This window comes from Methanothermobacter sp., assembly GCF_049720995.1.
Classification (GTDB): domain Archaea; phylum Methanobacteriota; class Methanobacteria; order Methanobacteriales; family Methanothermobacteraceae; genus Methanothermobacter.
On record NZ_JBNASF010000013.1, the window covers coordinates 1 to 46,414 of the forward strand.

The 46,414-nt window shown below is 47.3% G+C and carries 53 protein-coding genes, 1 tRNA gene and 1 other RNA gene; 17 read left to right on the top strand and 38 right to left on the bottom strand.

From position 1 onward, the window contains the following. Window positions 1–198: 198 nt before the first annotated feature. Together ACPLJI_RS05260 and ffs are read right to left on the bottom strand one after the other, a co-directional pair. Window positions 199–283, bottom strand: a tRNA-Ser gene (locus ACPLJI_RS05260). Between the two features lie 58 nt (window positions 284–341). Then, window positions 342–657, bottom strand: an RNA gene (ffs, locus tag ACPLJI_RS05265) — signal recognition particle sRNA. A gap of 173 nt (window positions 658–830) precedes the next feature. On the opposite strand from ffs, the gene ACPLJI_RS05270 reads away from it, so the two are divergent. Then, on the top strand, window positions 831–1,787 hold the full coding sequence (locus ACPLJI_RS05270) for an anion permease (RefSeq protein WP_424741159.1): 957 nt from the start codon (window positions 831–833) through the stop codon (window positions 1,785–1,787). Window positions 1,788–1,790: 3 nt separating this feature from the next. Here the strand turns inward: ACPLJI_RS05270 and ACPLJI_RS05275 are convergent, their stop codons facing one another. From ACPLJI_RS05275 to hdrC, 7 genes are read right to left on the bottom strand one after another with little or no spacing between them, the layout of a single operon-like run. Further along, complete coding sequence (locus ACPLJI_RS05275) at window positions 1,791–2,159, bottom strand: CBS domain-containing protein (RefSeq protein ID WP_424730463.1); 369 nt, start codon at window positions 2,157–2,159, stop codon at window positions 1,791–1,793. Window positions 2,160–2,178: 19 nt separating this feature from the next. Continuing rightward, window positions 2,179–3,099, bottom strand: coding sequence for a 2-phosphoglycerate kinase (locus ACPLJI_RS05280; protein WP_424730419.1), 921 nt, complete (start codon window positions 3,097–3,099; stop codon window positions 2,179–2,181). Window positions 3,100–3,151: 52 nt separating this feature from the next. Beyond that, window positions 3,152–3,823 carry a metallophosphoesterase gene (locus ACPLJI_RS05285; protein ID WP_424730420.1) on the bottom strand — a complete coding sequence of 224 codons (672 nt, stop codon included), beginning with the start codon at window positions 3,821–3,823 and terminating at the stop codon, window positions 3,152–3,154. Window positions 3,824–3,841: 18 nt separating this feature from the next. Next, the gene (locus ACPLJI_RS05290; protein WP_424730421.1) at window positions 3,842–4,366 is read right to left on the bottom strand and encodes a DUF2096 domain-containing protein; all 525 of its coding nucleotides are present in this window, start codon (window positions 4,364–4,366) and stop codon (window positions 3,842–3,844) included. After that, window positions 4,363–4,629 (bottom strand): DUF749 domain-containing protein, encoded by a 267-nt coding sequence (locus ACPLJI_RS05295; RefSeq protein ID WP_424730422.1) that lies wholly within the window; start codon window positions 4,627–4,629, stop codon window positions 4,363–4,365. The genes ACPLJI_RS05290 and ACPLJI_RS05295 overlap by 4 nt, the downstream gene beginning before the upstream one ends. 54 nt (window positions 4,630–4,683) lie before the next feature. Beyond that, window positions 4,684–5,589, bottom strand: coding sequence for a CoB--CoM heterodisulfide reductase subunit B (hdrB, locus tag ACPLJI_RS05300; protein ID WP_424730423.1), 906 nt, complete (start codon window positions 5,587–5,589; stop codon window positions 4,684–4,686). Window positions 5,590–5,601: 12 nt separating this feature from the next. After that, window positions 5,602–6,555 (bottom strand): CoB--CoM heterodisulfide reductase subunit C, encoded by a 954-nt coding sequence (hdrC, locus tag ACPLJI_RS05305; protein ID WP_424730424.1) that lies wholly within the window; start codon window positions 6,553–6,555, stop codon window positions 5,602–5,604. A gap of 225 nt (window positions 6,556–6,780) precedes the next feature. Here hdrC and ACPLJI_RS05310 point away from each other — a divergent pair, with 225 nt between their 5' ends. Further along, the gene (locus ACPLJI_RS05310; RefSeq protein WP_424730425.1) at window positions 6,781–7,518 is read left to right on the top strand and encodes an archaeosine tRNA-ribosyltransferase; all 738 of its coding nucleotides are present in this window, start codon (window positions 6,781–6,783) and stop codon (window positions 7,516–7,518) included. On the opposite strand, the gene ACPLJI_RS05315 is transcribed toward ACPLJI_RS05310, so the two are convergent. Beyond that, window positions 7,512–8,096, bottom strand: a complete 585-nt coding sequence (locus ACPLJI_RS05315) for a class I SAM-dependent methyltransferase (RefSeq protein WP_424730426.1) — start codon at window positions 8,094–8,096, stop codon at window positions 7,512–7,514. The genes ACPLJI_RS05310 and ACPLJI_RS05315 overlap by 7 nt on opposite strands. A 224-nt stretch (window positions 8,097–8,320) precedes the next feature. Between ACPLJI_RS05315 and ACPLJI_RS05320 the strand changes: the two genes are divergently transcribed. Then, on the top strand, window positions 8,321–8,518 hold the full coding sequence (locus ACPLJI_RS05320) for a hypothetical protein (protein ID WP_013295273.1): 198 nt from the start codon (window positions 8,321–8,323) through the stop codon (window positions 8,516–8,518). An 8-nt stretch (window positions 8,519–8,526) separates the two neighbouring features. On the opposite strand, the gene dph5 is transcribed toward ACPLJI_RS05320, so the two are convergent. Continuing rightward, window positions 8,527–9,321 (bottom strand): diphthine synthase, encoded by a 795-nt coding sequence (gene dph5, locus ACPLJI_RS05325; protein WP_424730427.1) that lies wholly within the window; start codon window positions 9,319–9,321, stop codon window positions 8,527–8,529. Window positions 9,322–9,408: 87 nt separating this feature from the next. Here dph5 and ACPLJI_RS05330 point away from each other — a divergent pair, with 87 nt between their 5' ends. After that, window positions 9,409–10,425 carry a class I SAM-dependent methyltransferase gene (locus ACPLJI_RS05330; protein ID WP_424730428.1) on the top strand — a complete coding sequence of 339 codons (1,017 nt, stop codon included), beginning with the start codon at window positions 9,409–9,411 and terminating at the stop codon, window positions 10,423–10,425. Between the two features lie 105 nt (window positions 10,426–10,530). Here the strand turns inward: ACPLJI_RS05330 and mtnA are convergent, their stop codons facing one another. The 12 genes from mtnA to ACPLJI_RS05390 form a co-directional block, all read right to left on the bottom strand. Continuing rightward, entirely contained in the window at window positions 10,531–11,460 is a 930-nt protein-coding gene (gene mtnA / locus ACPLJI_RS05335) for an S-methyl-5-thioribose-1-phosphate isomerase (protein WP_424730429.1), read from the bottom strand. 21 nt (window positions 11,461–11,481) lie between these two features. Beyond that, entirely contained in the window at window positions 11,482–12,348 is an 867-nt protein-coding gene (nifB, locus tag ACPLJI_RS05340; RefSeq protein WP_424730430.1) for a FeMo cofactor biosynthesis protein NifB, read from the bottom strand. Between the two features lie 4 nt (window positions 12,349–12,352). Beyond that, entirely contained in the window at window positions 12,353–12,910 is a 558-nt protein-coding gene (locus ACPLJI_RS05345; protein ID WP_424730431.1) for a methanogenesis marker 17 protein, read from the bottom strand. A 1-nt stretch (window position 12,911) separates the two neighbouring features. Then, on the bottom strand, window positions 12,912–14,150 hold the full coding sequence (locus ACPLJI_RS05350) for a methanogenesis marker 15 protein (protein ID WP_424730432.1): 1,239 nt from the start codon (window positions 14,148–14,150) through the stop codon (window positions 12,912–12,914). Further along, window positions 14,143–14,589 (bottom strand): methanogenesis marker 5 protein, encoded by a 447-nt coding sequence (locus tag ACPLJI_RS05355; RefSeq protein ID WP_424730433.1) that lies wholly within the window; start codon window positions 14,587–14,589, stop codon window positions 14,143–14,145. Before ACPLJI_RS05355 ends, ACPLJI_RS05350 begins: the two co-directional genes overlap by 8 nt. Next, complete coding sequence (locus ACPLJI_RS05360; protein ID WP_424730434.1) at window positions 14,586–14,957, bottom strand: DUF2111 domain-containing protein; 372 nt, start codon at window positions 14,955–14,957, stop codon at window positions 14,586–14,588. Before ACPLJI_RS05360 ends, ACPLJI_RS05355 begins: the two co-directional genes overlap by 4 nt. A gap of 5 nt (window positions 14,958–14,962) precedes the next feature. Continuing rightward, the gene (locus ACPLJI_RS05365) at window positions 14,963–15,415 is read right to left on the bottom strand and encodes a methanogenesis marker 6 protein (protein ID WP_424730435.1); all 453 of its coding nucleotides are present in this window, start codon (window positions 15,413–15,415) and stop codon (window positions 14,963–14,965) included. Continuing rightward, window positions 15,390–16,931 (bottom strand): methyl-coenzyme M reductase-associated protein Mmp3, encoded by a 1,542-nt coding sequence (mmp3, locus tag ACPLJI_RS05370; protein WP_424730436.1) that lies wholly within the window; start codon window positions 16,929–16,931, stop codon window positions 15,390–15,392. Before mmp3 ends, ACPLJI_RS05365 begins: the two co-directional genes overlap by 26 nt. A 10-nt stretch (window positions 16,932–16,941) precedes the next feature. After that, complete coding sequence (locus ACPLJI_RS05375) at window positions 16,942–17,928, bottom strand: methanogenesis marker 2 protein (protein WP_424730437.1); 987 nt, start codon at window positions 17,926–17,928, stop codon at window positions 16,942–16,944. A 22-nt stretch (window positions 17,929–17,950) separates the two neighbouring features. Further along, the gene (locus ACPLJI_RS05380) at window positions 17,951–19,072 is read right to left on the bottom strand and encodes a DUF2117 family protein (protein ID WP_424730438.1); all 1,122 of its coding nucleotides are present in this window, start codon (window positions 19,070–19,072) and stop codon (window positions 17,951–17,953) included. Between the two features lie 31 nt (window positions 19,073–19,103). Then, a complete protein-coding gene (locus ACPLJI_RS05385) occupies window positions 19,104–19,598 on the bottom strand; it encodes a type II toxin-antitoxin system VapC family toxin (protein WP_424730439.1) in 495 nt (164 codons plus the stop codon). A gap of 351 nt (window positions 19,599–19,949) precedes the next feature. Beyond that, a complete protein-coding gene (locus ACPLJI_RS05390; RefSeq protein ID WP_424730440.1) occupies window positions 19,950–20,114 on the bottom strand; it encodes a hypothetical protein in 165 nt (54 codons plus the stop codon). A 41-nt stretch (window positions 20,115–20,155) separates the two neighbouring features. Here ACPLJI_RS05390 and ACPLJI_RS05395 point away from each other — a divergent pair, with 41 nt between their 5' ends. Continuing rightward, a complete protein-coding gene (locus ACPLJI_RS05395; RefSeq protein ID WP_424730441.1) occupies window positions 20,156–20,686 on the top strand; it encodes a MogA/MoaB family molybdenum cofactor biosynthesis protein in 531 nt (176 codons plus the stop codon). A 200-nt stretch (window positions 20,687–20,886) separates the two neighbouring features. Here the strand turns inward: ACPLJI_RS05395 and pyrE are convergent, their stop codons facing one another. Continuing rightward, the gene (gene pyrE / locus ACPLJI_RS05400; RefSeq protein ID WP_424730442.1) at window positions 20,887–21,432 is read right to left on the bottom strand and encodes an orotate phosphoribosyltransferase; all 546 of its coding nucleotides are present in this window, start codon (window positions 21,430–21,432) and stop codon (window positions 20,887–20,889) included. 132 nt (window positions 21,433–21,564) lie between these two features. Next, a complete protein-coding gene (locus ACPLJI_RS05405) occupies window positions 21,565–21,798 on the bottom strand; it encodes a PRC-barrel domain-containing protein (RefSeq protein WP_424730443.1) in 234 nt (77 codons plus the stop codon). Between the two features lie 148 nt (window positions 21,799–21,946). On the opposite strand from ACPLJI_RS05405, the gene ACPLJI_RS05410 reads away from it, so the two are divergent. Beyond that, window positions 21,947–23,842: a YhgE/Pip domain-containing protein gene (locus ACPLJI_RS05410; protein ID WP_424730444.1), complete on the top strand. Its 1,896-nt coding sequence runs from the start codon at window positions 21,947–21,949 to the stop codon at window positions 23,840–23,842. 127 nt (window positions 23,843–23,969) lie between these two features. Here ACPLJI_RS05410 and ACPLJI_RS05415 read toward each other — a convergent pair whose 3' ends face one another. After that, window positions 23,970–24,161 carry a symporter small accessory protein gene (locus tag ACPLJI_RS05415; protein ID WP_424730445.1) on the bottom strand — a complete coding sequence of 64 codons (192 nt, stop codon included), beginning with the start codon at window positions 24,159–24,161 and terminating at the stop codon, window positions 23,970–23,972. Window positions 24,162–24,176: 15 nt separating this feature from the next. Further along, window positions 24,177–25,757, bottom strand: coding sequence for a sodium:solute symporter family protein (locus ACPLJI_RS05420; protein ID WP_424730446.1), 1,581 nt, complete (start codon window positions 25,755–25,757; stop codon window positions 24,177–24,179). A gap of 112 nt (window positions 25,758–25,869) precedes the next feature. On the opposite strand from ACPLJI_RS05420, the gene ACPLJI_RS05425 reads away from it, so the two are divergent. After that, window positions 25,870–27,171 (top strand): phenylacetate--CoA ligase, encoded by a 1,302-nt coding sequence (locus tag ACPLJI_RS05425; protein ID WP_424730447.1) that lies wholly within the window; start codon window positions 25,870–25,872, stop codon window positions 27,169–27,171. 14 nt (window positions 27,172–27,185) lie between these two features. Further along, window positions 27,186–27,617 (top strand): ACT domain-containing protein, encoded by a 432-nt coding sequence (locus ACPLJI_RS05430; protein WP_424730448.1) that lies wholly within the window; start codon window positions 27,186–27,188, stop codon window positions 27,615–27,617. 12 nt (window positions 27,618–27,629) lie between these two features. Here ACPLJI_RS05430 and ACPLJI_RS05435 read toward each other — a convergent pair whose 3' ends face one another. Next, window positions 27,630–28,220 (bottom strand): indolepyruvate oxidoreductase subunit beta, encoded by a 591-nt coding sequence (locus ACPLJI_RS05435; protein WP_424730449.1) that lies wholly within the window; start codon window positions 28,218–28,220, stop codon window positions 27,630–27,632. Beyond that, on the bottom strand, window positions 28,217–30,073 hold the full coding sequence (gene iorA, locus ACPLJI_RS05440) for an indolepyruvate ferredoxin oxidoreductase subunit alpha (protein WP_424730450.1): 1,857 nt from the start codon (window positions 30,071–30,073) through the stop codon (window positions 28,217–28,219). The genes ACPLJI_RS05435 and iorA overlap by 4 nt, the downstream gene beginning before the upstream one ends. A gap of 214 nt (window positions 30,074–30,287) precedes the next feature. On the opposite strand from iorA, the gene tfrB reads away from it, so the two are divergent. The 5 genes from tfrB to glyS are packed head-to-tail and all read left to right on the top strand — an operon-like array spanning window position 30,288 to window position 35,931. Continuing rightward, window positions 30,288–31,757 carry a fumarate reductase (CoM/CoB) subunit TfrB gene (gene tfrB, locus ACPLJI_RS05445; RefSeq protein ID WP_424730451.1) on the top strand — a complete coding sequence of 490 codons (1,470 nt, stop codon included), beginning with the start codon at window positions 30,288–30,290 and terminating at the stop codon, window positions 31,755–31,757. Window positions 31,758–31,770: 13 nt separating this feature from the next. After that, entirely contained in the window at window positions 31,771–32,493 is a 723-nt protein-coding gene (locus tag ACPLJI_RS05450; RefSeq protein ID WP_424730452.1) for a TrmJ/YjtD family RNA methyltransferase, read from the top strand. A 39-nt stretch (window positions 32,494–32,532) separates the two neighbouring features. Then, window positions 32,533–33,603: a DUF1512 family protein gene (locus ACPLJI_RS05455; protein ID WP_424730453.1), complete on the top strand. Its 1,071-nt coding sequence runs from the start codon at window positions 32,533–32,535 to the stop codon at window positions 33,601–33,603. Window positions 33,604–33,624: 21 nt separating this feature from the next. Continuing rightward, on the top strand, window positions 33,625–34,218 hold the full coding sequence (gene dcd, locus ACPLJI_RS05460; protein WP_424730454.1) for a dCTP deaminase: 594 nt from the start codon (window positions 33,625–33,627) through the stop codon (window positions 34,216–34,218). A gap of 21 nt (window positions 34,219–34,239) precedes the next feature. Continuing rightward, the gene (glyS, locus tag ACPLJI_RS05465) at window positions 34,240–35,931 is read left to right on the top strand and encodes a glycine--tRNA ligase (protein ID WP_424730464.1); all 1,692 of its coding nucleotides are present in this window, start codon (window positions 34,240–34,242) and stop codon (window positions 35,929–35,931) included. A gap of 2 nt (window positions 35,932–35,933) precedes the next feature. Here the strand turns inward: glyS and ACPLJI_RS05470 are convergent, their stop codons facing one another. Both ACPLJI_RS05470 and ACPLJI_RS05475 read right to left on the bottom strand, forming a co-directional pair. Next, window positions 35,934–36,701 (bottom strand): helix-turn-helix transcriptional regulator, encoded by a 768-nt coding sequence (locus tag ACPLJI_RS05470; RefSeq protein WP_424741160.1) that lies wholly within the window; start codon window positions 36,699–36,701, stop codon window positions 35,934–35,936. Window positions 36,702–36,832: 131 nt separating this feature from the next. Then, a complete protein-coding gene (locus tag ACPLJI_RS05475) occupies window positions 36,833–37,681 on the bottom strand; it encodes a helix-turn-helix transcriptional regulator (protein ID WP_424730465.1) in 849 nt (282 codons plus the stop codon). A gap of 105 nt (window positions 37,682–37,786) precedes the next feature. Between ACPLJI_RS05475 and ACPLJI_RS05480 the strand changes: the two genes are divergently transcribed. Then, window positions 37,787–38,536 carry a TatD family hydrolase gene (locus ACPLJI_RS05480; RefSeq protein ID WP_424730466.1) on the top strand — a complete coding sequence of 250 codons (750 nt, stop codon included), beginning with the start codon at window positions 37,787–37,789 and terminating at the stop codon, window positions 38,534–38,536. On the opposite strand, the gene ACPLJI_RS05485 is transcribed toward ACPLJI_RS05480, so the two are convergent. The 5 genes from ACPLJI_RS05485 to ACPLJI_RS05505 form a co-directional block, all read right to left on the bottom strand. Continuing rightward, a complete protein-coding gene (locus ACPLJI_RS05485; protein WP_424730467.1) occupies window positions 38,533–39,366 on the bottom strand; it encodes a carbohydrate kinase family protein in 834 nt (277 codons plus the stop codon). The genes ACPLJI_RS05480 and ACPLJI_RS05485 overlap by 4 nt on opposite strands. Before the next feature lie 21 nt (window positions 39,367–39,387). Beyond that, the gene (locus tag ACPLJI_RS05490) at window positions 39,388–40,167 is read right to left on the bottom strand and encodes a septum site-determining protein MinD (RefSeq protein ID WP_048176372.1); all 780 of its coding nucleotides are present in this window, start codon (window positions 40,165–40,167) and stop codon (window positions 39,388–39,390) included. A 127-nt stretch (window positions 40,168–40,294) separates the two neighbouring features. Next, on the bottom strand, window positions 40,295–41,386 hold the full coding sequence (locus ACPLJI_RS05495; RefSeq protein ID WP_424730456.1) for a DUF2226 domain-containing protein: 1,092 nt from the start codon (window positions 41,384–41,386) through the stop codon (window positions 40,295–40,297). A gap of 7 nt (window positions 41,387–41,393) precedes the next feature. After that, window positions 41,394–41,753, bottom strand: a complete 360-nt coding sequence (locus ACPLJI_RS05500; protein WP_424730457.1) for a hypothetical protein — start codon at window positions 41,751–41,753, stop codon at window positions 41,394–41,396. Then, entirely contained in the window at window positions 41,754–42,806 is a 1,053-nt protein-coding gene (locus ACPLJI_RS05505) for a DUF1611 domain-containing protein (protein ID WP_424730458.1), read from the bottom strand. It lies immediately after the preceding gene. Between the two features lie 127 nt (window positions 42,807–42,933). Here ACPLJI_RS05505 and ACPLJI_RS05510 point away from each other — a divergent pair, with 127 nt between their 5' ends. From ACPLJI_RS05510 to ACPLJI_RS05520, 3 genes are all read left to right on the top strand, one after another. Beyond that, window positions 42,934–43,281, top strand: coding sequence for a roadblock/LC7 domain-containing protein (locus ACPLJI_RS05510; protein WP_010877438.1), 348 nt, complete (start codon window positions 42,934–42,936; stop codon window positions 43,279–43,281). 27 nt (window positions 43,282–43,308) lie between these two features. Continuing rightward, the gene (locus ACPLJI_RS05515) at window positions 43,309–44,268 is read left to right on the top strand and encodes a 3H domain-containing protein (RefSeq protein ID WP_424730459.1); all 960 of its coding nucleotides are present in this window, start codon (window positions 43,309–43,311) and stop codon (window positions 44,266–44,268) included. A gap of 70 nt (window positions 44,269–44,338) precedes the next feature. After that, complete coding sequence (locus tag ACPLJI_RS05520; RefSeq protein WP_424730460.1) at window positions 44,339–44,929, top strand: ZPR1 zinc finger domain-containing protein; 591 nt, start codon at window positions 44,339–44,341, stop codon at window positions 44,927–44,929. Here the strand turns inward: ACPLJI_RS05520 and ACPLJI_RS05525 are convergent. Next, window positions 44,926–45,315 (bottom strand): hypothetical protein, encoded by a 390-nt coding sequence (locus tag ACPLJI_RS05525; RefSeq protein WP_424730461.1) that lies wholly within the window; start codon window positions 45,313–45,315, stop codon window positions 44,926–44,928. The genes ACPLJI_RS05520 and ACPLJI_RS05525 overlap by 4 nt on opposite strands. A 140-nt stretch (window positions 45,316–45,455) precedes the next feature. After that, entirely contained in the window at window positions 45,456–46,295 is an 840-nt protein-coding gene (gene nadC, locus ACPLJI_RS05530; protein WP_424741161.1) for a carboxylating nicotinate-nucleotide diphosphorylase, read from the bottom strand. Window positions 46,296–46,414 lie beyond the last annotated feature (119 nt).

The window sequence follows — 46,414 nt, forward strand, 5'->3', positions numbered from 1 at the left end:
TCACGGTTAAGCTCATGAACCCGCGCCACTGGACAAACCATGGCACACCCACTACACAGCCCCCCACCAAACACAAACAAAATCGAAAAAATTGCAAAGTAGCGGTGTTGGGAAACATGCAAAGAGTGGAAATTTCAGCCCCTCAAGGTAAACTATGAAACTCAGAACAGAAAAAAATCAAACTGAAATCGTTAAAGACGCCGGGGACGGGATTTGAACCCGCGAGATCCAAAGGATCATTGGCTTAGCAGGCCAACGCCGTACCAGACTGGGCCACCCCGGCCTTATTAAACCTATCTGTGTTCAGCATTATAAGTTTTTCGTTCATTGGATTTCTAAATGGGTGGGCACGTTCAGGGGTTGACAGACCTTCCATCTACCGGTGATCCCGCTGACTGGCTCCACCCCGTTAATCCACAAGCATCAGCTGTCCATGGTAGGGCTGCTCCTTTCCAGGCCTGACCCGTTCCCATGACTAAGATGGTTCACCCTGACCCTCCAGTCAGGGCCCCATCACCACTGATCCTGCGGGACGAGGCTTCTACACCAATCAGCAGGGCCGATAAACAGTCGATCAGCCGCCCCCTGAACTTCGACCGCGCCGTATAGGGGATTTGCGCTTACAGAGGACCCCTAACCCTCCGGTCTAGCCCATTGTATCCATTATACTAAGTAGTATTTTAATGTTTCTATGGACATATCAGAGCCCCTGGATCTCCTTAATGAAGCTATCATTCCAGTTTATAGAAGGCAGCAGATTGCACTGGCAAAAAACTGGTAAACTAATTAAGGTAATATTTCATATTAATTCCATGGACACGCTGATAGCAATGAGTCTCATTCTGAGCCTCTACATGGCCTTCAACATTGCTGCCAACGATATAGGTAACTCTGTGGGTACCGCTGTGGGTAGTGGTTCCCTCAGGATGAAAAAGGCCCTCTTGCTGGGGGGATTTTTTGTATCAGTTGGGGCGCTGTTCCTTGGTGGGAGCGTCATGAAAACAATAAGTGAAGGAATAATCCCCCAGGGGCTCCTGAGCCCCAGAACAGCCCTTGTTATAACCTTAACATCATCAATCTGGATAACCTTCACCATCATAAAAAAGATACCCATTTCAGGTTCCGATGCCATTGTGAGTTCGGTTATTGGTGCCGGAATAGCAAGCATCGGCATTCAGAACATGAGAACAGACGTTGTTGGCTTCATAGTACTGAGCTGGATTATGTCACCACTTGCAGGTCTTCTCACAGGATTTTTAATCTATAGATCCATCAGAAAGGTTTTAATAAAACCGCTTCAGGGTATGGGTATGAGAGATAGGCTCGAAAAGGTATTTTCATATCTTCAGATACTGAGTTCCTCGTTTTCGGCCCTTAACCTTGGGGCCGTTGATATAGCAGTTGCAACAGGTGCTGTATTTGCCACGGGTTATGGTGGCGGGTACTGGATCCGAATACTGGGGGTCCTAGGGCTTGCTTCAGGAATTCTACTTGCTGGCAACAGGGTTACAGAAACAATTGGAAGAAGAATAACAGACCTCACCCCAAGCAGGGGCTTTGCAGCCCAGCTATCAGCAGCACTTATCGTTTACCTATTTCTGGGTTATGGTATGCCTGTATCGCCAACACAGACCCTTGTGGGGTCTGTGATAGGTGTTGGAATTGCACATGGGACATCAACAGTTGAGTATGACGTGATAAGGCACATAGCATACACCTGGATAGTCACTATACCCACCTGTGTCATCCTATCAGCTGTAATTTACGTTATCACAGGCCTTATATGACCCTTAAAGACTTTTTAGGGCCCTTATAATATCCCCATCAGCGATTATCCCAACCATCTCACCATCAGACATGACAACAAGCTGATTTATTATTCCCTCATCTGAGGAGTAGTCATTCATCTTCTCAATGGCGTCACCAAGTGTCTCATCGGGGGCCACCGTGGCAACATCCCTGACCATGACCTCCCCAACTGTTGTTCCAAGTTCATAGTTGTCAAGTATGAGGTTATGGCCAAGGTCTGAGGCAGTTACGATTCCAACAAGTTTCCCCTCCTCAAGGACGGGGAGAGCACTTATCCTGTGCTTCATCAGCTTCTCAAATGCAAAAACCACGTCTTCAGACGGTTCAACTGTTATAACATCCGCTGTCATTACGTCCTTAACCTTAATTTCATTCAGCTTTTTCAGCACCTTTCTCTCCTCCCTTAACACTGGTTTTTGTAAGTGATTTTATAATTGAGTCTATCGTGGTTACAACATCTATATTCTCGATAACAGGCACGTTGTGTTTCTTTGCCTGGCTTTCAATGTATCTGTGAATTCTTCTTATTGCCCAGAAATAACTTATATACCTTTTAAGGGGTCTCCTGGCCCACATCTGTCTGCAACGTGAATAGAACCTTCCCTTATGGACGTTCTCATCTGAAACCGTGAGGACAAACATTGCAACATTTTCCTTGTTTATGAGATCATCCCTTATAAATCCAGGGACTATATGCACGCCCTCAATCACTATGCTTATACCCTCTGTGAGGGCCCTCTCAATTACGGCCTCCACACCGATGCTCACAGTGTCCACGTGATCCCTGAATCCAATGAGAACCTCGTCAAGTTCCGGGGGTGGGGGTATTCTGAGGGACTGGTACGCTGTGTAGCTTGATTCATAGATGGATGGGAGAAGTTCCCTGGAGACTATTTTACGCATTACCTCCCTTATCATGTCGGTGCTTATCATGTTCCTTATACCAAGACGGTTTGCAACCTCAAAGGCAATTGATGATGTCCCGACCCCTGAGGCCCCCCCTATTAGTATTATCAGGGGTTCCTTGCACTGCCTTATTCGTCTCCAGAGCATGTACTTCTCTGCTATCTCAGGATCCTCCCTTTTCAGGTGCTCTGAGACCACATCAACGAGTTCCTCTATTGTTATGACATCAACCTTATTCTTTTTAAGGTGAGCCTCAATTCTGGAAGCAAATGTGTATGCCCTGTTAGGGTCCATCTCTGCCCTGGTCAGTGAACGTGCCAGAACGCCCTTGGAGAAGGGCTCCGTGTATTTTTTTCCGCTTACCTCTCCCTGAACCATGATCATGGTCTCACCTCAAAAAGAACTTGTCATAATCTGAAATCCAGTTTTTATATACTTAACTGGATCTGAGATTTAAAATTTCGGCCTTTATGGATCCATCATCTTCAATTTCAATGAGGGCTGCTCTGCCATCTGAAAGCTGTCCCGGGTTGACCACGATGGTTTCACCTATACGGTCCACTCCCGGGGACTCGTGGATGTGACCACAGATGTTCAGACAGGGCTGATGTCTTTCTATAACATCCCTCACACCCCTGCTTCCAACATTATCCCCTGATGGAATTCTATCAACTGATGTTCCATGTGGTGGTGCATGGGTTACAAGAATAAGAACATCTCCATCACCAGGCTTTTCAATGAGATGGTTCAGTTCTGCTTTTATTTCATCCTCCTCCAGTTCAAGGGGTGTGTTGAATGGTGTAGGGTTCGAACCACCAAGACCGCATATGGCAATATCCTTGATGTTAATTGATCTTCCATGAATATTCACGGCCTTTGAGTTTTCTATTTTAGCAACAGCCCCATGGGGATCGCAGTTTCCAGGTACGGCAACAACAGGGATGTTGTGGGATGCCAGGTCATTAAGGAGCTCCTCAACAAGTTCCAGCGGCCCGAAGTGTGTTATGTCACCTGCCACAACAATGAGGTCAACCCTGTTATCCCCTATAAACCTGTGAAGTTCAGGTATGTTTGAACCATGAAGATCACTTACAGCGAGGATTTTCATGAAAAATCACGCCCCCAATTATTCCCTGAAGAAGGAGCCTATCTCCTTTAAACCCTTTTTTATGTCCTCTGAATCGCCGTAAACGGCTAAAAGATCGTCTTCTTCAAATTCAATTATCAGACTGTGGGTTTCAGCAATATCCTGAACTCTGTCCTCGGCTATTGGTTCCTTAAGGTGAACCCTTGCAGCTGCAAATCCAGGTGGTGCTCCAACAATAAACCTTGACTTTGTTTCAGGGGGTTTGTGAACCTCCTCCCCCCTTGAGGCCCTCTTTAATTTTTCAATCCATTCATCAGGGTAATCGGGGGCCACTGCCTCTGCAAGTTCAAGGAGTTTCTCCTGAATTGAGTTGAGCATATCGTTTATTCTCTTAAGCTCCCCGATCATTTCAGGGTTCTCTGTATCTGATTTATAGAAGTTGATTGATGTCCTCACAAGCCTTATATCCTCTGTAATTTCCACTGGGACATCAATATCCTTCTTTCGAAGGTCTGTCAGGAGTTCAACAAGCACGAACCATGTCTGTTCAACAGGGAGTGTCATAGATGTCCTTCCAGAATTTTTAGGGTTGTATGGTTTATCCTTGCACCTGCCTCTTCAAGTTCCTTTCGGATCTCCTCAACGTTACTGTAGGAGCTGAGGATGAGCACATGGTTGCTCTGTGTGCCCTGAATGGATAATATGGCCACCTCGTCGTCATCAGATAATTCCTTCTTCTCAAGGCCCGCCTTGTAGTCCACAAAGGGTCTGAATTCTTCTGGAAGATCCTTCAAAGTAAATATTCCCTTTAAAGTAGCTATAAACAAAAAAACACCTCACTATGGGATTTTAAATCCCTGAAAAAATAATTAATTGGGGTTTTAGCTTCCAGGTGCAAAGCGGTCGAGTTCCTCGAGCTTTTCAAGGCACTCGTCGACGCATACCTGGTGGGCGTCAACCACAAGGTCCTCTTTTGGAAGACCCATTGCAAGTCCAAGTAGCTGTGCGAGGTGAAGTACTGGTATGTCGAATTCCTCGCCGAACTTGTCCTTTATCTCCATCTGACCAACGTCAAACTGGAGGTGGCAGAATGGGCAGACGTTTACTATTGCATCAACACCGGCTTCCTTCATGTTTATGAGTTTTTCCCTTGTGAAGTCAAGTGCAACGTCAAGGTCCCTTGATCTCACTCCACCGCCGGCACCGCAGCACATCATCTTGTCCTTGTATTCAACGGATTTCGCGCCGGTTACCTCAACAATTTCATCCAGTATGGTTGGTCTTTCAGGGTTGTCTATATTTATCTCATCGCTTGGTTTGAGGAAGTGGCATCCGTAGTGCACTGCAACATTGAGGTTGAGGGGCTTTTCGACGAGTTCTGAAAGTTTGTCCAGACCAACATCGTTGTACAGTATTTCAGCAAGGTGTCTTACGTTGACTTCGCCCTTGTATTCCCTGCCAGTCTCCTTGAGGATCTCATTGATTTTTGCCTTCATCTCCTCGTCTTCCTTGAGGAGGTGGTTTGTCTCGAAAAGTGAACCGAAGCACCCGTTACACTCGGTCATGATGTCTGCACCCATTTCCTCGGCAATTGTTATGTTCCTTGCTGCTATTGCGGCCCATGTTGTTTTATCAAATGAACCGAATACCCCGGGTGCTGGACAGCAGGATGCCCCTTCCATGTCCTTCAGTTCGATTCCGAGTTTATCGAATAGAACCCTTGTTGCCTTTTCAATTCCAGGGTACCTGTTGTTCATGATACATCCTAAAAAGTATGCGATTTCCATTTGCATGCCTCCTTATTCAAGTTCACCGGTTTCCCAGTTGTAGCCTATTAACTGGTCAAAGCCTGTTGCCTTGATGATTTTCTGAACCTCTTCAAGTGCCTCAGGGAACTGGTGTGTTGTTGGTGGTAGTTCTCCAAGGCCAACAGCCTTTCGGAGCTCCATTGTTGCGTCGTTGATTGGTACTCCGTGACCTGTTTTTATAACGAAGGATCCAACTGCCTTGTGTGCTGGTGCCATGAATCCTGCTCTGGCTGCTTCGTTCCTTGCAAGTTTCACGACATCCACGATTCTGACCTTACGTGGGCATCTTTCCTGGCAGGCGTAGCATGTTGTGCACATCCAGAGGGTTGGATCTGAGATTATTTCATCCTTTAATCCAATATTTGCCTTCCTTATTATCTGTCTTACCCTGTAAGGGGTTCTTCTTCCAGATGGGCAGGATCCTGTGCATGTACCGCACTGGAAACAGTATTCCAGGCTGTCACCGCCTGCGGCCTTTATTTTCTCAGAGAATTCCTTGTCAATATTACCCTTTCTGATTATGTTTTCTTCTCTCTGAAGTAGGGTCATTATATCACTCCTTTCGCTTTTCTCCTCTTCCTCCTCTGATTCCTCTTCAGAATCAGAGTCCTCCGAAGAGTCTTCATCCTCAACTACCCCCTCGTCTTCATGGGAGGTTTCACCAGTTTCTTCAGATTCATCCCCCTCAACATCTGCAGTCTCAGGTTCTTCAGCTGATGCTTCCTCAGAGGCCTTCACAGGTTCTTCAACCTTTTGAGGTTCCTCTGATTTTTCTGTTTCTGCAGATTCAGAGGGTTCATCTGAAGGTTTTTCTTGAGGTTGATGTTGTTCTACCTGTTTAATGGAATCTGCTGGTGTCTCTGTTTTCTCTGGCTCCTCTGTTTTACTGCCTTCTTCCTTCTTCTCACCCATCAACATTTCTTTTAGGCGTTTTAGAACTGACATTGTTTCACACCCTGAAAGATCCCTGGTTAGCAAACCTCAGATTTTTCTTATTAGACTGTGATTTTTATGGGTATATAAAGATTCCTAAAATCTGCCACTGTGTAACCTTTAAGGTGACACCTGGTGATTCAGGGATACCTGTAAGTGACAGACGGTGGCGCCATGAGCAAGACTGTAATGGTTAAGTAATCCATGAATCCAACTAAGTAACAGACGGTGTGAGCAATGAGCAAGACTGAATACCAGATAAAATTACATGACGGACCCGCAAGACTGGGTCTTCTTGGAGATTCTGAAACTCCTCTACTTGTTAACTACGAAAAGATGGATATATCCCCCTATGAAACCATCCCACACAATGTACCACGAGAAATCGCAGAGTGGGGTGTGAGTGAAACCATAGAAATTGCCTCTGAATCTGATGCGGAATACGCGTTCATACATGGATCCCGCTATACTGACCTCAGAGTGAGGTGCGCCCTTGAACTTGAGGAAATTGGTTTCAGAAAACTCATAGTGGCAAACATGGATGAACTGCTCCAGAGACCCATGGAGATGGTTCGGATTCTAACTGGAATACGTGAGGCCATAAAACCTGAGACCATGCTGTGTTCAACATTCTCCCTTCCAGCTTTCATCCCCCTGCTCGCATATATGGGTGTTGATGTGTTCTCAGATGCCGCTGCAGAGTTCTATGGTATGATCAACGTTCTGCTCACAGAGACCCATACCTATCCCCTGGACACCTACAGGATCTGCAGCCCTGGCACAGATGAACTGATTGAAAGGAACAGGCTGACACTTGATCTGGTACTGCGGGAGGTCCGTGAACACATAAAGAATGGGACACTGAGAAACCTCGTGGAGGAGCGTGCTGCCTCTTCACCCCAGAATATGTCTGCACTCAGAATACTGGACCATGAAATGCAGGAGTTCCTGCAGAAGTACACACCCCTCTACTGATAGGTTTTTTCAGTGCCCGGAACCGCTATTATAAGATAATGGTGGGGTCCCGCATTCCCCACAGATTCCACAGTGAACCCATGGTCTTCAAGGATTCCAGTGACCTCATCCTCAGATAGCCTTAGATCCATGTGGGGTCCCGGGGTTCCCGCTACCTTTTTAAAATCAACCACCACCAGCCTTCCAGTCCTTCTTAGAAGTCTCATGACCTCGGCCATCAGTGGTTCAACCTCGTCGTTGACCACTATCCCATGGAAAACGTTGGCCATGAAGTAAACATCAACCGTTCTATCGGGAACCGGGATTCTACGTGTTATATCGGCAACCAGAGGTATTATGTTACTCCTTCTGCCTATTCTGGACCTCAGTATCTCAACCGATTGCGGGTATATATCAACCGCAATGACCCTTCCATCGTCACCAACAGCAGATGCTGCTTCAATTGAAATAAAGCCATCACCACAGCCAGCATCAAGAAAAGTGTCCCCGGCCTTCAATGGAAGCATCTCAATGAGCTTTTTAGCATCTATGAGGTCCCTTGTCGATTTACCCCCATCGACATGGATCTTACGGGCCATGTTAACACCATAATGTATTCTTTTTTTATATTATAAAAATTTTCACGATCCCCTGGAGGATCTGGCCCCTGATCTGCATCATTAAGTGCTTTAACCACGTCAAACCTGACCATCTCCCAGACTCACAGTGCTTTAACTAAACCTGCCAGGGCGGCATGGTGTCCAGACCCCTGAGGGCACTTATAAATAGACGTCCGGAGAGAATTATTAAATGGTGTTTTAATATGATAGAAAAGATGGAGCTCACCATGACAAACGGCACGGTGCACCACTTCAAGAGGGGGGAGTTTGGGGTGGAAAATATAAAGGTTGATAAGGAGAAGTGTTTTATACTGGTGAGCTTCTCTGAGAGGGAGTTCGGTAAAAGAGAGATAATAATACCACTACAGAACGTTGAAAAGTGCGAATACCTCCTCAGGTAATCCGCAGATCAGATTACCATCCTCTCCACAATGGAGCTGGGTGCACCTGCAACCTCAACAAGGTAATCTGCCTCGATGAAATGGAGTCCGCCTGGGACAACAAGGCAGTGAAGTGGATCCCCAAAGTCCTCCTCAATCAGTGAGGATATTGCATCAGCCCTCACAAGGGGCCTTTCAGACCCTGCCCTTGCAATTACAACCGCCAGAGTTTTATCATTGATTGTATCATCACCAAGTTTCTCTGATGCCAGCAGGAGGTATTCAAGACCCTCATTTGCAGTCATGTACCTGCTTTTATGGGCCTCTATATCAAGGAGCACCAGGGAATGGGAATCCCTCTCAAGGTTATCCCTTATATTGATGTAGGGAGATGTTGGGAAGTAATTTTCTGATGTGAAGGGCACTGTGATTATCCTCCCGAATTTGTAGGCCTGCAGCCCCGCAAGGCCGGGTGCAGCTGATATTATGGATGATGCATGGATGACCCTTGTCTCTACACCCCTCCTCCTGGCGTCCAGGATCAGTTCTGTATGGGTGGTTGCAACCAGGGGGTCCCCCGGGACAAGGAGTGCCACATCGGATTTTTCTGCCTCAACGAGTGGTACCCTTTCCTCCTCAACCTCCTCCCTCCTCAGTATATCTATATTCTTACCGGTTAACTCCTCAATTGCAGATAAACTGGTCCCCTGAAGGATTGCAGTGTAGAATTCAGCGTAAACCCTGCTGCAGGCCTTTAAGGCCTTCAGACCCTTAAGTGATATATCATTTTCATCGTAAAGTCCAAGTCCAATTATGTAAAGCATCTCAAACCCTCTCAATAAGATTATAACGTTATATAATGTTTCAGAAAAACCAGTATATATGGCTTAAACTGTAGCGGGAAGTTCACCATGAAGGGTTTAAAGGTTCCAAAGAAGAAGGCCAATGATATAATCAGGATTTTAACTGAGAGATCTCTCCTTAACAGGGATTACAGGATAAATAGGGATGAAAGCCATGTTTACATACCCGTGATAGACACGGGGGTTGCAGGGGAATTCGATGATGTTGAGGTCATCGATGATGTGTTTGAGAGGAGTAAACGCTCCCCGAGAAGTTTTACTGACATGCTGAAATCCAGGATCCCCGAGGATGCACTTTCATCCATCAGAAGGTCCTTTGATATAATAGGGGATACCGTTATCCTTGAAATACCAGAGGAGCTCCATGACTACAGACATGCAATAGGTGAGGCTGCACTTAAATTCACGGGACGAAGTGCCGTGTACATGAAGAGGAGTGGAGTGAAGGGTGTTACAAGGACGAGGGAACTTGAGCTCATTGCGGGTTCTCCGGTATCTGAAACTGTCCATAGGGAGTACGGGAGCCGCATAAAGGTTGATATAAGGAGTGTGTACTTCAGCCCCCGCCTTGCCAATGAGAGGGAGATCGTTGCCAGGCAGGTGAAGGAGGGGGAGGTTGTCCTTGACATGTTCGCAGGTGCCGGACCCTTTGCAGTTGCATTTGCAAGGCATGGAAGGGCATCCAGGATCTACGCGGTTGACATAAACCCTGCGGCTGTCGGTTACATCAGAGAAAATGCCCGTCTGAATCGGGCAGAGGACGTAATAGTCCCTGTAGAGGGTGATGTGAGGGATTTCCTGGAGGATAAGGAGTGCTTTGCAGACCACGTGATCATGAACCTTCCTGGAACTGCATGCGAATTTCTTGATGAAGCCATCAGGGCTGTCAGGGATGGGGGCATCATACACTACTATGAATTTGCACGGCACTTCAAAACCCCTGTGAAACGCCTGAAGGACACCGCAGAACCCTTTGAAGTGGAGATCTTGGGTAGAAGAAGGGTGAAGTCAAGGAGCCCCGGTGTGTGGCATATTGGTATCGATGCCAGAATAAAAAAGAGCTGAAATCACAATGGACCCACCATACCCCTACATACCCCCCAAAAAAAGAGCTGAAATCACAACGGATCCACCATACCCCTACATACCCCCCAAAAAAAAGAGCTGAAATCACAATGGATCCACTATACCCTCCTCTGTTATGATTCCATCTATAAGATCAGAGGGCACTATGTCAAATGCAGGGTTGATGACCCCGGTATTTTCAGGGGCTATCCTGCAGCCCCCATAATAGAGAACCTCCTCAGGACTCCTCTCCTCGATCTCAACATCATAAATTGAATTTTCCCTGTCAAAGGTGCTGAGGGGTGCTGCAACGTAAAATGGTACGTTGAAACGTTTTGCTGAGAGGGCGACCATGAGTGACCCTATCTTGTTTGCCACACCTCCCTCTGCAACACGGTCAGCGCCTATTATAACCTTATCTATCATTCCCCTCTGCATTAGGTAGCCTGCTGCAACATCCGCTATCAGTTTAACAGGTATGCCCTCCTGCTGCATCTCCCAGACACTCAAACGGGCGCCCTGTCCCACGGGCCTTGTCTCATCACATATAACCGTTAAATTCTTTCCCTGATCCCTGGCGGCCCTCACAACGCCCAGGGCCGTTCCATAGTCAACACAGGCAAGGGCGCCTGCATTGCAGTGGGTCAGGATTGTGTCACCATCATTAATTATGCTGGCCCCGTGAGCCCCTATGGCCCTGTTGGTCTCCATATCCTCCCTGTAGATCCTCAGGGCCTCATCAAGTGGGGACCCGGATTTCATCACACGGTCCACTGCCCAGAAAAGGTTCACTGCGGTTGGCCTTGACGACCTTATCTCCTCTGCAGCCATTTCAGTGTCCTCGCCTGCAAGGTCTGCCAGGGCAACGCCAAATGCTGCCGCTACCCCAATGGCCGGGGCGCCCCTTACAACCATGTTTTTTATTGCATATATGACGTCCCGGTAGTTTTCACACTGAAAGTACTCCAGTGAATCGGGAAGTTTTCTCTGGTCTATAAGGATGAGTCGATTGTCCTTCCATTCCACTGTCTTCATTCTATCACGGAATCTGCCTTTTCAGTAGTGGCTCGCTGGTGTCATGTCAAGGTGTCTGTCAGCACCCTTTTTGCCTGGAATGCCATAGGCATCTGCCCTGCACTGTGTGCATGCCCTGAATACAGGTATTATTTTTTCAACCTCGTTCCTGACCCTCTCGATCTCTTCACAGGTTGGCCGTGGGTAGTCCTTCATCTCACCCATCGGTATGAGAGGTATAACATTCATGAGGGAGGCTCCTCTCCTTTTAACCTCCCTTGCAATGTCAACTATGTGTTCATCGTTGAGACCCGGTATGAGTACACTGTTGACCTTGACAATGATACCCTTCTCTGCAAGTTTCTCTATACCCTCAAGCTGGTTCCTTGAGAGAACCTCGAAGGCCTCCCTCCCATGGTATACCTTATCCTTGTAGACCACGAAGGAGTATATCTTCTCACCTATATCAGGGTCAATGGCGTTCACGGTTACCGTGACGGTGTTAACCCCAATCTCTGCAAGTTCATCAGCCTTATCAGGAAGAAGCAGCCCATTGGTGCTGAGGCATTTAAGGAGATCCGGGAACTTCCTGCTGGCCTTTTTGAAGAACTCAAATGTCTCCTCATTTGCAAGGGCATCGCCGGGCCCGGCCACCCCTATTACACTTATGGGCATTTCGTTCTTAATCTTCTCAACGTGCTTTACTGCATCCTCGGCTGTCATGATCCTTGCAGTGACCCCCGGCCGGTTTTCGCATTCGCTGATATCCCTGGTGCAGAATTTGCAGTGGATATTGCAGCGGGGTGCAATGGGAAGGTGGATCCTTCCAACCCTGTCGTGCAGTTTCTCATTGAAGCATGGGTGAGCCTTGGTTATGTGGGCAAAGCGTGTCTGTCTCTGTTCAGGCATGTTTTCACCTCATATCGTCTATTATCTCCCTTGCCTTCAAAATCCATTCATCCCTTAGCACCTCATCGGTACATACAAGGGCTATTATGTTATCCTCTGAAAGGTCCCTTATAACCCGGAATCCCTCGGGTATTATGCGGAATATTGCATCATATACCCTCTTCCTGAGGTTCATTGATGGGTCGTGAACCGTCATTCCGCTGATATCAGAGATGGGGTCCTCAACCACCACCTCAAAGCGGGATGGCTGGCGTACCCTGCCACGTCCCTGTGACTCCCAGAGCCTTTCAAGTAGCTGTGGAAGGTAAGTTTCATCCTTTATCCTCAAGTGGACCGCTCCTGTGGCCTTATCAGTATCCATCTCAGCCATGTCCTCGAGGTAAATTGGCTCAGAGGTCCTCTGTGTCTTAACCGCTATGATGAAGACAGGTTCCCTGGGATCAACCCAGATCCTCAGATCATCCACGGCCCTTGCAAGCTGGAGATCCTGTAGAACCTGACGGGCTATTATCTCATAGACCTCTGCACCCCGGGGGTCGTAGCACTCAACACTTATCCCCATTTTAACCCTCACTGATGTCTTTCATTCCGGAAACAAGAAGGGCCGCTCCAACTGCGCCTATGTGCTGTGAATACGGGGGTACGATAACATCGATACCACCCAGGATATCACTTACTGCCTCAACAAGGCCCTCTATAAGGGATGTTCCACCGACCTGTATGAGGGGTTCCCTCACATCTATCTCCTGGAGCTGCTGTTCGTATACCTGTTCGGCCACCGAGTGGCATGCGGCTGCTGCTGCGTCCTCCCTTGAAACTCCCGCTGCAAGTGCGGTTACAAGGTCCTGTATACCAAAGACTATGCAGTAACTGTTGAGCATCGCCTTCCTGTAGTCACCCTTCAGTGCCAGGCTTCCAAGTTCATCTATCTCCACTCCAAGCCTCCTGGCTGTTATCTCCAGGAAACGACCTGATGCACCGGCGCAGATACCCCCCATGGTGAAGTTGTCGGGTATGCCATCGTTTACGGTTATGACCTTGTTGTCCATACCCCCTATATCAAGTACCGTTGCCTCCCCCTTCTGGTGGTCTGCCAGAAATACGGCACCCTTGGAGTTTACACTAAGCTCCTCCTGTATGAGGTCGGCCCCGTAATGTTTACCTATGGTTAACCTGCCGTAGCCTGTAACTCCTATCCCATCAATGTCCTTCAATGTGTAACCTGTACCTGCAAGGGCCTCCTCTATGCCCTTCTCTGCGGAGCCAAGGACATCTGTTGTGGGAAGCCACCCTGTCCCTATGACCTCGTTATCCTCCATCAGAACCACCTTGGTGGTTGTTGAACCTGAATCGATTCCAAGGGTGAGGCCCTCCTGTTTCTCCCTTGCAAGTATGCTCTTTCTCGCCACTATTGTGGAGAGTGCCTCCATTCGTATGAAGAGCTCATCCGCCTTTGTTCTCTCTGTGAATGAGTAGGTTACAACAGGAAGCCTTGTGTTCTGCTGTATGAACCTCCTTATCTCGTTCCTTACAAGTGCCCCCTCTGCGCATCTGAAGCAGGTTGCTATGAAAACCGCGTCGGCATCTGTTTTGCCCTCAACGATTGACATTGCCCTTGCTATCATGAGTTTTATGCTTGAACTGGCACAGTTGAACCCAAATTTTTCATAGGCCTCGTCTATGTAGTCCAGGTCAGCCTCGGGGATAACTATTTCGGCCCCGAAAGTCCTCGCTGCCTTTTCAATTTCCTTCTGAACACCGCTGTAGTCGGTTCCACATGAAATCTGGGCTATTTTAACCATTTTGAGCCTCCAGTTCGTCCAGGAATTTGTTTATCCTGTTAACTACATCTATTGTCTCTTCCCTCGTTGTGGGGTATTTAAGTTCAAGTGTGGGTATGCCCTTCTTTCTGAGCTGGAATACGCAGAGTTCATTGGTCCTTGCGCATCCGATGCATCCAAAACCAAATGGGGCCTCCTCCATTATTATGGCGGCATCCGCCTCCTCTATGAGGGGTCCCAGGATTGCCATTCTCCCCCTCACACCTGAGGGAACCTCTATTGCCGCGTACTTCAGACCCCTTATTGGGTCCTCCTCGGTTATATTGAAGGGTGGTGAATCGATTTCCGGGTCTGTGACTTTCTGTCTGATTTCTTTCTGGATTACAAGGGGCTCATGTCCCCTTCTTTCAACAAGATCTGCAAGTATAAGTGAATTTGGTGGAAATATCGCTATTTTCAATAGAATTCCCCCCTGTCTCCCTCCTGGGGTCTCCTGGCTATTTCAACCATGTCTGTGAAGAGGCCCTTTGTGGCATCAACTATTCCCACTGCACAGATAACCTCACCCTTCTCCTTCAGCGGTACCACGACCACGGGTATTCCCCTGTAAGGTCCCCTCTCAGGTGTCTCCCTTGCTATCTCCCCTGATTCAAGGACCTTTTCCAGGACGGGTCCAGTGTAGCTGTCATCTATCACCTCTCCGTCCTCTATTCGAAGACCCTTTGCTTCCCGGCTCCTTATTGTGAGGGGAAGGCGACTTACAAGTTCATGTATACACATTCCAAGTTCCTTGAGTTCCTCTCCAGTGGATGATGAAGTTATTTTCATTTTTATCAGCCCTGTGTTTTCTGTTTGGATTTCAGACTCCTCTCAACTACATCGCGGAATTCATCAACAGAAACCTTCTCTTTTTTTTCGGGTTCGGCCTTCTGGGGCCTTTCAAGGGCCTCGCCCACATATCCAAGTAATTTGAATTCCTTTTCAAGCTGGTGGTAGCCCTCCCGGGCTGCCCCTCTGTGTCCTCTGCAGCGCCGGGGGTCCCCTGGTGGGAATCCCCTCTCCTTTGTGAATATGTTGGCCGGGTCCAGTCTGCGTATTTTCCTGACAGCCTCCATCACAGTCTCTGTGTCCCCATGCACCAGCGCACCATAACATGTTGATTTTATGGTCAGTGGCAGTCCAAGAAGGTGGAGCCTCTGGACAAGTTCCGATGAGCTCAGCCTTGATGATGGCCCAAGTATTATCATTCTTGTTGATTCCTCATGGTTTTTTTCTTTCCCGGACATACACCGTGTCCCCCTCTTTGAATTTTTCAACCTTTTCAAGGCCCTCTGTGATTCTACCTATTATGTTGGTGCCGTTGAATGGTTCCCCGGTTGGACCGTATTCATCGTTATCCTCGAGTCTAACACCAACCATGCCGATGTGTCTCCTTGACATGTTTGTTATACCAATGCTGCCCTTTTTAACACAGTTTTCAGGTGTTTTCTCAGGTACAAGGCCCTTTGCCAGGGATCTGTCACCCTCAAACATCACCACCTTCATGCCCGGGAAGGCGAAGTGTACCCTGAGGGATCCGATGGGTGTGTCGATGAGGCCCGTGAGTCTCCGGAAGTACCATGAAGACCTTGGTGCATCAGGGTCAAGTTCAACCTCCAGGATTTTATCCGCCTCTATGCCCACTGTTCTGACCCTTCCTTCCCTGATTATGTCCATGGTGTATGGTGGGTCCTGGGCCACAACAATTGCATCGTCAGCCATTATGCCGTCCCTTATCTGCTCTACCCCGTACCCTTTAAGGTATTCCTCTGCATCCTTCTGGGTCATGGAGACTGTCATTATCCTGCCGGGTTCACACTCCACTGTGATATGGTCCCCTTCCCCTGCTATATCCACCAGTTCCATTCCATCTGTAACGTGTCCTATGAGGTTGTGGGATGGTGTTGAAACCCTGTCCTCCCTGTATATGTAAACCCTTCCAGCGCCCCTTCCCGTGTTTCGAAGGGTTACTGCCCCCCTGTTTCTCTTTGCTATTTTTTCGGGATCCTTTTTTATTCCCTGAAGGGAGTAGAAACCTATGAATGAATTGGCCTCATAGTCGACCCTCAGTTTCCCCTCCTCCACCATTGTGAAGAAGTGTTCCACAGACTGGGGTGACTCGTGGGATGGTTTTACCTTAACGTAGGTGAATATCTGGTTTCCATCCTCAAGTGGTGTTTCAAGGTCTGTCACTGCGGCGCTCTCAACTATGCTCTTTCTCTCAACAACCGGTTCAACTGAGCTTATCACGTCACGGTCTGTCAGTCTCTCAATGGTTCTTCTGCCGCCGGTTACCCTTGCAAAAACACCCCTGTTCTCATCTGGGGCGCCGTATACTGATGAATGGGGGTCCCTTGAGATTATTATATGGGTTGAATCCGGGCTGAACCCTGAGAGGCTCATTATAACCTCATTCTCATCGTAGAAGAATTCCTTCCTTGATGGCTCCAGTTCCGTTTTTATGGGCCCCATTGAAATCTCGGATGGGGTTGTCCATCTTACACGGAGGTTTTCGAGATTGCTGTAGATATCCCTCCATGTCTCAACGAGTTCAGGTGCTTCCGCAGGGATCAGTTCAATCAGTATACTTCCTGCTGTTGTTTTGATCCGGTATGTGTCTATTGTCCTTTCGAGTTCCCTTGTGCCGCTTATGAGACCCACAAGGGCGCCTTCCACGTATGGGGCTCCTGTAGCATCAATGGCATCCCTCACTGTGGCCCCCTCTGGGAGTTCAACCTCCACTCCATTAACCTTAACAAACATCAGATCTCCCTCATAGTTTTTCTTCCATCACACCTGTTATGATATCCCTTTCAAAATCAAAGAGGACCCTTTCATCATCATCATGCGCTAGGCGGAGTTTTCTGTCGGATACTATCTCCCCGGCGTCTGATGCTGTTATTCCAGCCGACTCAAGTAGTTCGATACATTCAGCCACATTTTCGGGGCGTGCTGTCAGCACAAAACCTGAGCCAGGGTACATTCGAAGCCAGTCCTCCCACCTGACTGACCTGTTACGGGGTATTGATTCCAGTTCCACCCGTGCACCCACATCCGATGCCTCAAGTAGCATCCCGAGTGTTCCAAGTGTCCCGGGGTTGCTTATATCCTTACCTGCAGTTACCAGGTTTCTTTCTGCAATGATCGACATTATCTCAATCTGGAACTGCACCTCCTCAGGTGTTTTATGGGTGGTTGTGTCCCAGTTCAGGGAAAATGATGGGTGTGGCCTTCCATCAAGATCTATGCCTATTATAACCCTGTCGCCTGGTTCTGCATCGCAGCTTGTTATGAGGGCATCCTCTGATGCTATACCTGCAATCGAAACATCCAGTGCATCGTAGGGTGTGTCAGGGTGCACGTGGCCTCCCACCATTGGGACCCCAAACTTCTCTGCCCCCTCCCTTATACCCTCCATCACACTGTAACAGGTCTCCTGTGAGTTGATTGAGAGAACATTGACCATGCCCACGGGTTTGCCGCCCATGGCCGCAATATCATTAACATTAACAAGTACAGAACAGTACCCGGCCCAGTGAGGGTCAGCCTCCATCAGACGCCCCCATATTCCATCTGCTGCCAGTAAAAGAAGTTTTCCGTCTCCTATCCTTATGGCCGATGCGTCATCACCATAACCGAGATGTGTTTTTCCTGAGACACTGAATGCATCATTGAGAATAGAAACTATATTCCTTATTGGCCGTTTTCTTGTTACACCCTCAAAATTTTTAAGGGAATGGACGATATCATCTAAATCCAATTCCACACCTCTTTTTATCGGTTTAGGTGTATCTCACGGTGTAGCTTGCACCTATATTATCTATAATCTGTAGTAAATCCCTTTTAAAAGTTTCCAAATCATGGGTTTCAATGGTGTTTTTACCCCTGAAGAGCTCCCTGTGAATCCTTTCACCAACTATATCGTCCCATCCCCCCTCAAACTCTATTATGATTGAACCTGCGCATTTGAAGCCCTTCTTAACCACCCTATCTATATCCCCGTCTGTTATCCCTATTATGGGAACATCGAATCTGTAGAGTATGTCTGCAGCCACGAGAGTGGTGTCATCTCCAACCGTGACAACAAGATCCGAGTCATGGAGTGTGTATATATCCTCTGCAGCGTGATTTAAGAATGAAACACGGTACCTGTTTTTATTATTTTCCCTTACCTTCACTTTCCTGGGTTTTACCTCTGAACGGCGAAGAAGTCCTGTCTTTACAACTGCATCCTTGAGGTTAACCCTTCCAAGTTTTTCCACGCCGTGTTCCTTTATCTCCCCCCCCACTATCTCACTGATCACACCATCTTCTGCAACAAGGGTGACGTCGTCCGACGTTGAGACACCCACAACTACACCATTTACAAATATGTTCTCATTCTCTGAGACACCCACAAGTCTCCTGTACTCCCTTCTGTCAGGTTCTTGTTCACCGCAGGGCTCTCCATGGAAGATTTCTCTGCATACATCCTCTGGATCCAGCATCTCGAGCCCCAGTTCACGTGCCAGCTTCTCTGCGAATGGCTCAGCCTCCTTTTTCCATGCTACGATAGTTCCATCGGGTTCGCCTGGCCTCTCTATCTGAACCACCGGAGGTTTTTTTTCTGATCTCTGGAAAACCTTGTATCCGAATCCGTGCCCCGTGATACGGGACTTCCCGTAGTTCATAAGAACAACAATGTCGGCGCCCTCATCTGCAAAGAGGTCAACCGATTCACTTGGCAGTCTCTTCTCTGATATGTCTATAACCTCCTCAAGGTGGGCGTCATATACCGCGGTCCGACCCATGGTTCCCCCGAGTCTTGCCTGGACATCCCCATACTTTTTTAGAAGATCTATGAGTTTTGCTGCGTATCCTGAGTCAACTATCTGTGGTCCGTGAACAACCACACCTATCCTCATAAGATCACCTGCGCTTCCTGTGAGATCCCTGCTAACGGGATCTGTATCTTTTCTTCTTTATCTCTGAGCCACATATCTCACATTCCTCAAGCTCGTAGTCCTGAGGATACACCCTCCTGCATCCAGTGCATATCTTTCTCCAATGATAGGTCTCCTTTATACCGGATGTGAGGACGCTCTGGAACCTGATTCCAAGAATTCTGAGGGTGTTCTGCATTGTATAGTCATCGGTGATTACAGTTACCCTGCCACCCTTTTTGAGTGAAACAGCGAGTCCTATAACCTCTCTGTCAGTACTGGAGAGCCTCATAGCATCCCCTGATCTGCTGGTGACCTCCTCCACCTTCCTCATGCTCTCAGGATCAGGTTCGATTATTTGGAGTCTGCCATCACTGAGTGCCCTCTCAAGTACCATTACCGAGTTGAAGTCCTTTATCTCAGCTGTTACAGACCTCACGGTGTAGTTTTCAGTACCCTCAGGTATGTATCCGTTTATGAATGCAGATGCATCAAGAACCCTTTTCATGAAGACCACGTATTAATCAGGGATAATATAATAAATTTCTACCTTCAGATTTGGTGAAGCATGGTAATAAATTTACCTCGCATTGGGGGAATATTGGGTTATGGGCTTTCCCTGTAGAGGAACCCATCACCGACCATATTGGTAGTCGAGCAGCTGCAAGAAAGTATTACAATTAAGTTCTGTAAAATCCATTAAACTGGCTATTTTCATGTTTAGATGATTTAAAAACCATTAAATCCAGTTAAAAGTCCTTGAGAACGGTTGAACCAATCTAACGAAAACTTTATAAATGGTGGTGTCAATATATAGTAAACGGGTAGGGTCCAGGACTTTTAAACTTATTCTGGTCTTTTAAATTGGAATTGAAACCGCCTCCAATCCAATATCAAACCCTACCCAGACAAAACCGCCATAAATTTTTATTACTTTTCTCTCCTTGTCAGAAACGTGGATATACTCACTTTCGCTTACAGAAAAACCAAAAGACTTATAAATTGCGCCCACAATAAATAGCATGTTACAACCACAGTTTATTATTAAGAGACCGGTTGATTGATATGAAAAGTGCCAGCATGGAGGAGCACAGAAGCTCAGCTCCCGATGACATAATCTGCGCTGTCATCACCCTCAGTGATTCGAAATATGAGGAATTCAGAGAAACCGGGGAAATACCCGAAGGTGACCTATCAGGCAGGAAACTCATGGAGGCGCTGTCTGAAAGTTACTCTGTTAAGGAATACCAGATAATACCCGATGACAGTCATGAACTTCTATCTGCAGTTGATGATATGATAGATAATGGTGTTGACATTATATTTACCACTGGGGGCACAGGAATCGGAAGCAGAGACATAACAGTGGAAACACTTAAGGGTATTTTTGAAAAGGAACTGGATGGTTTTGGTGAGATATTCAGACACATCTCATTTAAAAAGCTGGGAGCCGGGGCAATACTCAGCAGGGTAACAGCAGGTGTATACAGAAAAACACTGATATTTGCACTTCCAGGGTCCCCCAATGCTGTGGAACTTGGAATTGAAATTGCTGTCCCTGAACTCGCTCACCTTGTTAAGCATCTAAGGGAATAAATATGGTTTCTGAAAGATACCTGGGGATACTGCATCACTTTGAGTGCCTTTTCATGACAAGATCAATAACTGTTAAAGAGTCCTCAAAAGGGTATGCTGATACTCTGTAGAACTCAGATCCCTCAAATAATTATCAGTGAGCATAGTGTTACCGGTTTTTTGGGTGCGGGACACCCATCCGCCTCAAAAATAGTGTTATATCACTGATCCGCCCTGAAATCAGAGACCGATATCAGAGGTATGAGTTCAATACCCCTCCTTTTGAATTCATCAACCGCACCCTCCTCACGGTCAACCACAACAAATGTCCTCTCAACCACGCCTCCATTTTCCTGGATTGCCCTCACGGCCCTGAGAAGTGATCCTCCGGTTGTTGTGACGTCCTCGACAACAGCAACCCTTTCACCGGTGTTAAGTTCACCCTCAATGAGTCTGGAGGTTCCATAACCCTTTTTTTCCTTCCTTATCATGAGGAGGGGTTTTCTGGAGTAAAGGGACACTGCGGTCGCAATGGGGACCGCACCCAGGGCAGGGCCCGCAATCCTGTCTGCACCCTTCACCTCGCTCTTTATGAGCCTCGCTATCACATCAAGGACCTCAGGATCGGTTATGGCGCGCTTGATATCAACGTAATAATCACTTTCCCTGCCTGATGAGAGGACAAACTTTCCCCTCTGAATGACATTTCTCTCTGAAAGAAGTTCTATGAGTGTCTCTCTGAGCTTTTCCTGATCTTTGACCTGCATAATTTACAGACCCCCAGTTCCACGCTGTAGCAACCTGAACATACCATTGATCCACATAACCTGCAGGTGTGGAGAAAGTCTACCCTGCCACAGAGGTTGCAGATCCCCTTAAGCTGCAAGGACCTTCACCTGTTATTCCTCGCCACCCCTGAGGAGTATCTTGTCCCCTATCTTTTTAACCATCTCGTAGGGAACTATTGTCTCGCCCTTTGAGAGCCCAAGACCCTCTGATATTCCACCTTTTCCAAGAACAAGTGCTTCTATTGTCTGAGATTCTATGTCAACCTCAACATCCTTTACCTTGCCTATCACCGTCGCGGAACTGTCAAGAACCTCTTTACCGATCATTTCTTCAACTATCCTCATGGTACCACCATTCAGTCACTGTATTATTATTGTTCTCACGGGTATTTAAAATTTTAAATGCCATGCATCGAAACCTTTTTATACCATGAAATTCATTATCTTCTTTTTCTTACATAAATATACTTTATTCTCTGGAGGCATAAAACCGATGAAAAAAGCCCTGGAAATATTCTGGAATGACATCAAGACCGTTAAAAACAGTCCCGTGGTGCTATTCGTCATAGCAGTGATTATCTGTATCCCGGCACTGTACGCAGTTTTCAACATACAGGCAACCCTCGACCCCTACTCAAAGACATCCAACATCAGGGTTGCGGTGGTCAATGAGGATGATGGAGTGAATTTTGAGGGTGAACAGCTCAATGTGGGTGCAGAATTCGTGGATGAACTCAGAAATAACAGAAACTTCAACTGGCAGTTCGTTGATAGGTCAGAGGCCATGGAGGGACTGAGGGATGGGGACTACTACGCAGTACTCATAATACCAGGAAACTTCAGCTCAGACCTCCTATCCATAAGGAACGGTACCCCCCGGCAGGCCAGTATTGAATACATAGTGAATGACAAGCTGAACCCGGTGGCTCCAAGGATAACAAATGCCGGTGCAGATGCACTTCAGGCAAGGATAAACAGTGAAGTGGTGAAGACCATTGACGGCATAATATTCGGGAAGATAAGCAGTGCCGGTGAACTTGCAAGGGCAAACAGGGATGATATCCTCAGGACAAAAAAATTCATCAGCGAACTCAACGGAAACCTCGGTAAAATCGATGAAACCCTCAGCACAGCAAATTCAGACCTTGAAAAGGGACAGAACCTCTGGTCAGGACTGAAAAGTGATTTGCCAGAAATTCAGGAAAACGCAAAGTTTGTAAAGGAGAAATACGGTCTGCTAGAAAGTTACATTGGAAAAGACCCTGCAAAGGCTCTATCAACAGTCCAGACCATGGAAGCCCACCTTTCAGAGGCCATAACCTCAATGAAATACCTGAAGGCTGTTCTTGGCAGTTTATATTCCGCAACCGGAGATCCAAAGTTAAAAACAGCGATGGACCAGATAGACGCCAATATCCAGAAGGCGACCTCAGTTATGGGTATACTGGAGGGTATAGAGACTGATCTCAAAACAAAGGGGACCACAGAACGCCTTGTGAAGCTCAGAGAATCCCTCAACAAAATGGACAGTGCACTGAACATGCTAATGAACAACAGAGCACAGATAGATGCTGCCATGAGCGATGCGTCATCAAAACTCGCCATCGCAAACTCCAGGTGGCCGGTTATGCGATCAGCGATTCAGGACGCCCACAGAAAGCTCGGCATGATCAGTGAGGATGACCTCAACAGCCTCGTGAGACTGGCTGACATTGATCCTTCCGCTGTGAGGGAATACTTCAGGAGCCCGGTAAAAATGGAGAAGGAGCATATCTACCCTGTGAAGAATTACGGATCTGCGCTTGCACCCTTCTACATACCCATATCCCTCTGGATAGGTGGTATTATCGCAGTTGCAATGATAAGCATGAGGGTGAAGTACGGTGAATACAGCAGCATACAGGTGTACTTTGGAAGGATGGGGCTCTTCATCATAATAGCCATCTGTCAGGCCCTTGTTGTTGCAGCAGGCGCCATGCTCCTTCAGGTGCAGATAACAGGGAGGTTGCTGTTTCTGCTGACAGCCATCTATGTGAGCATCTGTTCCATGCTCATAATCTATTCCCTCACATCCGCCCTGGGGAACGCGGGAAAGGCCCTTTCAATAATAATTCTGGTGCTTCAGATCACAGGTACAGGGGGCATATTCCCTGTTGAACTCCTGCCACCATTTTTCCAGGCCATCCACCCGTACCTTCCGCTAACCTACGCTGTGGGTGCTCTTAGGGAGGTCGTCGGTGGGGTGATCTGGGGTATCTACTGGAAGAACATTGCAGTTCTTGCCCTCTTCCCTGTGGTGACCTTCCTTATCACGGTACTTGTAAAGGAGAAAATGGATAAAAGGGCCCACTGGATGGAGAGCAAACTGGAAGAAAGCGGTCTTTTCTGATTAACTATTTATTTTTAATTTTTTGTTAGAGCTGATCACTGAATTTTTTAAGAAATTGAAGTGGTTCTAAGAAATTATATCGTCCATATTCTGTGAATGATTTCAAAATAATAAATAAAAGAGGGGCCTAGAGGCCCAGTTCATCCTCTTCCATTTTCTTCTCTTCTTCCTCCCACCGGAGCTCCTCCATTATCTGGTCCTCCTCATCCTCACCGCCACGGTTCCAGTTCACAATACCATAAAGAACACAGAATACCGTCACAATGATACAGAGGAGGTAAGCACTCCAGACCCAGGGATCAGGTATACCCAGAACCATCACATAACCTCCACATCAGACTCCCTCAAAACACCTCTCAACATGCTCACGGGACGGTGGCTCTGTAAGAAGACTCACAGCAACCATGAAAACCGCCGAGACAGGCACCCCTATAAGTATAGGGTCAACAACAGGCCAGGGCATCGAAGCTACGACGGGACCCCCAAAAATGGCCTTAGCAACCCCAAGAGCCTCCGCAGTCTTCTTATACTCAAAAAGAAGCCACAAGAGACTCACAATGGCACCTGAAACCATGCCTGCAATCGCGCCCTCACGGGTAGCCCTCTTCCAGAAAATCGCCGCCGCATAAACAGAAAGGAAAGAAGCAGCACATATGCCAAAGAAGAGAGCCGTCCCCTGCGCAATTATGCTCCCCGGCAGCAGGTAACCCAGAACAAGGGCTATCAGAACCGCGATTATGATACCACCCCTTGCTATGAGGACGGAACTTTCGCCCTTTTTATTCCTAAGAGTCTCATACACGTCCCTTCCTATGGCGGTACCCTGCACATGGAACTGTGCACTGAGTGTGGACATTGCAGCAGAGAGCAGGGTCAGCATGAAGATGTAGGAAAACCACTCAGGCATGGCAGAGTTAATGAAAACAGGTATGATCTTATCCGCATTCCCCCCGGCAGCCTTCACAGCAATCATGCCAGCCTTTTTGAAGAAGTAAACATTTGAAAGAGCCCCCACCACATAGGCACTCCATGTCATCACGAATATGAAGAGTGCTCCTATCAGAACACCCCTGTTGAGCTCCCTGTTGGACCTCACCGTCATGAACCTCACTATCAGCTGTGGCTGTGCAAGGACACCCACACCCACTCCGAGTATTATTGTTGATAGGAGGGTCCACCAGTAGGGGCTGCCATAAACAGGCATACTGGTCCAGCCAGTTGCCCCCATAGCCCGTGCATTTGCAGGAACCAGGTGCGAAATGTTGGTGAGGGCCTGATGAGCATCCACCACCCCACCAAGGATGTAATAGGTTGACACAACAAGGAAAATCATGCCCAGAAACATTATGGTCCCCTGGAGGGCATCGGTATACATCACACCACGTATACCACCCAGAACAACATAAACAGCAACAATAACAGCCATCAATATGAGGGCTATGTTGAAGTTAAGTCCAAGGGTGGTTTCAATAAACCTTGCGGCCCCTATAAGGACCACTGATGCGTAGAGTGGCATTCCCAGGAATATTATGGCCCCCCCAAATGACTGGAGGAACCTGCTATCGAACCTCCTCCCCAGGAACTCCGGGAAGGTGAGGGCAGACATGTTATGACCCATCTTTCTTGTGCGCTTACCAAAGAACACAAACGCAATGAATATACCAACAAGTATGTTGAGAAATACCAGCCAGAGTATACCCATCCCAAACACACCGGCCATGCCACCAAACCCCACAATCGCCGCCGTACTTATAAACGTGGCGCCGTAACTCATGGCCATGATGTAAGGATGGGTCTTCCTGCCGGCCACCATGTAATCCTCTGAGGTCTCTGTCCTCCTCCAGGCCACATAACCAACGTAGCCCACAAGAAGGAAGTAGATGAGAACAACGATACCAAGTACCAGAAAATCCATTCAACATCCTCCTTATCTTTCAGTTACAATTTATAATTAACGATAATGATAATTAACATATAAGTCTTTACAGAAAGAAAACTGAGAGGAATCACATTCGAAGGAGATCAAAATGATATGGAACCCTGAAGCAGAATGCATGAGTCAGGAAGAAAAACAGGAATTACAGCTCAGGAGACTGCAGGAGACAGTTAAAAGGGCTTATGAAAACGTACCCTACTACAATAAACGTTTAACCGATTTAGAAGTGTTTCCAGAGGACATAGAAACACTTGATGATATAGAGAAGCTGCCCTTCACAACCAAGAATGACCTCAGGGAAGCATACCCCTTCGGGATGTTTGCCGTGCCAGATGAGGATATAGTGGAGGTCCATACATCCTCAGGGACCACAGGTAAGCCAGTTGTTTCCGGTTACACCAGGAGGGACCTTGAAATATGGTCAGAGGTCATGGCAAGATCCCTCACCATGGGCATGGCAACAAAAAAGGACCGGATACAGAACTGCTATGGCTACGGACTTTTCACTGGAGGTCTTGGTGTCCACTACGGGGCCCAGAAGATTGGGGCTACCGTCATCCCCATCTCAGCGGGTAACACCAAGAGGCAGATAGAGATAATGCAGGACTTCGGGACCACAGTAATAACATGTACACCCTCCTACGCACTTTACCTTGCAGAGGTCCTTGAAAAGGAGGGTGTTGACATTGAAAGTCTGAACCTCAAATCAGGCATATTCGGCGCCGAGATGTGGACTGAAGAAATGAGAAATGCCATAGAGGAAAGACTGGGTCTCACCGCCCTTAACATCTATGGCCTGACAGAGATAATAGGGCCAGGCGTCGCCCAGGAGTGTACCGAGAAAAACGGCCTTCACATCTTTGAGGATCACTTCTACCCTGAGATAATAGACCCCGGAACAGGAGAGAAACTCCCCTATGGCAGGAAGGGGGAGCTGGTACTCACAACACTCACAAGGGAGGGTATGCCAATCCTCAGGTTCAGGACAAAGGACATAACAGCCCTCAGGGACGATGAATGCGGTTGCGGCCGTACCCTTGTGAGGATGGACAGGATAACCGGAAGAAGCGACGACATGCTCAAGATCAGGGGTGTCATTGTCTTCCCATCACAGATCGAAAGGGCCCTCCTCAAGATAAAGGGTCTTGAACCACACTACCAGATAGTCGTCACAAGGCCCGAGTTTCTGGATGAACTTGAGGTTCAGGTCGAAGCGTCCCCCGAACTCTTCTCAGATGAGGTTAAACATGTGGAAGAGGCCAGAAGGATGATAGAGAAGCATATACACAGTGAAATAGGTCTTCGTGTCAACGTTACACTTGTCGAACCCGGAAGCCTTCCAAGAAGTGAGGGTAAAGCCATAAGGGTCATAGATAAGAGGAAATTTGACTAATGGAGGTGCCTTAAATGAAACTGAAGCAGATATCAGTCTTTCTTGAAAACAGAAAGGGCAGGTTGAAAAATGCCATTCACGCCCTTTCAGAGGAGGGTGTGAACATAAGGGCCCTTTCCATTGCGGACACATCCGAATTTGGAATACTGAGGATGATAGTTTCGGATCCTGAAGCTGCAAGGAAGGCCCTTGAGAAGAATAACTTCGTGGTAAGGGTCAATGATGTAATAGCCGTTGAAGTGCCTGATGAACCTGGAGGACTTGACGGTATACTGGGCGTGCTCACAAAGAGGGATATAAACGTGGAATACATCTACGCCTTCGTTGAAAAAAAGGGGGAAAAGGCAGTTGTTGTTATAAGAACAGAGGATGTTGATGAGGGTATAAGTGCACTTGAGGATGCAGGTATTCCTGTGCTTTCATCAGAGGATATCTACATCCTCTAAATCATCCAACCCTCATTCGCAATTAACGGTCTCAAATCCCTCATTGAATGCCCTCATATTCACTTCCATCAACTTAGGGGGCAGGTTATTCTTCATTGACTCCATAAGTGTCTCTCTTCCCAGAGGGAACCCGCTGGTGGCCGCTGCAGCGCCCAGCATGACCATGTTAAGTGACAGTATGTGGCCAGCCCCCACAGCTATTTCCTCCCCATTGAAACTCCTCACACTACCTGCACTCTCCTCAAGAGTTTTAATTATCTCTTCCAGTGGAGGGTAAGGGTGCGGACTCTTTATCAGGTTAAATTGTGGTATTTTTGATGTATTTACAATTACACAAGCGTCTTTTGACATTTTGGGGAGTGCCCTCATGGCCTCAAGGGGTTCAAAGGCTATGACAAGGTCAGCTTCCCCCTGAGGTATGATGGAACCCCTCACATCACCGAATCTTATCTCTGTTGAGACAGCACCACCCCTCTGGGCCATCCCATGGATCTCACTCATGACGACATTCATTCCCTCATTCATGGCGGCCTCGCCGATTATAACAGATGTCTTTATTATTCCCTGGCCGCCCACACCACACACATATATGTTGTAGCTCATCTTTTTCCCTCCGGTCTTATGGCTCCTGCCGGGCATATCTGGAGGCATACTGTACAGCCCCTGCAGTGGAGGGGATCTATTAAAACCCTTCCATCTTCCTCAACCATAGCTGGACACGCAAGTTCATTGAGGCATTCAAGACAGAGATCACAGCGCTCCTCATCAACCCTTACCGGCCTTCCCCGCACAGCACCCTCAGATAGCATGCAGGGGTATCTGGATATAACCACAGCCACAGATTCGTGCTGAAGTGCCCTCCCTATGATTTCAGAGGATCTTCTTATGTTCATGGGGTTAACGGTCTCCACAAATTCAACACCACAGGCCCTGGCGATATCCTCTATGGATATGGCGGGGGCCTCCTCCCCCATCCCATCAACAGGGAGTCCGGGGTGTGGCTGTCCACCTGTCATTGCAGTTGTCCTGTTATCCAGTATAACCAGCACAAACCTCTGCCGGTTGTGAACAGCATTTATGAGTGGAGGTATACCTGCATGGAAAAAGGTGGAATCCCCTATGAATGAAACTATCCTCTGGGATGTTGCAGCCGAAAACCCGCAGGAGGTACCCACACTTGACCCCATGCTTAGGAGATAATCTGCTGCAGAGTAGGGCGGCTCTATCCCCAGGGTGTAGCATCCGATATCGGTGGGGAATATGAGATCCTCCCCCTGGATACCGAGTTCAGTGGCGGCCCTCCGCACTGAATAGTACATGGCCCTGTGGGGACACCCCGGGCAGAGTGCCGGGGGTCTTTCAGGTAACTCAGGCGCTTCTATTTTATTTTCATGGATTCTGATTCCTGCAAGTCCTGAAATGGCCCTTCTCACTATGTCCTCACTGTACTCATATATCTCAGGGAGTGTGCCGTCGAGTTTTCCATGGACCCCCACATCAAGGCCCTCAGATGCCGCGACTGCAAGGACCTCCTTCTCCATTACAGGGTCCACCTCCTCAACAACAAGCACCCCTTCAAGTCCAGAGAGGAACTCGGCAACAAGGCCTGAAGGGAAGGGATATGTGAATCCCAGTTTAAGTACGGGAATATCAAGTCCAAGCGTCTGGAGTGCATCGTATACATAGTTGAAAGCCCCTCCGGATGCAATTATTCCCAGAGCAGATTCTGCGTCATCATTGAGTACTCTGTTCAGTTTTGAGGCGTCCGCAACCCCCTTAAGCTTCTTCATCTTCTCAACAAGTTCCCTGTGCATCACCCTTGCGGTTGCAGGTACAGGTACGAACTGCTCTGGATTCTTCCTGAAAAATCCCTTCACAGGTTCGGCCCTTCTCTCGCCAACCTCCACGACCCCCCTCATGTGTGAGACCCTGGTTGTGGTCCTTAAAAGCACAGGTACCCCGTACTCCTCAGAGAGTTCAAAGGCATGATTCATGTATTCAAGGATCTCCTGTGGACTTGAGGGCTCAAGGAGTGGAACCGCTGCAAGGCGTGCATAGTGCCTGTTATCCTGTTCATTCTGTGATGAAAACATTGAGGGGTCATCGGCAGACAGGACAACCATCCCTGCCCTCACACCGGTGTATGCTACACTCATGAATGAGTCTGATGCAACATTCAGCCCCACGTGCTTCATGAATGTGAATGAGCGGACCCCGGATGCAGCGGCTGCTGCTGCGACTTCAAGTGCCACCTTCTCATTTATCGAGAATTCAAAGTAGATTCCAGCCCTCTTTGCAATCTTTGATAGGACATTCCCTATCTCAGATGATGGTGTCCCAGGGTAGGTGCTTGCTACACCAACTCCTGACTCTATTGCAGCCCTCACTGCTGCCTCGTTACCAAGTAAGAATAATCTATCGCCCCTTCCGGCTTCAAGTATATCCTCCAGTTCCATGGAATCACCTCGGAGTAATTTGAGTACTCTGCTGCGGATGGCCTGCAAGGCGATACATCCCGTCAGTACACATAGCAACCGTACTCAGAATACATCTATCAACATTTCATAAAAAATTTATCAGTTAGAATCACAAACCTTAATATGGACCATGAACAATTAAGATTCAGTTAATTCTATAATGTTCTTCACATGACTCTGTGCGGAGATAAAAATGATAAATGTTAAGGTTTTAAGGTTTGAGCCCGGTGCAGATGAGAAACCACATCTTGAAAGTTATGATATACCTTCCAGAGAAAAAATGAAGGTCCTTGATGCCCTTCAGCTCATAAACAGGATGTACAATGCTAACATTGCCTTCAGAAGCTCATGCAGGGCAGGGCAGTGTGGTTCATGTGCTGTTAAGATGAACGGAGAGGTTGTCCTGGCATGCAGGGCAGAGGTGGAGGACGGATCCGTTATTGAGCCAGTGGATCTACCGGTTATAAAGGACCTGATGGTTGACAGGAGCGAAATAGAGGATAAGGTGAGGGCCATGGGCCTCTACCTCCAGTCAGAAGCCACGGGCATCCAGAGGATCAAACCGGAGGATTACCAGGACACCAAGAAACTGAGGGGATGCATAGAGTGTTTCTCCTGTATAAGTTCATGTCCCATTATAAAGGAGAGCACAGAGTATGCAGGGCCCTACTTCATGAGGTACATATCAAAATTTGCCTTCGATCCCCGTGATGAGGCTGAAAGAGCCGTTTTAGGTGTCAGGGAGGGTCTTTACTGCTGTACCACCTGCGGTAAATGTGCAGAGGTATGCCCAAAGGAACTCAATGTACCGGGGGATGCAATTGAAAAGCTGAGGGCAATGGCCTGCAGAGAGGGTGCAGGACCCCTCGATGCCCACAGGAACATCAGGAAACTCATTTCAGAGACAGGAAGATCCGTTGACCGTATAGGGGAAGGTTTCATTGAATCAGTTGGGAGTAAACCCGGTTCAAGAATAGGATTCTTCACAGGCTGTCTGGTTGACTACAGGATGCCAGAGGTTGGGATGGCACTTCTTAGGGTGCTCAGGGAACACGGCTTTGAGGTTGACGTCCCTGAGGGTCAGGTGTGCTGCGGATCACCCATGATAAGGACAGGTCAGCTTGACATTGTTGAGGATCTTGTTGAGAGAAACAGAAGGGCGCTTGAAGGGTATGATACCATAATAACGGTGTGTGCGGGCTGTGGAGCCACCCTCAAGAAGGACTATCCCCATTATGGCGTTAAACTGAACGTCCTTGACATCAGCGAATTCCTGGCGGATCGGATTGACGACATTAAAATGAAACCGGTCAACATGCGAGTGACCTACCATGACCCCTGCCACCTTCTGAGGGGTCAGGGTGTTAAACTGGAGCCAAGGAAGATACTGAAAAGCATCCCAGGCCTTGAATTTGTTGAAATGGAAAAACAGGGACAGTGCTGTGGATCCGGTGGGGGTGTGAAATCCGGTAAACCTGAGATAGCCGAAAGTCTGGGAAGGAAGAAGGCTGAGATGATACGCAAACTCAACGTTGACGCCGTGATAACAATATGCCCATTCTGCCAGCTCCATATCAGGGATTCCCTTGAGAAGGAGGGTCTTGGGGACGTGAAGGTCATGAACATCCTTGAACTCCTCGACATGGCCTATTCTGATGACTGAAGGGGATCTGAACATGGAAGTTTACGAGCTCCTCTCCAAAAACATTGGCGTCGTCTTTGTGGAACCTGAAACTCCAGGGAATGTGGGTTTCCTTGCGAGGGCCATGAAGAATTTCGGCCTTCAGAATCTCATCCTCATAAACCCCTGCAGACTTGAGGATGAGGCCTACTACCAGGCTATGCATGCCAGGGACCTTGTTGAGGATGCAATCATCTACCAGACCCTTGATGAGATGATGGAAAACCTTGAACCTGACTTTCTTGTTGGAACAACAGGGGTGCCTGGAGGGAGCTACAACGTTGACAGGATACCCCTAAGGCCATCCCAACTCGCCTCAGCAATTAACCCCGCCTCAAGGACCTTCATCCTTTTTGGACGTGAGGGGGACGGGCTTTCAAACAGTGAAATTGGGCTGTGCGACATGGTGGTGAGTATACCCACAGATAGAGAATACCCCATAATGAATATAACCCACGCCGCCGCAATAATATTTTATGAGATATTTAAAAAAAGAGATTTTGGCTGCGAAGGACTTGAGGAGGCCTCAGGAGTTGAAAAAAAACTTCTTGTGGATGAGATGGATGAGATAATCTCATTGATTGACCTTCCCCCACACAAGAAGAAGGTTGCCTCCAGGGTGTTCAGGAATGTGACCGGGAGGGCCTTCATAACCGCAAGGGAGGCCCATACACTTAAGGGTGTCCTCCGGAGAATAAAGAACAGGATGAAAGAATGAAGTTAAGGAGGTCTTGGTCTGTTTTTCGGTTCACTGGATATGGTGGGTGTCATCATCTTCATCATACTCATCATTTTTCTGCCGGTTATCATCAGGATGAGGATGTTCTCGGCGGTTGAGGGTGCCATCAAGGAACTGGAGGATATGGAGAAGAAAGCCAGGAAGACCATAATGGACCTCAGTGGCATCACAGATGAAGGGCTCCTGGATGACCACCTGGAGTTCTTCATAGTACCCCCCTCGGATATTGATCCATCGGGACTTGCAGATAAATTCAGAAGGCTCCTGGAGATGGGAGACCTCCAGATCAGGGAGATGGTTGAAGAACTTTCTCCAGATGCGGACAGCGAAAGAAGGGCCAGTATAATTATGTGTATAAAGGTGACAGCGGGTATCAGGGGTATTCTTAAATTTCTGAGGCATAACCTTGAACTGTCAAGAAAAACAGGAAACCTTCAGATCCTGGTTGCACTCCAGATGAACCTTGCGCTGATCATGAGGACCGCCAGGGCATACCTGGATGGCTGCAGGGCAATATCCTCATCCCTGCCCCTGGGTGACGGGGCTGGCCCCCTCACAGCAGGGATGCTCATAGATGAAATGGACAGCAAAAAACACCTGCATGACATGGTATATGTAAGGAAAAGATTCATGGATAAGGATATTGGTATTCTGAAGCCACATGGACCTGGTTCAAGGCTTGGAATGGTGGTGAAGGCCCTTGAGGAGATCCTCAGTGAGGATGAGTTCGATGAGGTGATAATGGTCGATGCTGCCGCCAAACTGGAGGGTGAAAAAACAGGTGCGGTGGCTGAGGGGGTCGGGGTGGCCATGGGTGGTCCTGGCGTTGAAAAGTGGTTCATGGAGAACATGATACTTGAACACAGAACCCGCGCCATAATAATAAAGATGTCCCCTGAGGAGGCGATGTCCCATATGACGAGGGAAATACTTGACGCCTGCAGTGTCGCCCACTCCCGAATAAGGGATATAATATCCAGATCAGATGCAGATTCAATCCTCATAATAGGTGTGGGTAACAGCAGCGGAATTCCTGATGCAGTTGAAAACGCCGGGGAGATCAAGGCAAAGGAAAAGAATGAAACCTGAAAATAAAAAGGAGATGTTCTAATGGCAATACTCAGCGACCGTGACATAAAAAGGTACCTTGAGGAGGGTCTTATAACCATAGATCCCCTTGATGACCCTGAAAGGCAGATACAGCCATCATCGGTTGACCTCAGAATAGGCGATGAATTCAGGGGATTCCGGGTCATAAGAAAACCCTGCATAGACCCCAAGGACCCCGCGGACATAGAGTCTTACATGGAGACCTTTCATGTGGAGGATGGTCCCTTCATAATACATCCAGGTGAATTTGCCCTTGCAACAACCTATGAATACATAGGGCTGCCAGATAACCTTGTTGCAAGGGTTGAGGGCCGGTCATCCATCGGGAGGCTCGGCATAACCATGCATGTAACTGCAGGATACGTGGACCCTGGCTTCCATGGGAGGATAACCCTTGAGATATCCAACATAGGTAAGATGCCGGTGGCCCTCTACCCCGGTCAGAGGGTCTGCCAGATAGTCTTTGAGACAATGACAAGTCCTGCAGAGAAACCGTATGGTCACCCATCACGTGAAAGCAAATATATCGGCCAGACAAGGCCCCAGACAAGCAGGATAAAGGATGATTATGAAATAAGAACCTCAAGGATCTGAAAAACCTAAGGAGTGATCATGTTGAATCATGAAAAGACAATGACAGTTGCAAGGAAGAGAGGTTTCCTATGGTCCTCATTTGAGATCTACTCAGGTGTGGCAGGTTTCGTGGATTATGGACCGCTTGGAGCAACACTCAAGAACAAAATAATGAACAGGTGGCGTGAATTCTATGTGGTCAGGGAGGGCTTCTATGAAATAGAGTCCCCCACCATAATGCCAGAGGAGGCACTCAAGGCATCAGGACACGTTGACCACTTCAATGACCCCATGACCCAGTGCAAGGAGTGCATGGATGTCTACAGGGCCGACCACATAATTGAGGATGCAACAGGAAGGGACGTTGAGGGCCTCGAGAACCATGAACTTACAGAGATAATATCAGATGAGGGCATAAGGTGCCCGAGGTGTGGTGGACACCTGACCCATGTATGGAGCTACAACCTCATGTTCCAGACCCTGATAGGGGCTAAAGGCAAAAAAACAGGTTATCTCCGACCTGAAACTGCGCAGGGGATATTCATACCCTTCAAGAGGCTTCTGAGGTTCTTCAGGAACCGTCTGCCATTTGGGGTTGTTCAGCTCGGCAAATCATACCGCAATGAGATATCACCCAGGCAGGGTGTCATAAGGCTCCGTGAGTTTACACAGGCAGAGGCTGAGATATTCGTTAACCCTGAAGACAAGTCACACCCTGATTTTGATACTGTTAAAGGGGATAAACTCAGATTATACCCTGCGGAGGACCAGCTTGATGGTTCAGAGCCCATTGAGCTGACTGCGGCTGAAGCAGTTGAAAGGGGCATCGTATCAAGTGAAGTACTGACATACCACCTCTGCCTTGCAAAGAGGTTCCTCACAGATATAGGTATACCCGAGGATGCCTTGAGGTTCAGGCAGCACCTTCCATCTGAAATGGCCCACTATGCAATTGATTGCTGGGACGTTGAGGCATTCACAGATTCCTATGGCTGGATAGAGATTATAGGGATAGCTGACAGGACAGACTATGATCTAAAATCCCACAGCCAGTACAGTGGCGAGGACCTGAGGGTGTTCATAGAGTACGAAAAGCCAAGGAAGATTAAAAGGCGCGCTGTTAAACCGGACATGGGAAGGCTCGGGCCACGATTCCGGAAGGACGCTGCAAGGATAGCTCAGACACTCAGTGAAATTGAAGCTGATGAAGTGGAAAAAGCGCTCAGAGATGAGGGTAAATTCATCATAGACGGTGAATTCGAAATACTGCCAGATGATGTGAGCTTTGAGGACGTGGAGGAGGTTGTGACTGGTGAAAAGGTCTATCCACATGTCATAGAGCCATCATTTGGTATTGACAGGATAATTTACACCCTTCTCCTGCATTCCCTTGTGGATGAGGATGAAAGGACCTACTTCCGCCTTCCTCCGCATGTTGCACCGGTCGAGGTCAGCGTGTTCCCCCTTGTAAACAAGAAAGAAATGGTTGAAGTTGCCCTTGAAATTAAAAGAAAGCTCAGAAAATCAGGTTTCATAGCTGAATTTGACTCATCAGGAACCATAGGGAGAAGATATGCCCGTTCAGATGAAATAGGGGTTCCATTTGCGGTTACTGTGGACCATGAAACCCTTGAGGATGGAACAGTAACCCTCAGGAGCAGGGATGACTGCAGTCAGATAAGGTTGAAGATTGAGGAACTGGATTCAAAGTTGGAGGAATTTATAAAATCCTGAAACTAATCCTCCAGAGGAAGCGGGGTCTCCCTGATACTGCCCAGAGCTTCGCTGTCCAGCACCGATGAGAGGCTCCAGTGGTAGTCAAATAGCCTGTTACCCCACTGGAGAATCTCCTCCCCATGACCCATCAGGATTTCCGTTTCTGAGGAATGAACCCCATCCCTTTTAAACAGGCTCATTGAAAAAAATTTATCGGATATCATGTACGAAAGTTCCTGTTTCTCAGGAAGAAACGCGATTCTCAGTAAATCTGAATCCATGAGTTCCTGGAGATTCATTAAACCATAGTCCCCGAGAAAAACATGATATGTGTCGGGTGTCAGTATGAACTCCGCTGTTCCACCAGTCTCAACGAAGCTTGCCAGTGATTCTGTGTGCCTGGGAAGGCAGGATGAGAGCATTGTCCTGAGGTGGGTGGCGTTATCCAGCATCTCAGAATAGGTGGTGTGTGGTCTCTGGAGGTCATCCTGTGTTGCCTCAACAATATAAGCATCCCTGAAGACGTTTATATCCATGAGAAACTCTGTAGGAATTGATCCGATTGAATGTTTGTTCCAGAATTCCCTGTGAAGTCTTACAGCATCCATTGAGTTCATAAATTTTGATAGGGTGACTCCCATAAGCTTCCCCTTTGACGTTAATCTGCATGTGTCTGATGACCTCTCCACCAGCTTCCTTTCCTCCAGTTCCATTAGTGCATGTGTGGTGGCTGAATTTGAGGTCCTTATGATGTCCCTGATCTCAGAAACCCCTTTTTCTCCATCCATAAGATTGAGTATTACTCCTGATCGCACCCTGGATCCCGCTATAAATCTGATCTCGGCAAGCAAATCATGAATGTCACCTTGAAGCCCTGAAAGTAAGTTAAAATCACTGCTAAGTTTCATCCCCGGACCTCCTATACTGATAACATGATTCCAGTCAGGTTTCTGATGCCAAGCTTTTCAGATCGATCCCTGTAATGTTCATAGAGCCGGAAGCCCCATTCAATGGCTCTACTGTCGGTGCTCATGATATCCCTGTTCTGGTCATAAAATCCTCTGCTATCAAAAAGGCCCAGTGAGAGAAACCTGTCAGTCACAGTGAATGCAACCTTCAACGGACCGGGAAATCTGAGAATCTTAAGGTTTCTCTTCTTAATTGCCGTCTTTAGGAGCCCGAAACTTGCATTTAAAACCATCTCCCGTATCACGCCATCTGTCAGGACAAGTTCAACAGGAACCCCCCTTTCCAGGAGCCCCTCATAGATATCAACCAGGTCCCTGTGAGAGATCGGGGATACGCCATAAACCACCTCAGAATCCGCTATGAGTTCCCTGTAGGTGTTATGGGGTCTGTATATATCTTCAGGCGCTGACCTGATAAGTTCAGAATTTATGATCCAGTCAATATCCTCAATGAGGTATTCAGGAATCCCACTGATATCATGATTCAGCCAGATTTCATCAAATGCATTTATAACTCTCACAGAGTTCATTAATTTCAGTGCTGAGAGAGTTTTGAGGCTTGCCTCTGATGTAAGGCTGTAAGAGTCTCCCGACCTGCTTATGGACCCCTCCTCAAGAAGTAATCTTATGTTACTGTAGAGTGCCGGAAGGCTCACATTAACCTCCCATTTAATCTCATCAAAGGTTTTTGGTGACCCAAGAAGCGAAACCATTATTCTGAACCTTATGCTGGATTTGAGGATGAACTGAAGATCCTCATAGAGATATTCGTATACGTCGGTGAGCCTCTCCTCGTACATCAAACAGCCTCCTCACATCCTTATATTCATCAGATTTTAAATATTTTATTGAATAATTTAAAGTTGTAGTGGTCTAAAGGAGGATTTGAACTGATAGATAGCCATATACATGCAGATACAAGACCCTTTGAAGATTTTGAGCTTATGGCTGTGAGCGGTGTAGAGGGGGCCCTTACCTGTGCCCATGACCCTCTGGAGATGATATCATCCGATGTTGTTATGGCTCATTTCCAGAGGCTGCTAACAGTGGACACTGAGAGGGCCGCCCGCAACGGGTTAAAACTCTATACAGCCCTTGGAATACACCCCAGGGCAATACCCCACGACCCTGAAAGGGTGATTGAAAAACTCCCGGATATCCTCAGAAATCCATCTGTGGTTGCTGTTGGTGAGGTGGGTCTTGACTCTGGTTCAGAAATTGAAAAAGATGTTTTTAAAGCCCAGCTAAAGGTGGCTGAGGAACTTGGTTACCCTGTGATTGTCCACACTCCACGGAGAGGAAAGGCCGATGTTACCCCAGAGATAATGGATCTGATAGATGGTACAATCAATGAGTCCCTGGTGGTGGTTGAACATGTTAACAGGGAGGTTCTCCCGGAGCTTGTGGAAACCGAGTGCATGCTTGGACTTACTGTGCAGCCTGAAAAGCTCACACCGGAGGAAGCAGTTGAAATTCTGCAGGAATATGGAACAGAAAGGTTTGTACTTAACAGTGACATGAGCTCAGCGCCATCTGATCCCCTCTCAGTTCCAAGGACGGTTCAGAGAATGAAGATGGAGGGTTTCAGCAGCAGTGATATAAGGCGGGTTTCTGCTGAAAACATAAGGGATCTACTTAAAATCGGGTCAATCTAAAATGCTCCCATCCTTGAAATCACCATGAGTGCCAACCTGTGACCGTTTCTCAGGCAATCCGCTGGTTCTGAACCTCTGAGCCACATTGACATGAAACCCGCTGCAAAGGCGTCTCCTGCCCCTGTGGTATCCAGTGCATCTTCAGCCTCAATTTCAATGGTCTCAGAGTGGTCCTTTGAAAAGAAGGATGCCCCATGGGGTCCATGGGTCACCACCACGTTTCCAGCCCCTACCTCAAGAAGTCTTTCAATTCCTGATCTCCTGGAGCCGGTTAGAATCTCAAGCTCATGATCATTCAGAAATATTATGCTGGTTCTCTCAAGAACACGGGAAAGCCCTTCAATGCCATATGATGCCAGCAGTGTGCCGGGGCTGAAGGAGATGTCCCTGATACCTGAAACCGCACTGGCAACCTCAATGTAGCAGCCACTTAGATGAACTGCATCTGCTGCCAGTATATACCTTGATTCCAGTTCACCAATCTCAAGACTGGCATTTGCGCCCATGTAGGAATAAATGGACCTCCTACCCGCTCCATCCACTGATATGAAGGCCATTCCAGTTGTTTCATCCTGTCTTGATATGCATGATGTATCAACACCTCTGGATTCCAGAAGGGATGTGATCATATACCCGTAAACATCCCTTCCAAGGGATGATACAATTCCCGCATTAAATCCAAGGTGGGAGATCCACACGGCAAAGTTGAACGCTGAACCGCCAGGAATGACATGTAAATCTTCTATGTACATCTCAGAGTCCGGTTCAACGAATCCGGGCACCCGAAAAATAAAGTCCATGTTGCAGGTTCCAACACTTACAACACTCATCAAAATAAATCACCGGGGTGATCACCTTCGCCCCATCAAACCGCTTATGAGTTTGGCGATAACACCCTGCTTGTCTGGTTCTATTGGCTGATATTCCTCGCCGATGAGATCCGCTGCAAGTTTCATCAGGGAATTGCTTGCAGGGGACTTTGGATTCTTAATGACTATCGGCTCACCAAAGGCTGCCGCCCTGCTCACCTCAGGATCATCAGGTATCACCGCAATAACAGGTACCTCAAGTATTGTCTCAACCTCCTCAACACTCAGGAAGGTTTTATCGTACTGCTCACGGTTTATTACAACACCTATTATGTTGATGCCAAGTTTACTTGCGACGATCTTTGTTTTGAGGGCATCACTTATTGATGGTACCTCTGGTGTTGTGACAAGCAGAAGTTCGTCTGCAGCTGCAAGTGCTGCAACAGCGTCCTTTTCAAGACCCGCAGGAGCATCTATAAGGAGTATATCAGTATCCTCTATTAGGTAAGCAAGGGCATCCTCAAGGCGGTCAAGTTTAACGTTTCTGAGCCCCTCAAGGGATATGCCAGCAGGTACCACCCTCACGCCATTGGGACCCTCATAAACCGCGTCCTCAATTGAAGCGTTGCCTGCGAGAACATCATGAAGTGTGACGGATTTACCCTCCATCCCAAGGATGAGTTCAAGGTTTGCCATTGCTATATCAGCGTCAAGCACAACAACCCTTTCACCGTAGGTTGAGAGAGCAACACCCAGGTTAGCAGTGATGGTTGTCTTCCCCACACCTCCCTTACCTGATGCGACTGTAATCACTCTTGTCATTCCAATACCTCCACATAGATAATAACAGTTATCCTAATATAAATATTGATGTCCGGTACAGCAAAGGCAGATCACCGCACCTCAATACTCACCTATAAATATTGATGTCCGGTACAGCAAAGGCAGATCACCGCACCTCAATACTCACCTCAAAGTTATCCACTATCTCTGGGAAATCCCTGAAGGTTTTTCTGAGTTCCATCTCAACAATATCCATTATATGAAATTTGAGGTTTTCCTCCTCCTTTGAATCCCCCATGATCCTTGAGAAGATACCCTTACCCTCATGTTCAACCATTATCTTAATCCTCCCACTGAGGTCGTATGTGTTGTCAAGGAAAACAATCACCTCAGCGCCCTTTATACGGGGTATTCCCAGTATAGACATTTTTATTTTATTCATAAGGGTCAGTTCAACCCTTTCAGGATCAATATCAGTGATTGCACCACCCTTATATGTCTCAAGGACCTTTTCGACCTCCTCTTCACCTATATCCCTGAGGCCATATTTTTTCATGAGCTCGTCTCTGCTGAGGGGTTTGGAGGCAGACACATCCATTGATTCCGAATCATCAGTCCCCAGTCCCCCCTCCTCCCCGGTGTCAGCATCAATCGATCCATCGGCAGCCGGAATTTCAGGAGACTCCTCAGTCTCTAAAGTCTGGGGTTTTTCGGGAACTTCTTGTTTAACCTCAACCTGAGGCTTCCCCTGGGTTTCAGATGATTCTACATTTTTTCCTTCCAGATCAACGGTGAATTCAGTATCTTCCATGTCAGGGGAAGTATCACCGGCTATTTCAGAAGTTCCAGGTGTCCCTTCATCTGTTATGGGCTGCCTGTAGCTTGCTTCCTTTGGATTGAAGTAGTCCTCCTCTTCAGCCACTTGAGGCTCGATCCCCTTTCTTTGTTCTATTGTGTAGATTCTGTTTATATCCATGAGGTAATCGAGCTGTGATCTTTTAAGATCAAAGAGCTCTATGAGGGTATCTGTTTTATCGGCCACTTCCATTATCCTTTCAAGAGCTTCCTCCTTCATGAATCTGTCATATGATGCCGCAACGTACACTCCATCCCTGAATAGAATGTAGCCCTCGTCGGATGCATGTGTAATCCTTATGAATCCATTGTATTCATCCGAGGCAAGTTTTTCAAGAAGTTCGCTGAAATCTATCTCATCGCCGTAGGAAATCTTGGATGGCTTGGTTATCGGAAGCTCCATATTTTCACTACCCCTTTCTGATGAGTTTAATTTCCCGTGGAGTTATTATAACCACATTCTTCTCCTTATTGCAGAGCAGTATCGCCTCCGCACCATGATTCTCCCTTAGATCCTTTATCCGTTCTCCCACTGCCTTGAAATCCGATGGATTATCCCTCTGGATGTCGGTTAGATCAAGTATAACCGGATTCTTCTCATCAGTCACCTGGGAGAGTGCATCATCCACATCCCCAATGGATTTTGCCTTCAGGAGAATGATCTCATAGAAGGAATGCTCCGGCACTATTATTGTTTCTGTCTCCTCAGGTTCCTTAACTTCCTCATCAAGCCCCACACTTTTCTTCAGCATTTCGAGAATGTCCCTCAACTAAATCTCCCCTATGTGCTCCATGATCACATCCATCAATCTTGAAGCCCCCCCATTCTTAACATCAACAACAGGAAGCCCGAAACGTGCTTCATACCTTTCCATTATTGATCTGTCAGTCATGTTTCTTAAATTTAAGGAAATCCCTATAACCCTGGTTGGTTCGATTGCCTCTATGGCCCTTATCTCATCCTTTATCCCCCTTGGTTTTCTGTAGGGATGGTTTGGCCTGTGACATAGCACCGTAACGTCTGGCATCGCCCCTATAAGTATTGAGGCAGATAAACCCCTTGGGTGAGGGTTTCTCCTTTCTGTGAGGCTTGACTGGCCCTCTATGAATATCAGGTCAGGATCCTTTTCCTCCTCAAGGTACTTCACTGAGCCCATAACAGCCGCGGCAACATCCATAACAGAGAGACTCCCTGCCCGGAAATTTATGTCAACCGGCTGCTCAAGACCCATCTCATCGGTTGAGATAACTCCCACCTCAAGGCCCCTTTCCCTTGCCTCCTTTCCCAGAAGTCTTGTGGTTGTACGTTTGCCGCACTCCTGTGAGGTGCCCCCAACAAATACCAGCGGCGATCTGTGCCTGTATTTTATCTTTGGGAGTACCTCTGTGCAGCGTGGGGGTGCAACCCCAAATATCTTTCTTACGTTGTCAAGGCGGGGGCTTATCTCCTTGATTGTTACATTCATCTGCTCTGCAAATTTGACGAGCGATGTGTTATCTGCCAGTGGGAGTGATCTGAATGAGGTCACAACATTTTTACCCTCATTGATCGCCTGCACAGCATACTTGAGGGCGGTGCCCTCTGCACCTATGGGGAGCATTATTGCAACACTTCTTGCATCGGTCTCATGTATAAGCTTAAGGAGGTTTGATGATACCTTAAATCCACAGAAATCCTTTCCATGCTTTCTGGGGTCATCGTCAACAAATCCGACAGGTTCGACTCCCTCGAAATTTGCAAATTTTTCTCCTCCACCACCACATCCAATGATTATAAACGGATTCAGCTCCCTCAGTTCCTCAACAGAAGATAATATGTGCAAATAATCACTCCTTTAATATTGCTGGAATCAAATAGAAACTGTTAATTAGTTAGTCATACTCATTTAATTAATAAATGCTTAAAGCATATATATTTTGGGTAGAATACTCTGTTTATGGAGGCATAGTATGATAGCAAGAATACTTAAAGATTTAGGTAGGATCAATGGGGTAAATGGTTCCCTTGTTGTTGGTAAGGATGGTCTTGTAATCGAAAGTGAGGTTCCATCCGACATAGACGGGGAACTGGTCGCTGCAATGGCTTCAGCAGTTTTCGGTACTGCAGAAAGGTCCGCCGAGGAAATAAAGCATGAGCCCCTTGAACAGGTTATGATTGAGGGTACCAGGGGTAAGACCCTCATGATAGACGCCGGGGAGGGAATACTTGTACTGATAACCGATGTTGATATAAATCTTGGTCTTATTCGTATTGAGATGAGGAGAAGTGCCGAACGCGTTAAGGATCTCCTTACATAACTCTATTTTAAATATGGGGCGTGAAAATTGAGAAAACCCTATGTGATACTTATAGGAAGTGCTTCAGGAATTGGGAAGTCCACCGTTGCATCAGAACTTGCAAGGGAGCTGAACATAAAGCACCTTATAGAAACAGATTTCATAAGGGAGATCGTAAGGGGTATAATCGGTCCAGATTATGCTCCGGCACTCCATAAATCCTCATTTGATGCCTACACCACACTGAGGGATAAAGAGCGCTTCCGTAACCACAACATTGAGTCACTGATATGCGCAGGTTTTGAGGAACACGCATCATTCGTTATCCCCGCAGTTGAGAAGGTTATTGAAAGGGCTGTTGCTGACTCTGATGATGTGGCCATAGAGGGCGTCCACCTCCTGCCCGGCCTCCTGGACATTGAAAAATTTGAGGAAAATGCATCAATTCATTTTTTTGTTCTGTCTGCCGAGGAGAATCTCCATAAGGAGCGCTTCGTTAAGAGGGCCATGGAGGTAAAGAGGGGTGGAAAACACCTTGAATACTTCCGTGAGAACCGTGTCATACATGACTACCTTGTAAGAAAGGCCATGGAGCATGAAGTACCGGTGATTAACAACGACGACATAAGGTGCACCATTAAAAGGATGCTATCATTCATAAGAGAAAACTGCGCCGAAGTGACGCTTCAGCACCCTGTTGAACGCCTCGGTGAGGTTATAGACATTATCATTAAGAGGCATGGCGGAAGAATCGTTGACGTAGCCTATCCAATACCTGGATTTTCACAGCCACTCAAACGTGAGGTTAACGTATACGACCCGTCAGAGGCTGAAAGATTTCTTAAGCGGTTAAATGAGAGTCCAAAGCGAAAAAGAGATCTTGAAAGGCTTTACACGCTTTCAGATAACATCCACAGCCACAGGATATGTGCACCGGATCCTGAGAGTCTTCAGGCAATACTGAATGAGCTTGATGAAAGAGGACTCATCTACCGGGAAGAGAACTGATATGCAGTGTAAACTTGATGATCCATTCACTTAATTCAGGTTCTTTGAGAGGGAGTACAGGGGTGACAGATTGAACCAGCAGGATATGAAGATCGACTGTCCAGTCTGCAGTGGAAAGAAGTGTATGACCGCCATCAGCAGGGTTGAGGAGATTCCCTACTTCGGGGAGATAATGGAATCCGTACTCATCTGCAGTAGATGCGGCTACAGAAGCACCGATATAATCTGCCTCGAGCAGAAGGAACCATCAAGGTACACAATCGAAGTTGGGGATGAAACACTCAATGCAAGGGTGGTCAAGTCCCAGTCAGCAACCATAAGGATACCTGAACTGGGACTGAAGGTTGAACCGGGCCCCAGATCAACAGGTTACATCTCCAACATTGAGGGCGTTGTTGAGAGATTTGAAACCGCCGTCAAAACAGCCATCAACCTCTTTGAGGAGGATGAATCAAAAGAAAAGGCCTCAGAGATCCTGGAAATGCTCCGTGAAGTTCGCGGGGGAAAAAGGAATGTCACAGTTATAATTGAGGATCCATTCGGCCAGAGTTTTGTTGGCCACCCGCGTGCTGTGAGGGAAAAGCTATCAGATGAAGAAATAAGATCCCTCAAGACAGGCTTCATGGTTTTTGAGTCAGATGAAATTGATGAGGGCGATTAGTCCTCATCAACATCCCTTAGTTTGAGTGTGCGTTTGATATCCATACCCATTGCATCACAGTCGGCCTTTATTGCCTCAAGGTGTGCCAGGAGGCGTTCCTTTTCCTGGTTTATTCTTTCAATGTTCTTGTAGGGATATATGCACTCCTTGAGCATCTCGTATTCCACTGTGGCATAGGGGTACTGGTTAAGCTGTTTGCATACCTTCTCGAGGATTTCTCCAAGGAATCTGTTCATCTCAACCTTGACCCTTTCACGTATCATCTTGTCACTGTCAAGGTGCTGTTTCATGAGCCTGACAACCTCTGCCTTGGCAAAGGGTAATTCCTCGGTTTCCTCTTCAGCTTCCATGTCAGCATTGTTATTCTGGATCTCTTCATTCTCCATAGGTTTCTACCTCCATGTGACTATATCATGCTCAAGGTATATAAATGTATTCCATATAATCAAAGAAACACCAAATATAACAGCAGAAATTAGGACCATCTTTAATTATAATTAATGGTTCTGATTACCAGAATTAAAGGTCATTTCAGTTCCCTTATCTCAAGGCTGAGGTCAAGTGGATGGGCTGATGTGGTTATAAACCCCATTGATATCACATCAACTCCAGTGGAAGCATATTTATCTATATTTTCAGGTTTTATACCCCCTGATGCCTCAACAATTACTCTGTCCCTCAGCCCGGCACTTTCAAGTTTCTCCAGCGCTTTCCTGACGTCCCCCGGGTTCATATTATCAAGCAAGATGATGTCGGCCCCTGCATCTGCCGCCAGTACAGCGTCACCCGGCCTTTCAACCTCAACCTCAACCTTCTTTGTGAAGCTCACATGTTCCTTAACACGCCTCACCGCGTCCCCCACACTTCCAGCGATTGCTATGTGATTGTCCTTGATCATTGCACAGTCATCAAGTCTGAATCGATGGGTGTCACCACCACCAATTTTAACTGCCTGCTTTTCAAACCACTGCAGTCCAGGAGTCGTCTTCCTGGTGGCGGCTATCCTCACATGAGGGTTCACTGACCTCACACGCTCAATCATGCTTTTTGTGAGGGCGGCTATGCCGCTCATTCTCATCATGAGATTCAGCATTGTCCTCTCGATCTTTAGGATATCTGAAGCTTCCCCCTCGAGGATTATAACCCTCTCACCTGCTTTAACCGGATCACCATCCAGTTTCAGCCTGTTCATTTCAATTCCAAATTCCCCGGCTATGATCCCTGACACATCCACACCTGCAATTATGCCATCCTCCCTGGCTATGACATCCGCCACCGCCAATGTACCCCTTTCAACAAGTGCCTCTGTTGTTATATCCTCAAATCCCACGTCTGCCCTGATCATTTCCCTGAGAATGTCAATCATGAAGATCCCCTAAATTAATATAAAGGGAAGAATTATAAATTTTATGACCATGAATCAGAATCTCAAGCAGATATCCTAAAGGGAAGAATTATAAATTTTATGACCATGAATCAGAATCT

Excerpts from the sequence above, each read along its gene's own strand:
- ACPLJI_RS05270 (WP_424741159.1), top strand. The coding sequence starts at position 831 with ATGAGTCTCATTCTGAGCCTCTACATGGCCTTCAACATTGCTGCCAAC.
- ACPLJI_RS05275 (WP_424730463.1), bottom strand. The coding sequence starts at position 2,159 with ATGACAGCGGATGTTATAACAGTTGAACCGTCTGAAGACGTGGTTTTT.
- ACPLJI_RS05280 (WP_424730419.1), bottom strand. The coding sequence starts at position 3,099 with ATGATCATGGTTCAGGGAGAGGTAAGCGGAAAAAAATACACGGAGCCC.
- ACPLJI_RS05285 (WP_424730420.1), bottom strand. The coding sequence starts at position 3,823 with ATGAAAATCCTCGCTGTAAGTGATCTTCATGGTTCAAACATACCTGAA.
- ACPLJI_RS05290 (WP_424730421.1), bottom strand. The coding sequence starts at position 4,366 with ATGACACTCCCTGTTGAACAGACATGGTTCGTGCTTGTTGAACTCCTG.
- hdrB (WP_424730423.1), bottom strand. The coding sequence starts at position 5,589 with ATGGAAATCGCATACTTTTTAGGATGTATCATGAACAACAGGTACCCT.
- hdrC (WP_424730424.1), bottom strand. The coding sequence starts at position 6,555 with ATGTCAGTTCTAAAACGCCTAAAAGAAATGTTGATGGGTGAGAAGAAG.
- ACPLJI_RS05310 (WP_424730425.1), top strand. The coding sequence starts at position 6,781 with ATGAGCAAGACTGAATACCAGATAAAATTACATGACGGACCCGCAAGA.
- ACPLJI_RS05315 (WP_424730426.1), bottom strand. The coding sequence starts at position 8,096 with ATGGCCCGTAAGATCCATGTCGATGGGGGTAAATCGACAAGGGACCTC.
- ACPLJI_RS05320 (WP_013295273.1), top strand. The coding sequence starts at position 8,321 with ATGATAGAAAAGATGGAGCTCACCATGACAAACGGCACGGTGCACCAC.
- dph5 (WP_424730427.1), bottom strand. The coding sequence starts at position 9,321 with ATGCTTTACATAATTGGACTTGGACTTTACGATGAAAATGATATATCA.
- ACPLJI_RS05330 (WP_424730428.1), top strand. The coding sequence starts at position 9,409 with ATGAAGGGTTTAAAGGTTCCAAAGAAGAAGGCCAATGATATAATCAGG.
- mtnA (WP_424730429.1), bottom strand. The coding sequence starts at position 11,460 with ATGAAGACAGTGGAATGGAAGGACAATCGACTCATCCTTATAGACCAG.
- nifB (WP_424730430.1), bottom strand. The coding sequence starts at position 12,348 with ATGCCTGAACAGAGACAGACACGCTTTGCCCACATAACCAAGGCTCAC.
- ACPLJI_RS05345 (WP_424730431.1), bottom strand. The coding sequence starts at position 12,910 with ATGGGGATAAGTGTTGAGTGCTACGACCCCCGGGGTGCAGAGGTCTAT.
- ACPLJI_RS05350 (WP_424730432.1), bottom strand. The coding sequence starts at position 14,150 with ATGGTTAAAATAGCCCAGATTTCATGTGGAACCGACTACAGCGGTGTT.
- ACPLJI_RS05360 (WP_424730434.1), bottom strand. The coding sequence starts at position 14,957 with ATGAAAATAACTTCATCATCCACTGGAGAGGAACTCAAGGAACTTGGA.
- ACPLJI_RS05365 (WP_424730435.1), bottom strand. The coding sequence starts at position 15,415 with ATGTCCGGGAAAGAAAAAAACCATGAGGAATCAACAAGAATGATAATA.
- mmp3 (WP_424730436.1), bottom strand. The coding sequence starts at position 16,931 with ATGTTTGTTAAGGTTAATGGAGTGGAGGTTGAACTCCCAGAGGGGGCC.
- ACPLJI_RS05380 (WP_424730438.1), bottom strand. The coding sequence starts at position 19,072 with ATGAGGATAGGTGTGGTTGTTCACGGACCACAGATAGTTGACTCAGGA.
- ACPLJI_RS05385 (WP_424730439.1), bottom strand. The coding sequence starts at position 19,598 with ATGAAAAGGGTTCTTGATGCATCTGCATTCATAAACGGATACATACCT.
- ACPLJI_RS05390 (WP_424730440.1), bottom strand. The coding sequence starts at position 20,114 with ATGCTATTTATTGTGGGCGCAATTTATAAGTCTTTTGGTTTTTCTGTA.
- ACPLJI_RS05395 (WP_424730441.1), top strand. The coding sequence starts at position 20,156 with ATGAAAAGTGCCAGCATGGAGGAGCACAGAAGCTCAGCTCCCGATGAC.
- pyrE (WP_424730442.1), bottom strand. The coding sequence starts at position 21,432 with ATGCAGGTCAAAGATCAGGAAAAGCTCAGAGAGACACTCATAGAACTT.
- ACPLJI_RS05405 (WP_424730443.1), bottom strand. The coding sequence starts at position 21,798 with ATGAGGATAGTTGAAGAAATGATCGGTAAAGAGGTTCTTGACAGTTCC.
- ACPLJI_RS05410 (WP_424730444.1), top strand. The coding sequence starts at position 21,947 with ATGAAAAAAGCCCTGGAAATATTCTGGAATGACATCAAGACCGTTAAA.
- ACPLJI_RS05415 (WP_424730445.1), bottom strand. The coding sequence starts at position 24,161 with ATGGTTCTGGGTATACCTGATCCCTGGGTCTGGAGTGCTTACCTCCTC.
- ACPLJI_RS05420 (WP_424730446.1), bottom strand. The coding sequence starts at position 25,757 with ATGGATTTTCTGGTACTTGGTATCGTTGTTCTCATCTACTTCCTTCTT.
- ACPLJI_RS05425 (WP_424730447.1), top strand. The coding sequence starts at position 25,870 with ATGATATGGAACCCTGAAGCAGAATGCATGAGTCAGGAAGAAAAACAG.
- ACPLJI_RS05430 (WP_424730448.1), top strand. The coding sequence starts at position 27,186 with ATGAAACTGAAGCAGATATCAGTCTTTCTTGAAAACAGAAAGGGCAGG.
- ACPLJI_RS05435 (WP_424730449.1), bottom strand. The coding sequence starts at position 28,220 with ATGAGCTACAACATATATGTGTGTGGTGTGGGCGGCCAGGGAATAATA.
- iorA (WP_424730450.1), bottom strand. The coding sequence starts at position 30,073 with ATGGAACTGGAGGATATACTTGAAGCCGGAAGGGGCGATAGATTATTC.
- tfrB (WP_424730451.1), top strand. The coding sequence starts at position 30,288 with ATGATAAATGTTAAGGTTTTAAGGTTTGAGCCCGGTGCAGATGAGAAA.
- ACPLJI_RS05450 (WP_424730452.1), top strand. The coding sequence starts at position 31,771 with ATGGAAGTTTACGAGCTCCTCTCCAAAAACATTGGCGTCGTCTTTGTG.
- ACPLJI_RS05455 (WP_424730453.1), top strand. The coding sequence starts at position 32,533 with ATGGTGGGTGTCATCATCTTCATCATACTCATCATTTTTCTGCCGGTT.
- dcd (WP_424730454.1), top strand. The coding sequence starts at position 33,625 with ATGGCAATACTCAGCGACCGTGACATAAAAAGGTACCTTGAGGAGGGT.
- ACPLJI_RS05470 (WP_424741160.1), bottom strand. The coding sequence starts at position 36,701 with ATGGATGGAGAAAAAGGGGTTTCTGAGATCAGGGACATCATAAGGACC.
- ACPLJI_RS05475 (WP_424730465.1), bottom strand. The coding sequence starts at position 37,681 with ATGTACGAGGAGAGGCTCACCGACGTATACGAATATCTCTATGAGGAT.
- ACPLJI_RS05485 (WP_424730467.1), bottom strand. The coding sequence starts at position 39,366 with ATGAGTGTTGTAAGTGTTGGAACCTGCAACATGGACTTTATTTTTCGG.
- ACPLJI_RS05490 (WP_048176372.1), bottom strand. The coding sequence starts at position 40,167 with ATGACAAGAGTGATTACAGTCGCATCAGGTAAGGGAGGTGTGGGGAAG.
- ACPLJI_RS05495 (WP_424730456.1), bottom strand. The coding sequence starts at position 41,386 with ATGGAGCTTCCGATAACCAAGCCATCCAAGATTTCCTACGGCGATGAG.
- ACPLJI_RS05510 (WP_010877438.1), top strand. The coding sequence starts at position 42,934 with ATGATAGCAAGAATACTTAAAGATTTAGGTAGGATCAATGGGGTAAAT.
- ACPLJI_RS05525 (WP_424730461.1), bottom strand. The coding sequence starts at position 45,315 with ATGGAGAATGAAGAGATCCAGAATAACAATGCTGACATGGAAGCTGAA.
- nadC (WP_424741161.1), bottom strand. The coding sequence starts at position 46,295 with ATGATTGACATTCTCAGGGAAATGATCAGGGCAGACGTGGGATTTGAG.